The organism is Mesorhizobium sp. WSM4832 (genome assembly GCF_055811115.1).
Window position 1 is genome coordinate 1 of sequence record NZ_JBVVQH010000006.1, and the last position, 56,010, is coordinate 56,010.

General features: G+C 64.4%; 55 protein-coding genes (1 of these 55 only partly in view). 43 read left to right on the plus strand and 12 right to left on the minus strand.

Annotated features, from left to right (window positions below; translation table 11 throughout):
* Nucleotides 1-589 precede the first annotated feature (589 nt).
* On the plus strand, nucleotides 590-1,216 hold the full coding sequence (locus tag AC0L2L_RS10120; protein ID WP_473577994.1) for a DUF1062 domain-containing protein: 627 nt from the start codon (nucleotides 590-592) through the stop codon (nucleotides 1,214-1,216).
* A 62-nt stretch (nucleotides 1,217-1,278) separates the two neighbouring features.
* Here the strand turns inward: AC0L2L_RS10120 and typA are convergent, their stop codons facing one another.
* Entirely contained in the window at nucleotides 1,279-3,108 is a 1,830-nt protein-coding gene (typA, locus tag AC0L2L_RS10125; RefSeq protein ID WP_473577995.1) for a translational GTPase TypA, read from the minus strand.
* Between the two features lie 193 nt (nucleotides 3,109-3,301).
* Here typA and AC0L2L_RS10130 point away from each other — a divergent pair, with 193 nt between their 5' ends.
* Nucleotides 3,302-3,589, plus strand: coding sequence for a hypothetical protein (locus AC0L2L_RS10130; protein WP_473577997.1), 288 nt, complete (start codon nucleotides 3,302-3,304; stop codon nucleotides 3,587-3,589).
* A gap of 273 nt (nucleotides 3,590-3,862) precedes the next feature.
* On the opposite strand, the gene AC0L2L_RS10135 is transcribed toward AC0L2L_RS10130, so the two are convergent.
* Complete coding sequence (locus AC0L2L_RS10135; protein ID WP_473577999.1) at nucleotides 3,863-5,437, minus strand: alkaline phosphatase D family protein; 1,575 nt, start codon at nucleotides 5,435-5,437, stop codon at nucleotides 3,863-3,865.
* A gap of 265 nt (nucleotides 5,438-5,702) precedes the next feature.
* Nucleotides 5,703-6,986, minus strand: coding sequence for an MFS transporter (locus tag AC0L2L_RS10140; RefSeq protein ID WP_473578001.1), 1,284 nt, complete (start codon nucleotides 6,984-6,986; stop codon nucleotides 5,703-5,705).
* A 78-nt stretch (nucleotides 6,987-7,064) separates the two neighbouring features.
* Here AC0L2L_RS10140 and AC0L2L_RS10145 point away from each other — a divergent pair, with 78 nt between their 5' ends.
* From AC0L2L_RS10145 to AC0L2L_RS10180, 8 genes are all read left to right on the plus strand, one after another.
* Complete coding sequence (locus AC0L2L_RS10145; RefSeq protein WP_473578003.1) at nucleotides 7,065-7,673, plus strand: TetR/AcrR family transcriptional regulator; 609 nt, start codon at nucleotides 7,065-7,067, stop codon at nucleotides 7,671-7,673.
* Nucleotides 7,674-7,716: 43 nt separating this feature from the next.
* A complete protein-coding gene (locus AC0L2L_RS10150) occupies nucleotides 7,717-8,307 on the plus strand; it encodes a hypothetical protein (RefSeq protein WP_473578005.1) in 591 nt (196 codons plus the stop codon).
* A gap of 485 nt (nucleotides 8,308-8,792) precedes the next feature.
* Nucleotides 8,793-10,865: a 3-hydroxyacyl-CoA dehydrogenase NAD-binding domain-containing protein gene (locus AC0L2L_RS10155; protein WP_473578007.1), complete on the plus strand. Its 2,073-nt coding sequence runs from the start codon at nucleotides 8,793-8,795 to the stop codon at nucleotides 10,863-10,865.
* A 358-nt stretch (nucleotides 10,866-11,223) separates the two neighbouring features.
* A complete protein-coding gene (locus AC0L2L_RS10160; protein WP_473578009.1) occupies nucleotides 11,224-12,249 on the plus strand; it encodes a BMP family protein in 1,026 nt (341 codons plus the stop codon).
* A gap of 232 nt (nucleotides 12,250-12,481) precedes the next feature.
* Nucleotides 12,482-13,993 carry an ABC transporter ATP-binding protein gene (locus tag AC0L2L_RS10165; RefSeq protein ID WP_473578011.1) on the plus strand — a complete coding sequence of 504 codons (1,512 nt, stop codon included), beginning with the start codon at nucleotides 12,482-12,484 and terminating at the stop codon, nucleotides 13,991-13,993.
* Nucleotides 13,993-15,045, plus strand: coding sequence for an ABC transporter permease (locus AC0L2L_RS10170; protein WP_473578013.1), 1,053 nt, complete (start codon nucleotides 13,993-13,995; stop codon nucleotides 15,043-15,045). Before AC0L2L_RS10165 ends, AC0L2L_RS10170 begins: the two co-directional genes overlap by 1 nt.
* Nucleotides 15,045-15,989 (plus strand): ABC transporter permease, encoded by a 945-nt coding sequence (locus AC0L2L_RS10175; RefSeq protein WP_473578015.1) that lies wholly within the window; start codon nucleotides 15,045-15,047, stop codon nucleotides 15,987-15,989. Before AC0L2L_RS10170 ends, AC0L2L_RS10175 begins: the two co-directional genes overlap by 1 nt.
* A 103-nt stretch (nucleotides 15,990-16,092) precedes the next feature.
* Entirely contained in the window at nucleotides 16,093-16,617 is a 525-nt protein-coding gene (locus AC0L2L_RS10180; protein WP_473578017.1) for a hypothetical protein, read from the plus strand.
* Nucleotides 16,618-16,645: 28 nt separating this feature from the next.
* Here the strand turns inward: AC0L2L_RS10180 and AC0L2L_RS10185 are convergent, their stop codons facing one another.
* Nucleotides 16,646-17,413, minus strand: a complete 768-nt coding sequence (locus AC0L2L_RS10185; RefSeq protein WP_473578020.1) for an SDR family NAD(P)-dependent oxidoreductase — start codon at nucleotides 17,411-17,413, stop codon at nucleotides 16,646-16,648.
* 563 nt (nucleotides 17,414-17,976) lie between these two features.
* On the opposite strand from AC0L2L_RS10185, the gene AC0L2L_RS10190 reads away from it, so the two are divergent.
* Nucleotides 17,977-18,132: a hypothetical protein gene (locus AC0L2L_RS10190; protein ID WP_095816548.1), complete on the plus strand. Its 156-nt coding sequence runs from the start codon at nucleotides 17,977-17,979 to the stop codon at nucleotides 18,130-18,132.
* Between the two features lie 154 nt (nucleotides 18,133-18,286).
* Nucleotides 18,287-19,240 (plus strand): LLM class flavin-dependent oxidoreductase, encoded by a 954-nt coding sequence (locus tag AC0L2L_RS10195; RefSeq protein WP_473578023.1) that lies wholly within the window; start codon nucleotides 18,287-18,289, stop codon nucleotides 19,238-19,240.
* 2 nt (nucleotides 19,241-19,242) lie between these two features.
* Here the strand turns inward: AC0L2L_RS10195 and AC0L2L_RS10200 are convergent, their stop codons facing one another.
* From AC0L2L_RS10200 to AC0L2L_RS10210, 3 genes are all read right to left on the minus strand, one after another.
* Nucleotides 19,243-20,157 carry a sigma-70 family RNA polymerase sigma factor gene (locus AC0L2L_RS10200; protein WP_473578025.1) on the minus strand — a complete coding sequence of 305 codons (915 nt, stop codon included), beginning with the start codon at nucleotides 20,155-20,157 and terminating at the stop codon, nucleotides 19,243-19,245.
* A 90-nt stretch (nucleotides 20,158-20,247) separates the two neighbouring features.
* Nucleotides 20,248-20,562 (minus strand): antibiotic biosynthesis monooxygenase family protein, encoded by a 315-nt coding sequence (locus AC0L2L_RS10205; protein ID WP_473578027.1) that lies wholly within the window; start codon nucleotides 20,560-20,562, stop codon nucleotides 20,248-20,250.
* A gap of 130 nt (nucleotides 20,563-20,692) precedes the next feature.
* On the minus strand, nucleotides 20,693-21,367 hold the full coding sequence (locus tag AC0L2L_RS10210; protein ID WP_473578029.1) for a cysteine hydrolase family protein: 675 nt from the start codon (nucleotides 21,365-21,367) through the stop codon (nucleotides 20,693-20,695).
* 261 nt (nucleotides 21,368-21,628) lie between these two features.
* On the opposite strand from AC0L2L_RS10210, the gene exbB reads away from it, so the two are divergent.
* The 15 genes from exbB to lpdA all read left to right on the plus strand — a co-directional run bounded on the left by exbB (nucleotide 21,629) and on the right by lpdA (nucleotide 37,020).
* Nucleotides 21,629-22,585, plus strand: a complete 957-nt coding sequence (gene exbB, locus AC0L2L_RS10215) for a tonB-system energizer ExbB (RefSeq protein ID WP_473578030.1) — start codon at nucleotides 21,629-21,631, stop codon at nucleotides 22,583-22,585.
* Between the two features lie 5 nt (nucleotides 22,586-22,590).
* Entirely contained in the window at nucleotides 22,591-23,085 is a 495-nt protein-coding gene (gene exbD, locus AC0L2L_RS10220) for a TonB system transport protein ExbD (RefSeq protein WP_473578032.1), read from the plus strand.
* Nucleotides 23,082-24,068 (plus strand): TonB family protein, encoded by a 987-nt coding sequence (locus tag AC0L2L_RS10225; RefSeq protein WP_473578034.1) that lies wholly within the window; start codon nucleotides 23,082-23,084, stop codon nucleotides 24,066-24,068. Before exbD ends, AC0L2L_RS10225 begins: the two co-directional genes overlap by 4 nt.
* Before the next feature lie 395 nt (nucleotides 24,069-24,463).
* The gene (gene mdh, locus AC0L2L_RS10230; RefSeq protein ID WP_473578036.1) at nucleotides 24,464-25,432 is read left to right on the plus strand and encodes a malate dehydrogenase; all 969 of its coding nucleotides are present in this window, start codon (nucleotides 24,464-24,466) and stop codon (nucleotides 25,430-25,432) included.
* Nucleotides 25,433-25,474: 42 nt separating this feature from the next.
* Complete coding sequence (gene sucC, locus AC0L2L_RS10235) at nucleotides 25,475-26,668, plus strand: ADP-forming succinate--CoA ligase subunit beta (protein WP_473578037.1); 1,194 nt, start codon at nucleotides 25,475-25,477, stop codon at nucleotides 26,666-26,668.
* 4 nt (nucleotides 26,669-26,672) lie between these two features.
* Nucleotides 26,673-27,044 (plus strand): cupin domain-containing protein, encoded by a 372-nt coding sequence (locus AC0L2L_RS10240; RefSeq protein ID WP_140710233.1) that lies wholly within the window; start codon nucleotides 26,673-26,675, stop codon nucleotides 27,042-27,044.
* 2 nt (nucleotides 27,045-27,046) lie between these two features.
* Nucleotides 27,047-27,544 (plus strand): DUF1579 family protein, encoded by a 498-nt coding sequence (locus AC0L2L_RS10245; protein ID WP_473578038.1) that lies wholly within the window; start codon nucleotides 27,047-27,049, stop codon nucleotides 27,542-27,544.
* A gap of 12 nt (nucleotides 27,545-27,556) precedes the next feature.
* Nucleotides 27,557-28,459 (plus strand): succinate--CoA ligase subunit alpha, encoded by a 903-nt coding sequence (gene sucD, locus AC0L2L_RS10250; protein ID WP_027169859.1) that lies wholly within the window; start codon nucleotides 27,557-27,559, stop codon nucleotides 28,457-28,459.
* 144 nt (nucleotides 28,460-28,603) lie between these two features.
* Complete coding sequence (locus AC0L2L_RS10255) at nucleotides 28,604-31,591, plus strand: 2-oxoglutarate dehydrogenase E1 component (protein ID WP_473578040.1); 2,988 nt, start codon at nucleotides 28,604-28,606, stop codon at nucleotides 31,589-31,591.
* A gap of 66 nt (nucleotides 31,592-31,657) precedes the next feature.
* Nucleotides 31,658-32,938, plus strand: a complete 1,281-nt coding sequence (gene odhB, locus AC0L2L_RS10260; protein WP_473578042.1) for a 2-oxoglutarate dehydrogenase complex dihydrolipoyllysine-residue succinyltransferase — start codon at nucleotides 31,658-31,660, stop codon at nucleotides 32,936-32,938.
* A gap of 16 nt (nucleotides 32,939-32,954) precedes the next feature.
* Nucleotides 32,955-33,728 carry a DUF4241 domain-containing protein gene (locus tag AC0L2L_RS10265; RefSeq protein WP_473578044.1) on the plus strand — a complete coding sequence of 258 codons (774 nt, stop codon included), beginning with the start codon at nucleotides 32,955-32,957 and terminating at the stop codon, nucleotides 33,726-33,728.
* A complete protein-coding gene (locus AC0L2L_RS10270) occupies nucleotides 33,728-34,333 on the plus strand; it encodes a hypothetical protein (protein ID WP_473578046.1) in 606 nt (201 codons plus the stop codon). Before AC0L2L_RS10265 ends, AC0L2L_RS10270 begins: the two co-directional genes overlap by 1 nt.
* Complete coding sequence (locus tag AC0L2L_RS10275) at nucleotides 34,334-34,837, plus strand: hypothetical protein (RefSeq protein ID WP_473578047.1); 504 nt, start codon at nucleotides 34,334-34,336, stop codon at nucleotides 34,835-34,837.
* Entirely contained in the window at nucleotides 34,834-35,589 is a 756-nt protein-coding gene (locus tag AC0L2L_RS10280; protein ID WP_473578048.1) for an SDR family oxidoreductase, read from the plus strand. Before AC0L2L_RS10275 ends, AC0L2L_RS10280 begins: the two co-directional genes overlap by 4 nt.
* 24 nt (nucleotides 35,590-35,613) lie before the next feature.
* A complete protein-coding gene (gene lpdA / locus AC0L2L_RS10285; protein ID WP_473578049.1) occupies nucleotides 35,614-37,020 on the plus strand; it encodes a dihydrolipoyl dehydrogenase in 1,407 nt (468 codons plus the stop codon).
* Nucleotides 37,021-37,600: 580 nt separating this feature from the next.
* Here the strand turns inward: lpdA and AC0L2L_RS10290 are convergent.
* Both AC0L2L_RS10290 and AC0L2L_RS10295 read right to left on the minus strand, forming a co-directional pair.
* Nucleotides 37,601-38,665 (minus strand): TraB/GumN family protein, encoded by a 1,065-nt coding sequence (locus AC0L2L_RS10290; protein WP_473578051.1) that lies wholly within the window; start codon nucleotides 38,663-38,665, stop codon nucleotides 37,601-37,603.
* A 350-nt stretch (nucleotides 38,666-39,015) separates the two neighbouring features.
* Nucleotides 39,016-39,954, minus strand: a complete 939-nt coding sequence (locus tag AC0L2L_RS10295) for a tyrosine recombinase XerC (RefSeq protein WP_473578052.1) — start codon at nucleotides 39,952-39,954, stop codon at nucleotides 39,016-39,018.
* 97 nt (nucleotides 39,955-40,051) lie between these two features.
* Between AC0L2L_RS10295 and rimM the strand changes: the two genes are divergently transcribed.
* Nucleotides 40,052-40,648: a ribosome maturation factor RimM gene (gene rimM / locus AC0L2L_RS10300; protein WP_027169870.1), complete on the plus strand. Its 597-nt coding sequence runs from the start codon at nucleotides 40,052-40,054 to the stop codon at nucleotides 40,646-40,648.
* Nucleotides 40,645-41,343 carry a tRNA (guanosine(37)-N1)-methyltransferase TrmD gene (gene trmD, locus AC0L2L_RS10305; RefSeq protein ID WP_473578054.1) on the plus strand — a complete coding sequence of 233 codons (699 nt, stop codon included), beginning with the start codon at nucleotides 40,645-40,647 and terminating at the stop codon, nucleotides 41,341-41,343. The genes rimM and trmD overlap by 4 nt, the downstream gene beginning before the upstream one ends.
* Here trmD and AC0L2L_RS10310 read toward each other — a convergent pair.
* Nucleotides 41,325-42,077, minus strand: a complete 753-nt coding sequence (locus AC0L2L_RS10310; protein ID WP_473578055.1) for a sulfite exporter TauE/SafE family protein — start codon at nucleotides 42,075-42,077, stop codon at nucleotides 41,325-41,327. The genes trmD and AC0L2L_RS10310 overlap by 19 nt on opposite strands.
* Before the next feature lie 384 nt (nucleotides 42,078-42,461).
* On the opposite strand from AC0L2L_RS10310, the gene rplS reads away from it, so the two are divergent.
* The 8 genes from rplS to leuC all read left to right on the plus strand — a co-directional run bounded on the left by rplS (nucleotide 42,462) and on the right by leuC (nucleotide 48,904).
* A complete protein-coding gene (rplS, locus tag AC0L2L_RS10315; RefSeq protein ID WP_473578057.1) occupies nucleotides 42,462-43,001 on the plus strand; it encodes a 50S ribosomal protein L19 in 540 nt (179 codons plus the stop codon).
* A gap of 445 nt (nucleotides 43,002-43,446) precedes the next feature.
* A complete protein-coding gene (locus AC0L2L_RS10320) occupies nucleotides 43,447-43,866 on the plus strand; it encodes an organic hydroperoxide resistance protein (protein ID WP_473578058.1) in 420 nt (139 codons plus the stop codon).
* Nucleotides 43,863-44,363 (plus strand): MarR family winged helix-turn-helix transcriptional regulator, encoded by a 501-nt coding sequence (locus AC0L2L_RS10325; protein ID WP_473578060.1) that lies wholly within the window; start codon nucleotides 43,863-43,865, stop codon nucleotides 44,361-44,363. Before AC0L2L_RS10320 ends, AC0L2L_RS10325 begins: the two co-directional genes overlap by 4 nt.
* Before the next feature lie 170 nt (nucleotides 44,364-44,533).
* A complete protein-coding gene (locus tag AC0L2L_RS10330; RefSeq protein WP_473578062.1) occupies nucleotides 44,534-45,331 on the plus strand; it encodes a transporter substrate-binding domain-containing protein in 798 nt (265 codons plus the stop codon).
* A 261-nt stretch (nucleotides 45,332-45,592) separates the two neighbouring features.
* Nucleotides 45,593-46,405 (plus strand): amino acid ABC transporter permease, encoded by an 813-nt coding sequence (locus tag AC0L2L_RS10335; RefSeq protein ID WP_473578063.1) that lies wholly within the window; start codon nucleotides 45,593-45,595, stop codon nucleotides 46,403-46,405.
* Between the two features lie 58 nt (nucleotides 46,406-46,463).
* A complete protein-coding gene (locus AC0L2L_RS10340; protein WP_473578064.1) occupies nucleotides 46,464-47,099 on the plus strand; it encodes a class I SAM-dependent DNA methyltransferase in 636 nt (211 codons plus the stop codon).
* A gap of 168 nt (nucleotides 47,100-47,267) precedes the next feature.
* Nucleotides 47,268-47,420, plus strand: a complete 153-nt coding sequence (locus AC0L2L_RS10345) for a hypothetical protein (RefSeq protein ID WP_198021726.1) — start codon at nucleotides 47,268-47,270, stop codon at nucleotides 47,418-47,420.
* A 74-nt stretch (nucleotides 47,421-47,494) separates the two neighbouring features.
* Nucleotides 47,495-48,904, plus strand: a complete 1,410-nt coding sequence (leuC, locus tag AC0L2L_RS10350) for a 3-isopropylmalate dehydratase large subunit (RefSeq protein WP_473578065.1) — start codon at nucleotides 47,495-47,497, stop codon at nucleotides 48,902-48,904.
* Between the two features lie 61 nt (nucleotides 48,905-48,965).
* Here the strand turns inward: leuC and AC0L2L_RS10355 are convergent, their stop codons facing one another.
* A complete protein-coding gene (locus AC0L2L_RS10355) occupies nucleotides 48,966-49,271 on the minus strand; it encodes a hypothetical protein (RefSeq protein ID WP_473578066.1) in 306 nt (101 codons plus the stop codon).
* Between the two features lie 148 nt (nucleotides 49,272-49,419).
* Here AC0L2L_RS10355 and AC0L2L_RS10360 point away from each other — a divergent pair, with 148 nt between their 5' ends.
* Together AC0L2L_RS10360 and AC0L2L_RS10365 are read left to right on the plus strand one after the other, a co-directional pair.
* Nucleotides 49,420-50,616, plus strand: coding sequence for a GGDEF domain-containing protein (locus AC0L2L_RS10360; protein ID WP_473578067.1), 1,197 nt, complete (start codon nucleotides 49,420-49,422; stop codon nucleotides 50,614-50,616).
* 381 nt (nucleotides 50,617-50,997) lie between these two features.
* Nucleotides 50,998-52,200, plus strand: coding sequence for a GGDEF domain-containing protein (locus tag AC0L2L_RS10365; protein WP_473578068.1), 1,203 nt, complete (start codon nucleotides 50,998-51,000; stop codon nucleotides 52,198-52,200).
* Here AC0L2L_RS10365 and AC0L2L_RS10370 read toward each other — a convergent pair.
* Nucleotides 52,184-52,540 carry a hypothetical protein gene (locus AC0L2L_RS10370; protein WP_473578070.1) on the minus strand — a complete coding sequence of 119 codons (357 nt, stop codon included), beginning with the start codon at nucleotides 52,538-52,540 and terminating at the stop codon, nucleotides 52,184-52,186. The genes AC0L2L_RS10365 and AC0L2L_RS10370 overlap by 17 nt on opposite strands.
* Before the next feature lie 381 nt (nucleotides 52,541-52,921).
* On the opposite strand from AC0L2L_RS10370, the gene AC0L2L_RS10375 reads away from it, so the two are divergent.
* The 4 genes from AC0L2L_RS10375 to sdhA form a co-directional block, all read left to right on the plus strand.
* The gene (locus AC0L2L_RS10375; RefSeq protein WP_473578072.1) at nucleotides 52,922-53,398 is read left to right on the plus strand and encodes a hypothetical protein; all 477 of its coding nucleotides are present in this window, start codon (nucleotides 52,922-52,924) and stop codon (nucleotides 53,396-53,398) included.
* 226 nt (nucleotides 53,399-53,624) lie between these two features.
* A complete protein-coding gene (gene sdhC, locus AC0L2L_RS10380; RefSeq protein ID WP_473578073.1) occupies nucleotides 53,625-54,050 on the plus strand; it encodes a succinate dehydrogenase, cytochrome b556 subunit in 426 nt (141 codons plus the stop codon).
* A complete protein-coding gene (sdhD, locus tag AC0L2L_RS10385) occupies nucleotides 54,047-54,442 on the plus strand; it encodes a succinate dehydrogenase, hydrophobic membrane anchor protein (protein ID WP_027169071.1) in 396 nt (131 codons plus the stop codon). The genes sdhC and sdhD overlap by 4 nt, the downstream gene beginning before the upstream one ends.
* Nucleotides 54,443-54,446: 4 nt before the next feature.
* Nucleotides 54,447-56,010: the 5' portion of a succinate dehydrogenase flavoprotein subunit gene (sdhA, locus tag AC0L2L_RS10390; RefSeq protein WP_473578075.1), read on the plus strand. It continues 272 nt past the right edge of the window; only the first 1,564 of its 1,836 coding nucleotides appear in the window; it begins with the start codon at nucleotides 54,447-54,449; the stop codon falls past the right edge of the window.

The following is a 56,010-nucleotide window of genomic DNA, read 5'->3' on the forward strand; positions in this document are numbered from 1 at the left end:
CCGGTCCTCCCGGCAAACGAGAAAACTGTCACCCATCTAATCAGTCCATTCTGTTACCTATCTATCCGGTTCGGACACGCTGACGCCGGCGCTGCCCCTCATCTGGCTACCGCCATCTTCTCCCCGTAAACGGGGCGAAGGGACGCTAGCGCCGACGGTTTCGCCAATCGGTAACCTAGAAGAAAGAGCGCCGGCGTCGCGGCCGGCTCTTTCTCCCCGTCACTATACGGGGAGAAATGCCCGGTTGGGCAATGAGGGGCGGCGCCGACCTCGGCGGTTAACCGCTTGCTCCTCCACCGCCCTCCGGCTAGAAAAGCCCGCCCTTTACCCATTTTCGAGCGTCACTTTGCCTCAGTAACCGCCGGTCTCGCCAACTCCCCCGAATGCACCGCAGGCGCAGCCATTGGCGCGTCTGCTCCATCTCATGTGTTCTTCAGGCGGCGGTTCGAGACCGGTTTGGCATTGCTGAGCCGCGCGTCGCCCACGCCGACGCCTGATTTAAACACGCAGTCTTTCGCCACGCCGTGCCCGCATGGGCATCTCGACATCGCCGGCCTGAAGAACTTCCCGACGGGAAGGGCTTATCGGCATGTCCGGCCACCTGCGTATCCACTGGACGATCGCACCCGCAATCGCGCCTCGACCTCTCATCAACTGCAATCGCTGCGGAACCCTCAAGGCCTATCGCTGCAGTGGAAAATTCCGCGTCAACGCCAATGGCAAGCGCATCGATGTGTGGCTGATCTACCACTGCGTCGATTGCGACAATTCCTGGAATTTCGGCATTTTCGAGCGCTGCAACCGGCGTGACATCGAACCCGCCCTGCTACAGGCGCTCGAAAGCAACGATCCGGCGCTCGCGCGGCGCCACGCTTTCGACAGTATTGCGTTGCGCAACCATGCGGGACGCGTCGAGGAATTTCCCGATGTCGCCGTGCTCAAACAGGTGGTTGGAGGGACAAGGGAAAGCGCGAGCGCGCTGGAACTCCAGCTTGGGCTCGAAATGCCGACATCGCTGCGTCTAGACCGTCTGCTCGCCAACGAACTCGGCATCTCGCGTTCGCGGCTTCAGGCGCTGGAGGAGAAGCGATTGCTGGTCGTCGATCAGGACGGGATCAAAGCCCTGCGCAAGCCGGCCCGCGCCAGAACAACGATCCGCATCGACTTGGCCGGCGAGCCGGATCACCAAGCCATCATCCGCGCGGCCAGCGGATGAACGAGAGAGGGGCGAAGCACCCGGTGCTCCGCCCCTCTCGGACACGATCAGAAGTCAGAAAATCACGCCGCGCCCATCACCTTGGCCGACTTCTCGAAGCGCTTGCGCTCGTTCGGGTCGAGGTAGAGCTTGCGCAGGCGGATGGTCTTCGGCGTCACCTCGACCAGCTCGTCGTCCTGGATCCAGGCCAGCGCCCGCTCCAGCGTCATGCGGATCGGCGGCGTCAGCTTCACCGCTTCGTCCTTGCCGGCGGCGCGGATGTTGGTGAGCTTCTTGCCTTTCAGCACGTTCACCTCAAGGTCGTTGTCGCGCGAATGAATGCCGATGATCATGCCCTGATAGACCTTGACGCCCGGATCGATGATCATCGGACCGCGATCTTCCAGGTTCCACATCGCATAGGCGACGGACTCGCCCTGCTCGTTGGAGATCAGCACGCCGTTGGTACGGCCGGGCAATTCGCCCTTGTAGGGCTCATAGGCGAAGAACAGCCGGTTCATCACCGCGGTGCCGCGCGTGTCGGTCAACAGTTCCGACTGGTAGCCTATCAGGCCGCGCGTCGGCGCGTGGAAGACAAGGCGCTGGCGGTTGCCGCCGGAGGGGCGCAGCTCGACCATCTCGGCCTTGCGCTCCGACATTTTTTGCACGACGACGCCGGCATGCTCCTCGTCGACGTCGATGACGACTTCCTCGACAGGCTCCAGCAATTCGCCGTTCTCGCCCTTCTGCATGACGACGCGCGGACGCGACACGGCAAGCTCGAAACCCTCGCGGCGCATCGTTTCGATCAGCACCGCGAGCTGCAATTCGCCGCGGCCGGAAACGAAGAACGAATCCTTGTCGGGCGATTCCTCGATCTTCAGCGCGACATTGCCTTCGGCCTCGCGCAACAGGCGGTCGCGGATGACGCGGCTGGTCACCTTGTCGCCCTCGGTTCCGGCGAGCGGGCTGTCGTTGACCAGGAAGGACATGGTCACGGTCGGCGGGTCGATCGGCTGCGCATGCAGCGGCTCGCTCACCGCCGGATCGCAGAACGTGTCGGCGACTGTGCCCTTCGACAGGCCGGCGATCGCCACGATGTCGCCCGCCTGGGCTTCTTCGATCGGCTGGCGCTCGAGGCCGCGGAAGGCAAGGATCTTGGAGATGCGGCCGGTTTCGATCTGGGCGCCGTCATTGTGCAGCACCTTGACCGCCTGGTTGGCCTTCAGCGTGCCCGACTCGATGCGGCCGGTGATGATGCGGCCGAGGAACGGATTGGCCTCGAGAATGGTGCCGATCATACGGAACGGGCCTGGATGCACCGTCGGCGCCGGCACATGCTTGACGACGAGGTCGAACAGCGGCGCCAGGCCCTGGTCCTTCGGGCCCTCGGGGTTTTCCGAGACCCAGCCGTCGCGACCGGATCCGTAGAGGATCGGGAAATCGAGCTGCTCGTCGGTGGCGTCGAGCGCGGCGAAGAGGTCGAACACCTCGTTCACCACCTCGATGTGGCGGGCATCGGGACGGTCGATCTTGTTGATGACGACGATGGGCTTGAGACCGACCTTGAGCGCCTTGCCGACCACGAACTTGGTCTGCGGCATCGGCCCTTCGGCGGCATCGACGAGCACGATCGCCGAATCCACCATCGACAGGATGCGCTCGACCTCACCGCCGAAATCGGCGTGTCCGGGCGTGTCGACGATGTTGATGCGGGTGCCGTGCCAGTCGACCGAGGTCGCCTTGGCGAGGATGGTGATGCCGCGTTCCTTCTCGAGGTCGTTGGAATCCATGGCGCGCTCGGCGACGCGCTGGTTGTCGCGGAACGATCCGGACTGTTTCAGGAGCTGGTCGACCAGGGTGGTCTTTCCATGGTCGACGTGCGCGATGATCGCGATATTGCGGATGTTCATTGTCTGGTCTCGGGAGTGTTGCGGGCGGCAGGCCCAAAAGCGCCGCCCTTTTCGGTTGCGCGGCTCATACAAGGTTTTTCGCAATTGCGAAAGGGGAGGCCCTATCCCAATTAATGGTCACTGATTCTTAAACGTCTTAGTGTGAAATGATTCTGTTAACCAAGGCGGAACCTTTGAGGGGCCGGACAGTTCGATGTTCATGACCGATCAGATGTCCAGATTGCGTCCGGTTTTTGCGTGGGCAGCGCTTGGTGTGCTTGTCGCGGCAGGCGCCGCGCAGTCGGCAGCCGCGCTGAGGGACGCCAACCCGATCGCGCCGCCTGACGTCAAAACCGCGCAGCAGATGTTCGCCGACGCCCCCGACGGTGTCGACCCGATCGTCACTGGCCCAGTCAGCGCCGCCTTCAAGCAGCGGCAAAAGGACGCCAACTGCGACACGGCGGTATGGCCGAAAATTCCCGCGGCTTGCTATCCGGATTGATCATCGCCGCGCGGAATGCGGCAAACGTAGCGATCCTTCGCGCCCCCCCTCTGCCCTGCCGGGCATCTCCCCCTCGAGGGGGGAGATTAGCAGCTTTGATCCCGCCGCCAGTCCTGCGGCGTTGGAAATTGGCGAAAGCCGATGCGAAATCCGATCTCCCCCCTTGAGGGGGAGATGGCCGGTCCACCCTCCGAAGCTGCAGCGCAGGTGCTGCGAAGGACGGGCAGGCCAGAGAGGGGGGTCTCGCGACGGCACCTCTGATTTTACAGATCCTTACGCCGACCGCACCGGATCCAGCGTCACCTTGTAGAGCTCGTTGTCGTCGCGGTCCATCAGCCGCACGGTGAGCTGCTCGGTCGCGCCGGAAATGTCGACGAGGCCGAAGAACTGCAGGCCGGCCGATGGCGGCAGGTTCTGGCCCTGCTCGGCGGTCGGGGCCTTGATGAATTTCAGCTCCGGCCCAAAGGTCATGTCGAGGTCGTTGGGGCCGAACGTGCCGGCATGGATCGGGCCGGAGACGAATTCCCAGAACGGGTTGAAGTCCTGGAACTGCGCCTTGTCGGGGTTGTAGTAATGCGCTGCGGTGTAGTGCACGTCGGCGGTGAGCCACACCGTGTTGGTGATGCCGGCATTCTTGATGAAGCGCAGCACATCGGCGAATTCGAGCTCGCGGCCCTTCGGCGCGCCATTGTCGTTGTTGCTGACGGCCTCGAAGCCAGCCTTCTTCGCCGCATCGTCCCAGACGACAAGGCTGAGCGGCATGTCGGCGGCGATGATCTTCCAGGTTGCCTTGGAATTCGCCAGCTCGCGCTTCAGCCATTTGGACTGCTCTTCGCCGATCATGCGCGACTTCGCCGTCAGTGTTTCCTCCAGATCGGGGCCGTTGGGGCCGCGATAGGAGCGCATGTCGAGAAAGAACACGTCGAGCAGCGGCCCATGCGAAATCTTGCGGTAGACGCGGCCGGGCTCCGACGGTTCGTAGCGAATGGTCGTCATCTCATGGAACGCGCGTGCCGCACGCGCCGCCAGCACATGGATGGATTTCTCCGTGTAACGATTGTCGGCGGTCAGGTCCTTCGAGTCCGACCAGTTGTTGAGCACCTCATGGTCATCCCACTGGTAGAAAGTCGGGCAGATGGCGGAGAGGCCAAGCACGTGCTTGTCCATCATGTTGTACTTCCACTGGTCGCGGTACTCGTCCAGCGTCTCGGCGACCTTGCGCTTGCCGTCGAGCATGACGACGTTCTTCCACTTGCCGCCGCCGGGCAGGTCGACCTCGTCCTTCAAGGCGCCGTCGGCATAGATCGTATCGCCGGAATGCAGGAAGAAGTCCGGCGTGTGCCTGGCGATTGTCGAGTAGGTCTTCATGCCGGTTTCGTCGATGCCCCAGCCCTGGCCGGCGGTGTCGCCCGACCAGGCGAAGCGCACGTCGCGCTTGGACGACGGCGCGGTGCGGAAGCGGCCGACGATCGGCTCCGAGACGGTGTTGATGTCGGAGAGATCGGCCGCGACCATGCGATAGAAGATATCCTGGTCGGAGGCGAGGTCGGTGAGCAGCCGCTTCACCGTGTAGTCGCTGGCCGGGGAGGTATCGAGCGGCGCAAGCCTGGTGGCGTTGGCGAAGCTTTCTGTCGTCGACACCTCATACATGACGCGCGCCGGACGGTCCGTGCGGGCCCACACCATGCCGGACGTGGCGTCGACGTCGCCGGACTGGACGCCATGCGTGAAGGCCGGGCGCTGGTTGGCGCGGGAATAGTAAGGCAATGCCAGTCCGGAGGCACCGACAAGCCCGAACGCGCTGGCTGAGGTGACGAAAGCGCGGCGGGTCAACGAAAGCTTGTTCATGGCTGTCTCCGGATGGCATTGAACGGGACCGCCAAGCTCTCGCCTCAATGTTTCAGGCGTGTCTCGGAACCATGAAGTTTTGATAACAATGAACAGACTAGTGAAGACCACCATCGTCGCCGGAAGGCGTGTCGAGATTCGGGTCAGGGCGAGCCGAAAATGGTGGTCTCCGAGAACCGGAGCGGAGCGTACTTTTCGTACGTGAGCACCGGAAGCGCAGGAGACTGCCGTTTGCAGGCCGGCCTCACCCGAAAATCGACGCGCCTTAAGCCGCCTGCGGCTCCGGATCGAAGGCCGGCCGGCTCGTGTTGATCAAGAGCGAGATACAGGCCGCCGCGATACCGGTCATGCCGGCAATCAGGAACGCCAGCTCGTAATTGCCCTGCAGCTCGCGCATCGTGCCGCCGAAGGCGGCGGCGGCCGCCGCGCCGACCTGATGGCCGGCGACGATCCAGCCGAACACGATCGGCCCGCTGCGGTCGCCGAAAGCCTCGTTGGCGAGCCTCAGCGTCGGCGGCACGGTGGCGATCCAGTCGAGGCCGTAGAGCACGGCGAAGATGACCAGGCTGGTCGCCGAGAAGCCGGAATAGGGCAGGTAGATCAGCGACAGGCCGCGTATCGCGTAGTAGACGCCGAGCAGCTTGCGCGGATCGAAACGGTCGGTGAGCCAGCCGGACAGCGTGGTGCCGATAAGGTCGAAGATACCCATCATCGACAAGAGCCCGGCTGCCTGCACCTCGCCGATACCCATGTCGCCGCAAAAGGCGATGAGATGCGTGCCGACCAGGCCGTTGGTGGTGAAGCCGCAGACGAAGAAGGTGGCGAACAGATACCAGAACACCCTGGTGCCGGCGGCGCGGCGCAGCGTGTTCAGCGTATGCGCCAGGAAGTTGCCTTGCGAAGCCGGCGATACCGGCGGCACGTCGCCCGCATCGGCGCCGTAGCGCATCTGGCCGATCGAAGCGGGACGTTCGGGCACCAAAAGCAGGACGAACGGGATGAGCGCCGCCGTGGCCACCGATACAGCAATCGCGACAGGCTTCCAGCCGCCGGACTGGGCGAGTGCGGCGATGAGCGGCAGGAACACCAGCATGCCGGTGGCGCTGGACGCCGACATCAGGCCCATCACGAGGCCGCGATTGGTCTTGAACCAGCGATTGACGATGGTGGCGCCGAGCACGCTCGCCACCGCGCCTGAACCGATACCGGAGAACACGCCCCAGGTGATGAAAAGGTGCCAGGGCTCGGTCATGAACAGGCTGAGCGCGGTCGAGCCCGACATCACCAGCAACGAGCCGAGCAGCGTGCGGCGGAGCCCAATGCGCTCCATCAGCGCCGCCGCGAACGGCCCGGTGAGGCCGTAGAGCAGGATGCCGACGCTGGCAGCCCAGGAAGTCACGTCGCGGTGCCAGCCAAAACTTTCTTCCAGCGGCACCATCATCACCGACGGCGCCGAGCGAAGCCCGGCCGCGATCAAAAGGCAAAGGAAAATGACGGCCACCACGACGAAAGCGTAGCGCTGGCCAAATGGGCGGGACTGGGCTATCATGTTACTGACCGGTACGTTGCAATGGAATCACGCCATACATACGTACCGGTCAGTAACATTGTCAAGCGAGTTGTTTGCATGTCATCGGACAAGAAAATTGATGCGTCGTTGAGCGATGCCCCGGTCCCGAAGGCGGCGGACAAGATCCTGAACGTGGCGTTCGACCTGTTCTATCGCGAAGGCATCCGGGCGATCGGTGTCGACGAGATCGTCAGGCGCGCCGGCGTCACCAAGCCGAGCCTCTACCGCAGCTTCCCGTCCAAGGATGAGCTCGCGGCCTCTTATCTGCGCAAATACGACCTCGAATTCTGGGAACGCTTCGACGAGGCCGTCGACGCGCATCCGGGCAATCCGCGCGCCCAGATCATCGCCTTCCTCACTCGTGTCGGCAAACGCACGCAGAAGCCCGATTATCGCGGTTGCGGCATGACCAACGCGGCGGTGGAATATCCCGAGCGCGGGCATCCCGCGCGAGTGGTGAGCGAGAACAACAAGCACGAACTGCGCCGGCGCCTGCGCGCCATGGCGGCCGCGATGGGTGCCGCCGATTCCGACACGCTTGGCGACGGTCTGCTGCTTCTCATCGAAGGCGCCTATATCAGCGGCCAGCTCTTCGGCAAGGGCGGACCGGCGGCGGCCGTCGCGCGCAACGCCGACCTGCTCATCGAAGCCAGCTTGAAGAAATAGCGATTGGCGCTACGCTTCGGCAACTCGAACGGAGTTGTCCGCGATGCGTGCTCTTCTGATCCCGCTTGCCCTCGCTGGGCTGTGCCAGGCGGCCGAGGCCGGCGACATCTCCAGCGCCTACACCGATCTCGACTGGAAGAAGGACTGCGTCACCTATGCGCAAGCCGCTGAAGGCGACGGCGACTGGGCGAACCTTGCCTGCTCCGGCTATCGCGGCTACCCGGTGCTGATCGGCTATGACGACGCACGCGAATCCGTCTATTACGGCTTTCCGTCGGACGACATGACTTCGGTCTGGGAGAGTTTCACCGCCTTCAACGGGTCCGGTCCGAAGGTGGAATGGCGGATCGAGACGAATGGCGATGTCGCGATCCCCTTCGCCGCCATTCATCGCCGCTCGGTGAGCAACCCCGAGGACGAGAAGAAGTCGATCGACGTGCTGGTCGTCGCCAAGGTGGCGCAGCCGGAAGAGCACCAGGGCTGCACCATCGGCCTGGTTTTAGCCACCGGCAACGCGCAGGCCAACGACCAGGCGCGCAAGCTCGCCGACGACAAGGCGAAGACCTTCGCCTGCGGCAAGGACAAGCGCGACGTGATCGGCGACGTGCCGGCTTTCGGCCGGGTGGATAATTAGTGGCACTGCACAGGGATTTTGACCCGGTCGGCCCTGTTTGCGTTGGCAGGTGTCATGCGTTGGAGATTGGCCGAAACGCCCATCACGATCGTCATTCTAGGGCGGAGCGGCGCGGAGCGACGCGCAGACCCTAGAATCCATGCCGTTACCTTCGCCAAGGCGTGCAACGGAGCAAAATTCTGCACCGCAGCAGCGCTTCCAAGTCACGGCATGGATTCTATGGTCTGCGCGCGTCGCTTCGCTCCTTGCTCCGCCATAGAATGACGAGGTTGGGGCGGCTTCAACCAATCCCCAGCGTTTGCGCTGATTTCACGGAAATGAACGGAAAATCTTGCACTAAGACAAACGGCAACCTTTCAAGAATCCCTGTGCCGGGGAACTAGCCGCTCTCCACTAACCGTTGCGCCAAGTCTGGTTCGGGTTCCCATTCGCTGGCGGGCCTAGTAAACCCTTGCGCGATCGCAGCCGGTCTCGGGAGGTTTCGCTTGTCCAGTTCAGTCAGCGTCGCGAACGAGAATGGCGTGGCGGTGGTCACCATCAACAACCCACCGGTCAACGCGCTGAGTTTTCACGTCCGCAAGCCGCTCCATGAGGCGCTCGCCGCGCTGCGCGACGACCCCGCCGCCAGGGCCATCGTCATCGCCTGTGCCGGGCGCACTTTCGTCGCCGGCGCCGACATCACCGAATTCGGCAAGCCGGTCGAGCAGCCGGAGCTGCGCGCGATCATCGCCTTGCTGGAGACCATCGCCAAGCCGACGGTCGCCGCCATCCATGGCACGGCGCTCGGCGGCGGGCTGGAACTGGCGCTCGGCTGCCATTTCCGCGTCGCCGACCGGGGCGCCAAGCTCGGCTTGCCGGAAGTGAAGCTCGGCCTGCTGCCCGGCGGCGGCGGCACGGTGCGCCTGCCGCGCCTGGTGGGCGCCGCCAAAGCGCTTGGCATTATCGTTTCCGGAACGCCGATCTCGGCCGACGAGACCAAGGCGGTCGGTCTTGCCGATGCGGTCTTCGACGGCGACCTGATGGCGCAGGCGGTTCGTTTCGCCGGCGAAATGGCTGATCGAGGCGGCCCGTTCGTGCCGGTGCGCGACCGCAATGGCCGTCTTTCCGAGACCGATCTTGCGGCTTTCGACGCCCAGGCGGCCGAGCTGGCCAGGAAGGCGCGTGGACTGGAAGCGCCGCTTGCTTGCGCCGAAGCGGTGCGCAATGCGATCACCTTGCCGTTCGACGAGGCTTTAGCCGCCGAGCGGCAACTTTTTCTCAAACTCGTTTCCGGCGACCAGTCGCGCGCGCAGCGGCATTTGTTCTTCGCCGAACGCGAGGCGGCGAAAATACCGGGCAAGGATCTGCACAAGCGCCGGATAGACCGCGTCGGCATCATCGGCGCCGGCACCATGGGCGGCGGCATCGCCATGGCCTTCGCCAATGGCGGCTTGCCGGTGACCCTGCTGGAGACGAGCGAGGATGCGCTGCGGCGCGGGCTGGCGACGATCGAGAAGAACTACGCCGTTTCGGTCAGCCGCGGCTCATTGACGGACGAGGTCAGGCAGCAGCGGCTCGGGCTGTTCAAGGGCAGCACCGACTATGCCGACCTTGCCGATTGCGATTTGATCGTCGAGGCCGTGTTCGAGGACATGGCGGTGAAGAGGGAGGTGTTTGGCAAGCTCGATGCGGTCGCCAGGCCCGGCGCCATCCTTGCCACCAACACCTCCTATCTCGACGTCGATGCGATCGCCGCCTCGACGTCGCGGCCGCAGGATCTGCTCGGCATGCATTTCTTTTCGCCGGCAAATGTCATGAAGCTCTTGGAGATCGTGCGCGCCGAGAAGACCGCGCCCGAGGTGCTGGCGACGGTCAGCGATCTCGCCCGGCGCATCGGCAAGGTGGCGGTCGTCGTCGGTGTCTGCCACGGCTTCGTCGGCAACCGTATGCTGTCCGCGCGAGGCGCCGAGAACGAATTCCTGCTGCTGGAAGGCGCGACGCCAAGCCAGGTCGACAAGGCATTCACCGATTTCGGCTGGCCGATGGGCCCGTTCCAGATGGGCGATCTCGCCGGCCTCGACATCGGCTGGCGCAACCGCAAGGCGCGCGGCCAGACCGCGGTGATTGCCGATACGCTTTGCGAGCAGGGCCATTTTGGCCAGAAGACCGGGCGCGGCTGGTACCGCTACGAGGGTGGCTCACGCGAGCCGGCAACTGATCCGGAAGTCGAGAAGCTGATCCGAGCCAAGGCGGCGGAACTCGGGATTGCGCAACGCGTGATTGGCGCGAGGGAGATCATCGAGCGCACGCTCTATCCGCTGGTCAACGAGGGCGCGAAAATACTCGAGGAGGGCATCGCGGCGCGGGCGTCCGATATCGATGTCGTCTGGATCAACGGCTACGGCTTCCCGATCGGCAAAGGCGGGCCGATGTTCTGGGCCGGGCTCGAGGGGGCGGCAAAGATCGTCGAGCGGCTGGAGCATTGGCATGGCCAGACTGGCCGGGCGATTTTCGAGCCGGCGCCGGTGCTGAGGCGATTTGCCGAGACAGGGAGTTGGGAGAGTGCGGTAACCCGATAGGAACAGAAACGTCGCGATCCTTCGCGCCCCCCTCTGTCCTGCCGGACATCTCCCCCACAAGTGGGGAGATTAGCAGCTTCGATGCCTCGCTCTTCCTGCCACGCTGATAATTGGCGAAGGTCGACGCGACGGCTGATCTCCCCCCAAGTGGGGGAGATGTCCGGTCCACCCTCCGTAGCTGCTGCGTAGGACGGGCAGGACAGAGAGGGGCGCTGTCCCGCCAACATCTCCGGTGTCTGCACCCACCGCCAAATTTGACCATGTGGACAAAACTCAGGCGCCGTTCCATAGTCCTTGGCGTCTGACATTTTTGTGAACGGCCGGCTCGACACGGCCGTCGAGCAGAGGGGAAACTTCAATGGAAAACGAACATAGCAAAACGCAACGCACGGCCCTGTCGCGGCGCAACGTGCTGGAACTCGGTGCGCTCGGCCTTGCGGCCGCCGCTCTGCCCGGCGCCGCCTTCGCCAAGGACAAGAAGCTGAAGGTGGCGGCGATCTTTGCCACTCCGATCGAAGAGCCGTGGGACAACCAGATCCATGTCGCCCTGCAGAAGGCGCAGAAGGAGCTGGGCATCGAATACAAATGGTCGGAAAAGGTGCAGACCGCCGACTTCAGTCGCGTCATGCGCGAATATGCGCAAGGCGGCTATCAGCTGGTGCTGGGCGACGCCTTCGCCGCCGAGCGCGAGTCGCGCCGCACGGCAAAACAATTCCCGAAAACGGCCTGGCTGTTCGGCTCCGGCGCCGGCCCGGCCGAACCCAATTTCGGCGTCTTCGACAACTGGATCCACGAGCCGGCCTATCTCTCCGGCATGATCGCGGGCAAGATGTCGAAGTCGGGCACGGTCGGCGCGGTCGCGGCGATGGGCATTCCGGAAGTGAACCGGCTGGTCAACGCCTTCTTTGCCGGCGCCAAGGAGGTCAATCCTAACGTCAAGAAGAAGGTCGCGTTTATCGGCTCCTTCTTCGATCCGCCCAAGGCCAAGGAAGCGGCGGTGGCGCAGATCGATGCCGGCGTCGACGTCATCTATGCCGAGCGCTTCGGCGTCATCGAGGCGGCGGTGGAAAAGAAGATCTACGCCATCTCCAACATGTCCGACCAGTCGAGCCTCGGTCCCGACACGGTCATCACCGGGCCGGTGTGGGACATGTATCCGACGGTCGAGCAGGCGATCAAGCTGGTCAAGGCCGGCGTCTTCACCGCGCAGGACTATGGCGACTTCTCGCGCATGGCCAAGGGCGGCTCGTATCTGGCGCCCTTCCACAAGTTCGACAAGACGCTGCCGGCGGATGTGAAGGACCTGGTCGAGAAGAAGAAAGCCGAGATCCTTGAAGGCAATTTCCGCGTCGACGTGGACGAGAACACGCCGGTCTCGGATTAAGGGCTTGTTGAGGGGTGGCGCGGGGCCCCCCTCTCTGTCCTGCCGGACATCTCCCCCTCGAGGGGGGAGATTGGCAGTTCCGTCGACGGCGCTCGACCTTTTCAACGTTGAAATTTGGCGAAGGCCGCCGTGACATCTGATCTCCCCCCTTGAGGGGGAGATGGCCGGCAGGCAGAGGGGGGTGCAGCGCTGCCCTTCGCGGTTAGCCGGATCGCAAATCCAGGGAGCACCCTTGCCCGCCCCACTGATCGAAATGCGCGGCATCACCAAGAGCTTCGGCGCCGTCAGGGCGAACGAGGCCGTCGATCTCAGCGTCGCGCCGGGCGAAATCCTCGGCCTGCTCGGCGAGAACGGCGCCGGCAAGACGACGCTGATGAACGTTCTGTTCGGCGCCTATGCGCCGGATGCCGGCGAGCTCCTTGTCGAGGGTAGGCCGGTCGCCATCCACAGTTCGGCCGATGCTCTGGCCGCCGGCATTGGCATGGTGCACCAGCATTTCCATCTGGCGCCGCGCCTCACGGTGCTGGAGAACCTTCTGATCGGCATTTCCGGCAAATCCGGCCGCATCGACCGTGCCGGCGGACTGGCGCGGCTGAAGGAGATCGGCCGCCAACACGGGCTCAACCTCGATCCGGGCCTGCCTGTCTCGGCGCTGTCGGTCGGCGAGCAGCAGCGGTTGGAAATCGTCAAGGCGCTGTTTCGCGGCGCCAGGCTTTTGATCCTCGACGAGCCGACGGCGGTGCTGGCGCCAAGCGAGGTCGATGGCCTGTTCGCCGCCCTGCGCTCGATGGCGGCGCAAGGGCTCGGCATCATCTTCATCTCGCACAAGCTCAACGAAGTGCGCGCGCTTACCCATCGTTGCGTCGTGCTGCGCCACGGCAAGGTCGCGGGCCGCGTCGACCGTCCGGCGGAAACGACCTCGGCCGAAATGGCGAAGCTGATGTGCGGCCATGAAATCGTGCCGCCGGTCAAGGAGGCTTCGACGCCCGGCGCTTCCGTGCTGACGCTCGACGGCATTTCCACCTCTGGCCATGCCGGCACGCCGCTGCGCGACGTCTCGCTTTTCGTCCGTTCGGGCGAGATCCTCGGCATCGCCGGCGTTTCCGGCAACGGCCAGCGGGCGCTGGCCGACGTCATCTCCGGCATGCTGCCGCCAAGGGCCGGCGCGATGACGATAGCCGGCAAAGCGGTTGCGCAATTTTCGCCGCGCGAGCTGCAGGCGCTCGGCCTCGGCCGCATCCCGGAAGACCGGATGACGACCGGCCTGGTCACCAACCTGCCGCTGGCCGATTCCATGGTGCTGCCGCGCATCGGCACCGAAGCGTTCAGCCGCAAGGGTCTGCTCGATCCGGCGGCGATCCGCGCCTTCGCCGAGGCGCAGATCAAGGCCTATGACATTCGGTGTCCGGGGCCGATGATCCGCGCGGGCGCGCTTTCCGGCGGCAATCTGCAGAAGGCGCTGCTGGCGCGCGAGCTCGCCTTCGACCCGAAGGTGCTGATCGTCTCGCAGCCGACGCGCGGCCTCGATATCGGCGCCGCCCGCTTCATCCACGAGAAATTCCTCGCCATGCGCGCCAAGGGCTGCGGCATCATCGTCATCGGCGAGGACCTCGAGGAGTTGCTGATGCTCTCGGACCGCGTCGCGGTGATGTATGAGGGCCGCATTGCCGGCACGGTTTCCAGTGCCGACGCCACGGTCGCGAGGCTCGGCCTGATGATGACCGGCGCAGAGGGCCACGCTTGATGTTTCGCCTCGAGGCCCGCACGTCGACACCCGCCTGGTTCAATCTCGCGCTGCCGCTCATCGCGATCGCCGCTACGCTCATCCTGTGCAGCGGCCTCATCGCCGTAGCTGGCGCCGGCGTTATCGACGCTTATGGCGTCATGCTGTCGGCCTCGCTCGGCGACAGCTATGCCATCACCGAGACACTGGTGCGTGCCGCCCCGATGATCTTCACCGGCCTTGCCGTGGCGATAGCCTTCCGCGCCAAATTCTGGAACATCGGCGCCGAGGGCCAGTTGCTGGCCGGCGCGGTGGCGGGCTGCGCCGTCGGCGCGATCCCGATGCCGGGCTACCTTGCCATGCTTCTGATGGCGCTGGTGGGCGCGGCTGCCGGCGCGCTCGTGGCGCTGGTGCCGGCTACATTGCGGGTCAAATTCAAGGTCGACGACGTTGTGAGCTCGCTGCTGCTCAACTCGGTCATCTATTACGCGCTGATGGCGCTGATCGAAGGGCCTTGGAAGGACAGCTTCAGCGGCTATCCGATCTCGCCGCCGATCGAGGATTCTGCCAACTTCCCGGTGCTGATCGAAGGCACGCGGCTGCATCTCGGCGTCATCGTGGCGCTGATCGCGGCACCGCTGTGCTGGTTCCTGATCGCGCGCACCACGCTCGGCTTCCGCATCCGCGTCACCGGTGAGAACCCGGAGGCGGCCCGCTATGGCGGCATCAACGTGCAGCGGGTGCTGCTGTCCACCGCGCTGCTCTCCGGCGCGCTGGCGGGGCTGGCCGGCGTCGGCGAGGTCGGCGGCGTGCATTTCCAGGTGATGAGCGATATCTCGCCGGGCTATGGCTATTCCGGCATCGTCGTCGCCATGCTGGCGCGCCTCAACCCGCTCGGCGTGGTGCCGGCGGCGATCTTCCTGGCCGCGGTCATGACCGGAGCGGAAGCGATGTCGCGCGCGACCGGCGTGCCGGCTTTCCTCAGCGACGTCATCCAGGGCACGGCGCTGCTTGCCATGCTGGTGGCGCTGCTCTTCACCGCCTACCGGATCCGCCGCGTGGGAACACCTTGATGAGCGCGGTGTTCGAGCAGATCTTCCAGGTCGGCTTCCTCGCCGCCATCATCCGTATCGCCACGCCTCTGGCCTTTGCGACGCTTGGCGAAATGTTTTCCGAACGCGCCGGCGTGCTCAATCTCGGCATCGAAGGCATCATGCTGTTGTCGGCCATGGCCGGCTTCACCGCCGCCAGCCTCAGCGGCAGCCTGTGGCTGGGCGTGCTGGTGGCGGTGTTGACCGGCATGCTGATGGGCGCGCTGCATGCGCTGTTCACGGTGGCGCTGGGCCTCAGCCAGCATGTCTGCGGCATCGGCGTGACATTGTTCTCATCCGGGCTTGCCTATTTCCTCTACCGGCTGATCTTCGGCCAGCAATCGGTGCCGCCAAGCATCGACGGCTTCAAGCCGGTGCCGATCCCGTTGCTGTCGGACATTCCGGTCCTGGGACCGGCGGTGTTCAGCCAGTTCACGCTGGTCTACATGGCGATCATCGCCGTCCCGCTCGCGGCCTTCGTGCTCTACCGCACGCCATGGGGGCTGTCGGTGCGCATGGTCGGCGAGAACCCGCGCGCGGCGGACTCCGCCGGCGTCAGCGTCATTGCCACGCGCTTCCAGGCGGTGATCCTCGGCGGCGCCCTGATGGGGCTCGCCGGCGCGTTCCTGACCATGGCGCAGTTCAATGCCTTCACCTTCGGCGTCGTCTCCGGGCGCGGCTGGGTGGCGATCGCGCTGGTCGTGTTTGGCCGTTGGGATCCGTGGCGCTCGGCGGGAGCGGCACTGCTCTTCGCCTTCGTCGATGCGCTGCAACTGCGCATGCAAGCCAGCGGCCTCGGCCACGTCCCTTACGAAGCCTTCCTGATGCTGCCCTTCATCTTCACCATCGTCGCCATGGCAGTGATGTCGCGCAACGCGGTCGCGCCGTCGGCGCTGCTGAAGCCGTTCCGGAGGGAGGAGCGTTAGCGTATAAATAACGGGTTCGTATTAGCTCCATTGAGCCGGCACGGCTGCTGGTGGTCTCAGTCGATGCAAAGGGTGTATGCCAAGAATGCAGGGACGAGTTCGATTGTCGGTGGGTCTCCCGCCAATTCTGGCATTCTTTTTTTGTATCGCGATACGCCCTTTTCTCGGAGGAATTTCTGAGAGCCGGTATAGCCAGTTCGATTGTGACTGGCTGATGCCAAAGTTGCTAGCTACAGTTGAAAAATTCTCACAAAACGATGTTTGTACAGCGAATAGCTATCTATGGACAGCGCTCGCGGCGTTTTCCCTTGCCTACTTGTCGGCGATCCTTTTCGCGCTGGCATACAACTTCAGAAATTTCACTTTTAAAATTTTTAAGGCCCCGCTCAGAGAGCTGGCTCTATTTTTCTCGTTCCTGTTAGTCCCAGGAATGCTTGGAATGTATGCGTTCGTTTGGAGTGATCTTCACCTTAAGAGTTATGGAGGAGCGCCGGATGATTTCCCCTTTGCGATGGACTACGCAAACGTCCAGATAAATCTGCTTATGTACGCGGTGAATCTATTATTTTTTGTCCCGAGCGCAGTAATCCTGTCGGTGTTTATACGCCGCCATAGCGAACCTCATTGATATCAACGAGGTCCAAAGGCGCCAAGCCTCAGATTGCCGTGAACGCGTTGTCCACGAACAGATGCGCGCCGTTGACGAAGCTCGATTCGTCGCTGGCCAAAAACAGCGCGGCCTTCGCTACCTCCTCCGGCTCGCCGATACGACCCTGCTGCGCGGCCATGGCGGCATCCGAGACATCGACGCCGAGCCTGCCGAGATCGGCCACCTCGCGCAGTCCATGCGGCGTGCGGATGAAGCCCGGGCAGACGGCATTGCAGCGGATGTTGCGGTCGCGGAACTCGACCGCAATCGCCCGCGCGAACATGTGGCAGGCGCCCTTGGTGGTGTCGTAGAGCACTTCGTTCGGCGTCGCCGCCACTGCCGAGATCGACGAGGTGCAGACGATCGAGCCGCCGCCGGCGGCAATCATGCCTGGCAGCACTGCGCGCGTCATCAGGAACATCGAGCGGACGTTGACGGCATGCAGCCAGTCCCATTCCTGCAACGTCGTTTCCAAGAACGGTTTGATGACGATCGTGCCGGCATGGTTGAACAGCACGGTGACCGCGCCGAGCTTTGCGGCCGCCGCCTTCACCGCCGCTTCGACCTGCGCCTCGTCCGAAACGTCGGCCACGAAATGCTCGGCGACATGGCCGCGTTCGCGGATCGCCGCTGCGGTCTTGGCGGCCGCTTCGCCGTTGCGGTCGATGATCGCCACTTTCGCGCCCTCGGCGGCAAACAGCCCGGAAGCCGCCCCGCCCATGCCTGTCGCGCCACCCGAGACGATGGCGACCTTGCCCGCCAGCCTTCCAGCCATTTTCTTCTCCCTGGATCCTATGAGGTGTTTTCGATGCTATCCCGTCGCGCCGGGAATAGCCAAGCGCGCTTCGACAACGCCCCTGCGGCCGAAAAACATGCAGTTCCAAGCTTTTGCCGGCTCCGTGGCATCGGTTCCACACGGATTTTCCCGTCCGCTTTCCATTCATTTCCGTGAAATCAGCGCAAACGCCGGGGATTGGTTGAAGCCGCCCCAACCTCGTCATTCTATGGCGGAGCAAGGAGCGAAGCGACGCGGCGCAGACCATAGAATCCATGCCGTGACTTCGAAGCGTTGCTGCGGTGCAGAATTCTGCTCCGTTGCACTCCTTGGCTAAGGTAACGGCATGGATTCCAGGGTCTCCGCGACGGAGCTTCGCTCCTGCTCCGCCCTGGAATGACGATCGCGATGGGCGTCGACCGGTCAAAATCCTTGTGCAGTGCCATTAGCATGGAAAACCCCCATCGCAGCCGGGATGAGAATATTCATCCAGAAATCGCCGAAAAATAGCAATCGACAAAGTCTACTAGTTTTATAGATTAACGGCCGAGACGGAGGCCGATATGTCCTATATCCAGAACGCTCAGACCGCCCGCAAGGGGCAAAGGCTGACTGCCGACCAGAGCTGGAGGCCCGCCTATGGCGGTACCTTCGCCTATCTCGTCTTCGCGCTCGCGTTCGTGTTCACCGGCGCGGTGGTACTGGGGCTGATCCCCTGATCCAAGGCGGGCCGAGACCCGCCGTCAAACAATCTGAGTTGAGTAGTCGAAAGTGAAGACTGGCCGAGTGCCGGGGCGCTGTCGCGCGCCCGTGTCTCGGATTTGGTTCGAGGACTTTGCAGCGGGGCAAGCCAACGTGATGGAGGAGATGGCAATGCCGATCGAGTTCACGCATGTTCCCGGTAAGGCTGCCGACAGCAGCTTCTTCTATGATTTCGCCGAGACGGCGACCAAATTGTCGCTGATCGAGGATGCCGGCTTTCGCAAGCTGGTCGTCGACGATCCCGCCGGCCTGCTCAGCAATATGGACATCGCCGCGCAGACGCTCGACCGCACCGGCTCGCTGGAGGTAGTGCTGACGCATTGGGCCGGCGTGATCGAGCCGACGGTGGCGGCAAGGCAGCTCGCGGCGCTCGATCGCCGAGGCAGCGGCCGCCTATCGCTTCGTATGCTGAGCGAGCCGCTGGAAGATAGCGATGCCGAGGCGCGGCCCGTCGGCCACAGCGTGGTCTGGCAGCGCATCGACGAATATCTGGTGCTGTTGAAACGGCTGTGGTCGAACGACAGGCCGTTCGACCACGAAGGCGCCTTCTATAGCGTCCGCGGCGGCTTCGTGCCGCGCAAGGGTCCGCATGGCGCCGACCTTGCCGTCCGCCTCGGCGGCCAATCGGGCACGGCGCTGAAGGTCGCCGGCAAGCATGCCGATGTCTTCGAGCTCGCCGCTGGCTCACCCGACGAGGTGCGGCAGCTGATCGGGCGTGTGCGCAGCGCCGCCGCCGAGCACGGCCGCGGCGGCAGGCTGCGCTTCGCGCTTCCGGTGCGCATCCATCCGGACGGCTGGACGGCTAACCCCGATCGCAGGTCCCCCGATCACAGGGCGGTCGAGATCGCCGGGCCGCCGGCGCGGCTCGCCTTGGCGCTTCTGCCCTATGCGGCGCTGGGCATCGAGGAGTTCATGATCAGCGGCATCGACCGTCCGAGCGAGATTGCCCGTATCGGGCGCGAGACGATCACACTGGTCGCGAATTCATTGGCGCGCCGCGACGCAGAGGTCCCGCAGCCCGGCGCATTTGCCTCGTCGCCCTTTGCGGAACGCCGCGCCGGCTAAAATTACCGCGTGTTGGAGTAGTCCAGGCCGTCCATCACATAATCCGCGAACAGGAAGTCGCGGATGCCGGCGATCCGGCCGTTCTCCCAATTGATGAGGATGAAGTAGCGCGGCGGCCCTTCCGGACGATCGGGACTGGTGACCAGGATGGCGGGCCGGCCTTCGACAAGGCCGGTCGTAAAATGCCAATGCGTTTCGTCGGCATAGCGGCCGAAGTAATTGCCGACAAATTCCTTGCCGTCGGCGCGCAAGCGGTTGACCAGCTCAAGCTTGACGTCCTCGGCCAACAGGCCGCGCAAGGCATCGAAGTCCCTGGCGTTGAAGGCGGCCACATAGCCGCCGAGACGGCGCATGTCCTGCTGGTTGAGGGCCGGGCGGGGAGATGCCGTGCGCGGCGCGGCGGCGAGCTTGCGCAAGCTCTCGCGACCCCGCTGCAGCGCGCCCTTGATCGCGGTGTCGGAGGTTTCGAGGATTTCGCCGATCTCTTCCAGGCTGTGGCCGAGCACGTCCTTCAGCACGACCGTGCATCGTTGCGCCGGCGGCAGCTGCATCAATTCGGCCAAGCTCGCCTCGGCGGCAATGCGCGCATCCAGCGCCGAATTCTCGTCGGCGATCGTATCGAGCTCGACCTCGCTTTCGCGCCCGCGCGAACGGGCGCGCTTGCGCAGGAAATCCAGTGCCGAATTATGCGCGATGCGAAACAGCCAGGGCTCGGTCTTGTCGGGCAAGTCGCCATTCCTGATCGCCACGAAGCCTTTGGCCAAAGCCTCCTGGACGATGTCTTCGCCATCGATGACCGACCCGACCATGCGCGAAGAGTAGCGGTGCAGCTTGGCTCTCAGCAACGCGGCCTCGCGCTCGAAGGCGCGAAGCCTGGTTTCGGTCGCCGCAACGGACTGATCCTGCGAACCGGTCACGCAGCCTCTCTCTTTCTCGACGCAATTCCGGACGGAAAGTTACGGCGAAGACGCCGAACTTAACCGTCACACACTTTTCCTGGAATTGCTCTAATTCTCCATGCCAGCCGTATGGGAATAGCTGGTGTGGCCCATGACGCTCTCGCCCGCTCCAAGCTCGAGAATAGTCTTCATGTAATCCGCGAAGCGGGGATCGCCGCGGAAGGCCGCGATGTCTTCGGCCGAACGCCATTGCGAGATGTTGGCGACCTTGCTGCCGTCGCCGCCGACGACCACGGACGACGACAGCGAGCCCGGCTGCTTGCTGAAGAAGCTTCTCGTGCCTTCGGCCAGAGTCTCGGCTAGTTCCTGCTGCTTGCCCGGCTTGGCGGTGAAGACGTTGATCAAGGTCACTGTGGTCGACATGGCTTGGCTCCGCTCTGTCCTGGTGGCGGAGGCCGTCGCGGCTCTCGCACCTGCTACGACCCTCAAGACGAAGCCGGAACCGGAAACGGAACGGTGGGGCAAAAAAATTTCGATGAAACCCCAAAAACCTTCAGCGCGCCGCGCCCGCGAGCTGCCGCAACGCCGCGATGACGGCCGCCGAGTCCGCCAGCGCGCCGAAGACACCGTCCTCGACCGTCACCATATGCAGGGCGGCCTCGTGCGCATACTGGTCGCCGCTGGCGCAGGCGTCCGAAATCGTCAGGCACTGGAAGTTGCGGTCGCAAGCCTCACGCAATGTGGTGTGCACGCACACATCCGTCGTGCAGCCGGTGAACATCAGATGCGTGATGCCGCGCGCCTGCAAAACGAGCTCCAGGTCCGTATAGGTGAAGGCGCTGTTGCAGGTCTTGTCGATGATGATGTCCTGCGGCGCCACGTCGATGTCGGCGGAGATCTGGAAGCCCAGGCCGGAGCGCAGCAGGACATCGGTGCCGTCCAGTCCCGCTCGCTTGCGTCGCCATTTTTCGTAAGGCGTCATGTCGGCCATGTCGGCGCGGTAGCCTTGCCTGGTGTGGATGATGGTGAGGCCGGCGGCGCGGGCGGCAGCGATCAGCCGGTTCACCGCCGGCAGGATGGCCCGCAGCGGCGACGGATCATAGCCCTTCCTAGCGAAGTAGCCGGTCGGCGACAGGAAATCCTCCTGCAGGTCGATGACCAGCAACGCGGTATGTTGCGGCTCAAGCCTGCCGTCATAGGGAAAGTCGAACGGTATCGCCTTGATCATCGGCGGTCTCCTTCTGCGATATCGAGCATAGCCTGCCGCGTATGCGACGGAAGCCCTGTGCTGCCGGCCGGTGTGCGCCCGAGAGCGATCGGACAGCGGCTTGACCGGAATTTGTTGGGCTGGATTCCCATCTTAATCTTGACTACCAAAGTCATGTTTTATACTCAGTCGAGCAGCCCATGGCGGAAAGCCGTGACCGAAGTTCGCACCAGCCTGCCAACAACTCCGCCGGTTCGTGCCATGATAAAGCGAGGACGAGACTTGTCCCGGAGCATTCTGTTCGCGGCACTGGTCGCATCGATGATTTTTTCGGCTGGGACAGCCGTGGCGCAGCAGCCGACAACACCGCCTACGACCAGTCCGACACCGGCCGCGCAGGCTCCCGCGCCTGTCGCAGGTACCAACAATCCACCGGCTATCGCGCAAACGCCGGTTGAAACCGCACCGGCGGAGCCGGGCCTCCAGCCGGCTCCGAACGGAGCCGTCAGTGAGGAACCACCCATCTCGCTGACGCTGCCGCATGACCTGTCGCCCTGGGGCATGTTCATGAACGCCGACATCGTGGTGAAGGCGGTCATGGTCGGGCTGGCCTTCGCTTCCCTGGTCACCTGGACGATCTGGCTCGCCAAGTCGCTGGAGGTCTTCGCCGGCAAGCTGAGGGCCCGCCGCGCCGCCGATGCGATCGGCAACGCCGCGACGCTGATGCAGGCCGGGCGGGAACTTGGCCACAGCGGCGGTCCGGGCGCGCTGCTGGTGCGCGCGGCAGAGGAAGAACGTGCGCTTTCGGCCGGCGCGCTCGACCATGTTTCCGGCGACGGCCTCAAGGAGCGCGTCGCCTCCAGGCTTTCGCGCATCGAGGCGGCGGCGGCACGGCGCATGTCGCGCGGCACCGGCCTGCTCGCCACCATCGGCTCGACGGCGCCCTTCGTCGGCCTGTTCGGCACCGTCTGGGGCATCATGAACGCCTTCATCGGCATCTCGCAGGCGCAGACCACCAACCTGGCCGTCGTCGCGCCTGGCATCGCCGAGGCGCTGCTTGCCACCGCGATGGGTCTGGTGGCGGCCATTCCGGCGGTCGTCATCTACAACGTCTTCGCGCGCTCGATAGCCGGCTACAAGCAGATCCTCGCCGACGCTTCCGCCGGCGTCGAGCGGCTGGTCAGCCGCGACCTCGACTTCCGCAATGTGCCGCCAGCGGCGGCCATGGCCGCGGAGTAGCGGCGATGGCGGCGCGGATTCGCGAGACTTCCGGCGACGATCTCGAGGAAAGTCACGACATCAACGTCACGCCTTTCATCGACGTCATCCTGGTGCTGTTGATCATCTTCATGGTCGCGGCGCCGCTTGCCACCGTCGATGTCAGTGTCGACCTGCCGGGTTCGACGGCGACGCCCGCGCCGCGGCCCGAGACACCTTTGTTCCTGACGCTGAAGAGCGATCTGACGCTGGCGATCGGCAATGACAGCGTGCCGCGTCCAGCCTTTGCCCGCGTGCTCGACGGCCGTACCAGGGGCGACAAGCAGACGCGCATCTTCCTGCGCGCCGACAGAAAAGTCGGCTATGGCGACCTGATGGAGGTGATGAACCTGCTGCGTGCCGCAGGCTATCTGAAGGTCGCGCTGGTTGGGCTCGAAACGGTATCGGACGGTGCTGGCGGCGAGGCCATGCCTCCTGCGGCCGGTGCGAACCCCGCCCCGGGTGGAGGCCAGGCGCCATGACGGTCGCTGCCCTTTCCCGGATTTCCCAGCCGCGCTTCGGCGTGCGTGAAGCCGGTCTGTGGGCGAGTGCCGCGGCGGTCGTTCTGGCCGCCCATGTGGCGGTCGCCTATGCGGTGCAGGATCTGAGCTATGCCGAAATGCCGGATGGCGGATCGCCGCCGGCGCTGGCGGTCGAGATGGCGCCGCTGATCAGCGCGCCCGCCGTTCCGCAAGAGACGGCGATGCTGGACACGGTGACGCCGGAGCCGCCCGATGCCGCAGAGGAGACAGAAAAGCCGACCGACGTGAAACCGGTGACCGATCCGGCGCCGGTGACGGAACGGGCAGAGCCCGTCACTGAACAGCCATCCGATGCCGCCGACACGCAAGAGGCTGAGCAGGCCCCTCCGGAAGCGGTTGCCGCGCTGAGCGAGCAGCCGCCGCTGGACGAAATCGTGCCGGACCCTGTCGAGGCGATCGCGCCCGATGTCGTCGTTCCGCTGCCGGAGCCGAAACCCGTGGAAGCTGAGGTGAAAGCGCGAAAGCCGGTGGAACCCAAGAGGAAGACCGAGAAGAAACCGGTCGAAAAGCCGAAGGAACGGTTCAGGAAGGAAAAGGCACCGCCACCCAGGACGACGACAACCGCCAGCATCGACGCCAAGGCGGCGGCGATGGCGGCAGCGCCGGAGTCCTCGACTGCGGCGCCGCGCTCCAGCGTCAGTCCATCGCGCTGGAACTCCAGCCTGGCGGCATGGATCAGGCGGCACACGCGCTATCCCAGCGCGGCGCGCTCCAGGCGGGCGGAGGGCACGCCGAGCGTGACCTTCACGGTCGACACCTCCGGCAGGGTGGTCTCGGCCCGGCTGGCGCGATCCTCGGGCGACGGCGATCTCGACCGGGCGGCTCTCGGCGCATTGCAGGGCGCCTCGGTACCGGCGCCGCCGGCGGAACTCGGCGCCCGTGTCACCCGCACCGCACCCTTCGTCTTCAGCCTGCGCAATTAGAGCAATTCCATCGTTGGAGATTGGCGAAAGCCAGCGCGACGGCCGATCTCCCTACTTGGAGCCTCACGCGCGGCGACCCCCTCTGCCGCTTTGGCGACATCTCGCCCTCAAGGAAGGAGAGTTGGCGCTTGCATCACAAGGGCGTCATCGCCGGGATGAAGCCTTCTGATTTCCGCGTTCATTGTGTAAATTCTCCTCAGTCGGCTTACAAACTTTGACGTTTACGTAATTCCCAAACCATCTAACCGATTGAAAACACTAGGCCCAAAATAATCGTTTGAATTTCACCGTGGCGGGCGCTATTGGATCCGGCGAAATCTCGCGGGTTCCCGCATCCTTTCGGCCTCCCCGGCCCCGTCACGGTACCGTCACAGACAAAGGGAAAACATCCTCACATGGCACGCAATAAGATAGCGCTGATCGGCTCGGGCATGATCGGCGGCACGCTCGCTCATATGATCGGCCTCAAGGATCTCGGCGACGTTGTGCTGTTCGATATCGCCGAGGGCATTCCGCAGGGCAAGGGCCTCGACATTGCGCAGTCATCGCCGGTCGACGGTTTCGACTCCAGGCTGACCGGCGTCAACGACTATGCTGGCATCGAGGGCGCGGATGTCTGCATCGTGACCGCCGGCGTGCCGCGCAAGCCGGGCATGAGCCGCGACGACCTTCTGGGCATCAACCTCAAGGTCATGGAGCAGGTCGGCGCCGGCCTGAAGAAATATGCGCCGAAGGCCTTCGTCGTCTGCATCACCAATCCGCTCGATGCGATGGTGTGGGCGCTGCAGAAGTTCTCAGGGCTGCCGACCAGCCATGTCGTCGGCATGGCTGGCGTGCTCGACAGCGCCCGCTTCCGCTACTTCCTGGCCGAAGAGTTCAAGGTTTCGGTCGAGGACGTCACCGCTTTCGTGCTCGGCGGCCATGGCGATTCCATGGTGCCGATGATCCGCTATTCGACCGTCTCGGGCATCCCGCTGCCCGACCTCGTCAAGATGGGCTGGACCTCGAAGGAGAAGCTCGACCAGATCGTGCAGCGCACCCGCGACGGCGGCGCCGAGATCGTCGGCCTCTTGAAGACCGGCTCCGCCTATTACGCGCCGGCGGCCTCGGCAATCGCCATGGCCGAATCCTACCTCAAGGACAAGAAGCGGGTGCTGCCCTGCGCCGCCCACCTCTCCGGCCAGTATGGCGTCAAGGGCACCTATGTCGGCGTCCCTGTGGTGATCGGCGCCGGCGGTGTCGAGCGCGTCATCGAGATCGACCTCTCCAAGGCCGAGCAGAAGATGTTCGATTCCTCGGTCGCGGCCGTTCAGGGCCTGACCGAGGCCTGCACGAAGATCGCCCCGCATCTCGCCAGCAAGTAAATCTCGCCGGCAAATAAACCGACCTCCCCGGAGACCAAGCGCATGAACATCCATGAGTATCAGGCCAAGGCGCTGCTGAAGACGTTCGGCGCGCCGGTAGCAAGCGGCGTTCCGGTGTTCAAGGCAAGCGAGGCGGAAGCCGCTGCCAAGGCGCTGCCCGGCCCGCTCTATGTCGTGAAGAGCCAGATCCATGCCGGCGGCCGCGGCAAGGGCAAGTTCAAGGAACTCGGCCCCGACGCCAAGGGCGGCGTGCGGCTGGCGAAGTCGGCGGCCGAAGTGATCGCCAACACCAACGAGATGCTCGGCCACACGCTGGTCACCAAGCAGACCGGGCCCGCCGGCAAGCAGGTCAACCGCCTCTATATCGAGGACGGCGCCGACATCGAGCGCGAGCTCTATCTGTCGATCCTGGTCGACCGCTCGGTCGGCCGCGTCGCCTTCGTCGTATCGACCGAGGGCGGCATGGACATCGAGACGGTCGCGCATGACACGCCCGAAAAGATCATCACCGTCGCCGTCGATCCGGAAAACGGCGTGACGGCCGATGACGTGAAGAAGCTCAACGCCGCGCTCAAGCTCGACGGCGATGCGGCCAAGGACGGCGGCACGCTGTTCCCGATCCTCTACAAGGCGTTCGTCGAGAAGGACATGAGCCTGCTCGAGGTCAATCCGCTGATCGTCATGAAGGACGGCCGCCTGCGCGTGCTCGACGCCAAAGTGTCGTTCGACAACAATGCTCTGTTCCGCCACCCCGACGTGCTCGAACTGCGCGACACCACCGAAGAGGACGAGAAGGAGATCGAGGCGTCGAAATACGATCTCGCCTACGTCGCGCTCGACGGCAACATCGGCTGCATGGTCAACGGCGCCGGCCTTGCCATGGCGACGATGGACATCATCAAGCTCTATGGCGCCGAGCCCGCCAACTTCCTCGATGTCGGCGGCGGCGCGTCGAAGGAGAAGGTGACGGCGGCGTTCAAGATCATCACCAAGGACCCGGCGGTCAAAGGCATCCTGATCAACATTTTCGGCGGCATCATGAAGTGCGACATCATCGCCGAGGGCGTCATTGCCGCGGTCAAGGAAGTTGGGCTGCAAGTGCCGCTGGTGGTGCGGCTGGAAGGCACCAATGCCGAGCTCGGCAAGAAGATCATCAACGACAGCGGCCTCAACGTGGTGTCGGCCGACGATCTCGACGACGCGGCCAAGAAGATCGTGGCGGCGGTGAAGGGCTGAGCGGATGCCTCCGCGCAAGATAAACCTCGTCGAGGCGGCGGACCGGACGATCACCAAGGTCTTCGATCCGCATGTCGCCGGCGACGTCAATGACAGCCAGGCCAAGGTCGCCAAGTTCGGCGAGGCCTTCGACTGGCATGCGCATGACAATGAGGACGAAGCCTTCCTCGTGTTGCGCGGCCGTATCGCCATCGATTTCCGCGACGGGCCGGTCGAACTCGGCGAGGGCGATTTCATCGTCGTGCCGCGCGGGGTCGAGCACCGGCCGCGCTCGCTCACCGCCGAGCCCGTGGTGCTGATGTTCGAGCCAGCGACGACGCTCAACACCGGCAACGCCAAGAGCGACCTCACCGTCACCGATTTGAAGCGGCTGTGACCATGAACGCGGCGTCCTTCTCCTCGCTTTCCGCCGATCACCAGCGTCTGCAGGCGCTGGTCGGCGCCTGGCGTGGCGAGGAGAAGGTGGCGGCGACACAATGGGCCGATGGCGGCGCAGCAACGTCGGAAGTGCTGGCAGAGCCACAGTTCGGTGGCCTGTTCGTGGTGCAACGCTATCGCCAACGGCGTGACGGCACGGTCTCGTTCGGGGCGCACAACGTCTTCGGCTTCGACCAGCAGAACAGCGTCGTCACCATGCATCAGTTCGACTCGATGGGCTTCGTGCCGATGTCGCCGGCCACCGGCGCGTGGAACGGCGCCGAGCTGGTCCTGGAGCGGTCGTCGCCACGCGGCGCCGCCCGCGTGACGTATATTTTCGACGATGCCGACGCCTACCGCATGAAACTTCAGTTCAAGCCTGTCGGCAGCGATGCCTGGCAAGACATGGTGAGCGGTGTCGACCGGCGTGTCTCGCCTTCCTCGATCAACGGGTTTTAGAAAAGGGCTCCCATGTCCATTCTCATCGACAAGAACACCAAGGTGCTGGTCCAGGGCCTGACCGGCAAGACCGGCACGTTCCACACCGAGCAGGCGCTGGCCTATCACGGCACCAAGATGGTGGGCGGCATCCATCCCAAGAAGGGCGGCGAGACCTGGACCGGTTCCAAGGGCGAAAGCCTGCCGATCTTCGCGACCGTCGCCGAGGGCAAGGCAAAGACCGGCGCCAACGCCTCCGTCATCTATGTGCCGCCGGCGGGCGCCGGCGAGGCAATCATCGAGGCGATCGAAGCCGAGATCCCGCTGATCGTCTGCATCACCGAGGGCATCCCGGTGATGGACATGGTCAGGGTCAAGGCGCGGCTCGATCGCTCCACGTCGCGGCTGATCGGCCCGAACTGCCCGGGCGTGCTCACTCCCGACGAATGCAAGATCGGCATCATGCCCGGCAACATCTTCCGCAAGGGCTCGGTGGGCGTTGTTTCCCGCTCGGGAACTCTTACCTATGAGGCAGTCTTCCAGACCACCAATGTCGGCCTCGGCCAGACCACCGCGGTCGGCATCGGCGGCGATCCGGTCAAAGGCACCGAGTTCATCGACGTGCTGGAGATGTTCCTCGCCGACGACGAGACCAAGTCGATCATCATGATCGGCGAGATCGGCGGCTCGGCCGAGGAAGACGCCGCGCAGTTCCTCAAGGACGAAGCCAAGCGCGGCCGCAAGAAGCCGATGGCGGGCTTCATCGCCGGGCGTACGGCGCCGGCCGGCCGCACCATGGGCCATGCGGGCGCGGTGATCTCGGGCGGCAAGGGCGGCGCGGAAGACAAGATCGCGGCGATGGAATCGGCCGGGATAAAAGTTTCGCCGTCGCCGGCTCGCTTGGGCACGACGCTGGTCGAGGCGATTAAGGGTTAAGGCAGTAAGGGAGTAGGGCAGTATGGCAGTAGGGGAATAGGAAGAACGGGACGAGCGCGACTGCTTTCCCTACTGCCTTACTCCCTTACTGCCCTACTCCCCTCCAAAAACAGGAGACGGAGCCAGGCTCCGCAGACGAAAAAAATGGCAAGACAAGATCAGGCCAACGACCAATTCTCGCTCACCTCATTCCTCTATGGCGGCAATGCCGACTACATCGACGCGCTCTACGCGGCCTATGAAGACAATCCGGCTTCCGTCGATCCGCAGTGGCAGGATTTCTTCGCCACGCTGAAGGATGACGCAGGCGATGTCCGCAAGAACGCCAACGGCGCCTCCTGGGCCAAGCCCTCCTGGCCGTTGCAGGCCAATGGCGAACTGGTCTCGGCCCTCGACGGCAATTGGGGCCTGGTCGAAAAAGCGATCGAAAAGAAGGTCAAGGAAAAGGCGGTCGTCAACGGCGCCGTGCTTTCCGACGCCGACGTGCACCAGGCGACGCGCGATTCCGTGCGCGCCATCATGATGATCCGCGCCTACCGCATGCGCGGCCATCTGCACGCCAATCTCGATCCGCTTGGCATCGCCAAGCCGCTGGAGGATTATAACGAGCTGTCGCCGGAGAATTACGGCTTCACCGAAGCCGACTACGACCGGCCGATCTTCCTCGACAATGTGCTGGGCCTCGAGTTCGGCACCATCCGGCAGATGCTGGAGATCCTCACCCGCACCTATTGCTCGACACTCGGCGTCGAGTTCATGCACATCTCCGATCCGGAAGAAAAGGCCTGGATACAGGCGCGCATCGAAGGCGCCGACAAGGAGATCACCTTCACCGCCACGGGCAAGAAGGCGATCCTGTCGAAGCTGGTCGAGGCCGAGGGCTTCGAGCAGTATATCGACGTCAAGTACAAGGGCACCAAGCGCTTCGGCCTCGACGGCAGCGAAGCGCTGATCCCGGCGCTGGAGCAGATCGTCAAGCGCGGCGGCCAGCTCGGCCTGAAGGAAATCGTGCTCGGCATGGCGCATCGTGGCCGCCTCAACGTGCTTTCCCAGGTGATGGCCAAGCCCCACCGCGCCATCTTCCACGAATTCAAGGGCGGCTCGGCCGCGCCCGACGAGGTCGAAGGTTCGGGCGACGTGAAGTACCACCTCGGCGCCTCGTCGGACCGCGAGTTCGACGGCAACAAGGTGCATCTGTCGCTGACCGCCAATCCCTCGCATCTCGAAATCGTCGACCCCGTCGTGATGGGCAAGGCGCGCGCCAAGCAGGATCAGCTTTCCGGCCGCGAGCGCGGCGAGATCGTGCCGCTATCGGAACGCGCCAAGGTGATGCCGCTGTTGCTGCATGGCGACGCGGCCTTTGCCGGCCAGGGCGTGATCGCCGAGATCCTTGGCCTGTCCGGCCTGCGCGGTCACCGCGTAGCCGGCACGCTGCATTTCATCATCAACAACCAGATCGGCTTCACCACCAATCCGCGCTTCTCGCGCTCCTCGCCCTATCCGTCGGATGTGGCCAAGATGATCGAGGCGCCCATCTTCCACGTCAATGGCGACGATCCGGAGGCCGTGGTGCATGCCGCCAAGGTGGCGACCGAGTTCCGCATGAAATTCCACAAGCCGGTGGTTGTGGACATGTTCTGCTACCGCCGCTTCGGCCACAATGAGGGCGACGAGCCTTCCTTCACCCAGCCGATCATGTATCGCAACATCCGCAGCCACAAGACGACGGTGCAGGTCTATGCCGACCGGCTGATCGCCGAAGGCCACGTCACCCAGGCCGAGGTCGACAAGATGCGGGCCGACTGGCGCGCGCATCTGGAATCCGAATGGGAAGTCGGCCAGCACTACAAGCCCAACAAGGCCGACTGGCTGGACGGCGCGTGGTCAGGCCTGCGCACCGCCGACAACCAGGACGAACAGCGGCGCGGCAAGACCGCCGTGCCGGTGCGCACGCTGAAGGAGATCGGCAAGAAGCTGACCGAGGTGCCGAAGGATTTCGAGGCGCACAAGACCATCCTGCGCTTCCTCGAAAACCGCCGCCAGGCGATCGAATCCGGCGAAGGCATCGACTGGTCGACCGCCGAGGCGCTGGCCTTCGGCGCCATCCTGCTCGACGGCAACCCGATCCGGCTTTCCGGCCAGGATTCGGAGCGCGGCACCTTCTCGCAACGCCATTCCGTGCTCTACGACCAGCGCGACGAGAACCGCTACATCCCGCTCAACAACCTGTCGGCGGCGCAGGCCGGCTACGAGGTCATCAACTCGATGCTGTCGGAAGAGGCGGTGCTCGGTTTCGAATATGGCTACAGCCTGGCCGAGCCCAAGGCGCTGACGCTGTGGGAGGCGCAGTTCGGCGACTTCGCCAACGGCGCCCAGGTGGTGTTCGACCAGTTCATCTCATCGGGCGAGCGCAAGTGGCTCAGAATGTCGGGCCTCGTCTGCCTGTTGCCGCACGGCTATGAAGGCCAGGGGCCGGAGCACTCGTCGGCGCGGCTGGAGCGCTTCCTTCAGCTCTGCGCCGAGGACAATATGCAGGTCGCCAACGTCACCACGCCGGCCAACTATTTCCATATCCTGCGCCGGCAGTTGAAGCGCGACTTCCGCAAGCCGCTGATCCTGATGACGCCGAAGTCGCTGCTGCGCCACAAGCGGGCGGTGTCGACGCTGCCGGAGATGTCGGGCGAAAGCTCGTTCCACCGCCTGTTGTGGGACGATGCGCAGTTGCTGGCCAACCAGCCGATCAAGCTGGTCAAGGACTCCAAGATCCGCCGCGTCGTGCTGTGCTCGGGCAAGGTCTATTACGACCTCTACGAGGAGCGCGAGAAGCGCGGCATCAACGACATCTATCTGCTGCGCGTCGAACAGCTCTATCCGTTCCCGGCCAAGGCGCTGATCACCGAGCTGTCACGCTTCCGCAATGCCGAGATGGTGTGGTGCCAGGAGGAGCCCAAGAACATGGGCGCCTGGTCGTTCATCGATCCCTATCTCGAATGGGTTCTGGCGCATATCGACGCCAAGCATCAGCGGGTGCGCTACACCGGCCGGCCCGCCTCGGCCTCGCCGGCGACCGGTTTGATGTCGAAGCATCTGAGCCAGCTCGCCGCGTTGCTCGACGACGCTCTCGGCGAATAGGGCGCTGGGCGAATAGACAGACCGGACGAAACAGACCCCAAGAAGAGAAGAGAACGGACAGGCACAATGGCTACCGAAATCCGCGTCCCCACTCTCGGCGAATCCGTCACCGAGGCGACCGTCGGCAAGTGGTTCAAGAAGGTTGGCGACGCGATCGCCGCCGACGAGCCCGTGGTCGAGCTCGAAACCGACAAGGTGACGGTGGAAGTGCCCGCCGCGGGCGCCGGAACGCTCTCCGAGATCACCGTCAAGGAAGGCGAGACGGTCAATGTCGGCGCGCTGCTCGGCTCGATTTCGGCAGGCGGCGCGGCTGCAGCGCCAGCCACGAAGCCGCAGGCGGTGTCCCAGGCCTCGAGCCCGGATGCCGCTTCCACGGTCAAGCAGGCCGCCGCCGAGACCGCCAAGGTCGCCGGCAATGGCGGCGCAATCGAGCCGCGCACCATGCCGCCCGCGCCCGCCGCCGCCAAGCTCATTGCCGAGAACAATCTCGCCGTCGACCAGCTTTCCGGTTCCGGCAAGCGCGGCCAGGTGCTGAAGGGCGACGTGCTCGACGCCATCGCCCGTGGCGCGCCCTCGCAGCCGGCCGAGATGCCGAAGGCAGCTCCGGCGCCGGTCGTGGCCCGCGCGCCGTCCCCGGCCGAGGATGCGCCGCGCGAGGAGCGCGTACGCATGACCAAGCTGCGCCAGACCATCGCGCGCCGGCTGAAGGAAGCCCAGTCGACCGCCGCCATGCTCACCACCTTCAACGAGGTGGACATGAGCGCGGTGATGGCGCTGCGGTCCAAGTACAAGGACGTGTTCGAGAAGAAGCATGGCGTGAAGCTCGGCTTTATGGGCTTCTTCACCAAGGCGGTGACGCACGCGCTGAAGGAGATTCCCTCGGTCAACGCCGAGATCGATGCCACCGACATCATCTTCAAGAACTATGCCCATATCGGCGTCGCCGTCGGCACCGAAAAGGGCCTTGTGGTGCCGGTGGTGCGCGATGCCGACCAGATGTCGATCGCCGAGATCGAGAAGGAGATCGGCAGGCTGGGCCTCGCCGCGCGCGACGGCAAGCTATCGGTCGCCGACATGCAGGGCGGCACCTTCACCATTTCCAACGGCGGCGTCTATGGCTCGCTGATGTCGACGCCGATCCTCAATGCGCCGCAGTCCGGCATTCTCGGCATGCACAAGATCCAGGACCGGCCGGTGGTGGTCGGCGGCCAGATCGTCATCCGTCCGATGATGTATCTGGCGCTCAGCTACGACCATCGCATCGTCGACGGCAAGGAAGCCGTGACCTTCCTGGTGCGGGTCAAGGAAAGCCTGGAGGATCCCGAGCGGCTGGTGCTCGATCTGTGATCGGGCGGGCGTCGCCGTGAGCGGCTGGCCGGAACAGTTCGGGTTCAAGCTCGGCCGGGCCGCGCGCGGCTTGCGGCGCAGCATCCTCTTGCTTGGCTTTTCCGCTGCCGTTCCGTCGCTGGCCATCGCGGCCGACTGGGACCCGGCGACTGCCAGCAGCAACTTCGGCATCTTCGCGCTCAGCGATGCGCAACTGGCGGAACGGAAGATCACCGTCACGCCGATCGGCGATCTCGAACTTCCGACAGGCGAGATCATCGCCTGCGACCCCCTGATCACGACCGACGACTGGCCGGCGCTGGCCCGCAAGGTCAAGCCCGGGCGCTATCCGGTCACGCTGTACGAGGCGCAGGGTCGCGTCGCCGCCGCCTTCCTGCGCTTCCGTTCCGGCGTGCCAGTGCGCTGGGAGCTCGCAACCTTGCCCGACCAGGACGTCTCGACGCTGAATGGCGACGAGATCTTCGGCTATCCGGTCGATGCCGGCCTCGGCTCTTTCATGGACAAGGCGGCGATGGCCTTGATGTCGGCCGCGCAGGCCAAGCTCAAACCCGATCAGAACTATTATGACGATGTGCTGGCGGCCGAGTTCGCGCCCAACCAGGACCGGTTCGTCATGCACCATCCGGCCGCCGGCAATCCGGTCAACATCGCGATGTTCTGGAGCGGCTGGGGCGACGGCTTCTACCCATCCTTCTGGGGACTGGACGCGTCCGGCGAGCCGCTGGTCCTGATGACCGATTTCGGCGTGCTCGAAAACGCCGATGGCCGCGAAGGCGACCAGGCCAACTGATGACGAATGTCGCCTCGCCTCGGATAGCCAACCCAGTTGCGCCCATCGATCTGTTCGAGCTGCTGACGACAGGTCGGGCGGGGCCTGTCGAACTTGGCAAAAGCAGCCGTGAAACGGTTCGAGGCTTGATCGATCCGGAGGACGTGCGGGCGGATAATCACTATCGCCACGATGATGCCGAGTCGGCCTGGTGCATCTATGGCCGCAACTGCGAGTTCTTCTTCAGCCCCGATTTTCGTCTGAGATCGATTAGCGTCGAGCCCGTCTTCGGGAGATTGCAGCCGGGTGGAATGATGGCGACTTGGTACGGCCATCTCGACGTCGATGTGGGCCGGCATCCCGTGACCTTTGCAGGCACGAGCCCGATAGAAATATATACCTTGCCCAAGGCATTGCAGTTCCTGAACAAGAGTGAATTCAAGTGGGCAATCGGCGGCGGCCGCGAACGCGACGTTTATATCGAACTGGCGGAGAGTTCTCGCGTCCTGACCCTCAAATATGAGGTGAACGCGATTCCGGTCGACGGGAAGGACAACGTTGCGTTCGAGATAGATTATTTTCTTTCGACGGTCTTCATCCTCGATCAAAGCGTTCAGGGTGGGTAGATGACAGTGGCGATCCGTTTCCTCCTGTCGATAGCCGTTGGCGTAGCGGCGGTTCCGGCCACCGCCCAGGCCGCCTGCCCGATCCAGCTTGCCGTCTATGGCGAGACGCAAAGCGGCGCCGAGATCGACTTCACGCCGACCGGCGCCTCGGCGATGATCACCAACACGTTCCGCATGATCCTCGACAACAATGTCGTGCTCGACGGCATCGCCATGTGGACCGAGGGCAGCGCCGCGCGGCCGCACGGCTCCTTGATGTACAAATGCCCGACCGGCGACGTCACCGGCGAGGAGCTCGCCGCCTGCACGGTCTGGGAAGGGGTCATCTACAGCGCCGACGAGAAGGGCGGCATCGGCCTGTTGCCGGCAGAAGGCGCCGACGCGCCGAAAAGCCTGGTCTTTCCCGATCTCGGAGCGTCGCTCGAAATGTCGGCGGCTTACGGTCCCGCCGGCTTTTCGAAAGTGCCATGGGATATCTTTGTTCTGAAGGGATGCCAGGAATGAGCATGGACAAGAAAGCGCTTCTGGTTACCGGCGGCAGCCGTGGCATCGGCGCCGCCATCTGCCGGCAGGCAAGCCGGGCCGGCTATCGGGTGGCCATCAATTATGCCTCCAATCAGGTTGCCGCCGAGGCGCTGGTCGCCGAAATAAAGGCCGCGGGCGGCGAGGCTCTGGCGGTTAAGGGCGACGTCGGCAACGAGACGCAAGTCGTGGCGATGTTCGCGGCGGTGGACCGCGCCTTCGGCCGGCTCGACGCCTTCGTCAACAATGCCGGGATCGTCGACGTCAAGGCGCGGGTCGACGAGATGAGCGTCGAGCGGCTCGAGCGCATGATGCGCATCAACGTCGTCGGCTCCTTCCTTTGCGCGCGCGAAGCGGTCAAGCGCATGTCGACCCGGCATGGTGGCAAGGGCGGTGCCATCGTCAACATCTCCTCGATCGCGGCCCGGCTGGGTGGACCAGGCGAGTATGTCGACTACGCCGCCTCGAAGGGCGCCATCGACACCTTCACCATCGGCCTGGCACGCGAGGTGGCCGGGGAAGGCGTGAGGGTCAACGCCGTCAGTCCGGGGATCATCGACACCGAAATTCATGCGTCTGGCGGCCAGCCCGACCGCGCCGAAAGGCTGCGTGGGATCATCCCCCTGCAGCGCCCGGGAAAGACGGAAGAAATCGCCAATGCGGTCTTGTGGCTTTTGTCGGACGAAGCGTCCTACGCCGTGGGCGCGAATTTGGAACTGGGCGGCGGCCGCTGAAGGCCAGATTAAAAGGACACCATCATGGCTTATGACGTCGTAATCATCGGATCGGGACCGGGCGGCTATGTCTGCGCCATCAAGGCGGCGCAGCTTGGCCTGAAGACGGCGGTGGTCGAGAAGAACGCCACCTTCGGCGGCACCTGCCTCAACATCGGCTGCATCCCGTCGAAGGCGCTGCTCCATGCCTCCGAGATGTTTGCCGAAGCCGGCCACGCCTTCGACACGCTGGGGATCGAGATCGCAGCACCCAAGCTCAACCTCAAGAAGATGCTGGCGCACAAGGATGCGACCGTGACCTCGAACGTCAACGGCGTCGCCTTCCTGTTCAAGAAGAACAAGATCGACAGTTTCCGCGGCACCGGCAAGGTGGTCGGCGCCGGCAAGGTGTCGGTGACCGGCGAGGACGGCAAGGTCGAGGAGATCGAGACGAAGAACATCGTCATCGCCACCGGCTCCGATGTCGCCGGCATCCCGGGCGTCAAGGTCGATTTCGACGAGAAGGTGATCGTGTCCTCCACCGGCGCGCTGTCGCTGGCCAAGGTGCCCGCCAGCCTCGTGGTTGTCGGCGGCGGCGTCATCGGACTGGAGCTCGGCTCGGTATGGGCCAGGCTCGGCGCCAAGGTCACGGTCGTCGAGTTCCTCGACACCATTCTCGGCGGCATGGACGGCGAGGTGTCGAAGCAGTTCCAGCGGCTCTTGTCCAAGCAGGGCTTCGAGTTCAAGCTCGGCTCCAAGGTCACCGGCGTCGCCAAGGCCAAGAAGGGCGCGACCGTCACCTTCGAGCCGGTGAAGGGCGGCGCGGCGGAAACCATCGAGGCCGATGTCGTGCTGGTCGCCACCGGACGCCGCCCCTATGCCGACAGCCTGGGGCTGAAGGAAGCGGGCGTCGAGATGGACGAGCGCGGCCGGGTCAGGACCGACGGACATCTGAGGACCAATGTGCCCGGCATCTATGCCATCGGCGACGTCATCGCCGGGCCGATGCTGGCCCACAAGGCCGAGGACGAGGGGGTCGCGGTGGCCGAGACCATTGCCGGCCAGGCCGGCCATGTGAACTACGATGTGATCCCGAGTGTCGTCTATACCACCCCCGAGATCGCCTCCGTCGGCAAGACCGAGGAGGAACTGAAAAAGGCTGGCATCGACTACAAGGCCGGCAAGTTTCCGTTCAGCGCCAATGGCCGCGCGCGCGCCATGCTGCACACGGATGGCTTCGTGAAGATCCTGGCCGACAAGGCCAGCGACCGCGTGCTCGGCGTCCATATCGTCGGCTTCGGCGCCGGCGAGATGATCCACGAGGCGGCGGTGCTGATGGAGTTCGGCGGCTCCTCGGAAGACCTCGCCCGCACCTGCCACGCGCATCCGACGATGTCGGAGGCGGTGAAGGAAGCGGCGCTGGCGACGTTCTTCAAGCCGATTCATATCTGATCGCGCCAGGCGCCGAACGCCCGTTGCTTCATCATCCTAGGTGAAGCAAGGAGCGAAGCGACGCGAAGGCGTGGTGCTGCCCCAAAACAAAACGGCCCGCCGAAAGGCGGGCCGTTCGTCGTTAAGCTACAGTCTGGTTACTGGGCCGGCGCAGGGGCCGGGGCCGGAGCTGGCGCAGGGGCCGGCGCGGGTGCAGGCGCGGGAGCCGGTGCAGGGGCTGGCGCCGGCTCTGGGGCCGGAGCGGGCGTTGCAGGCGCCGGAGCCGGCGTGCTGGCTGCCGGCGGCTCAGCCGGGGCCGGGGCATGCTCGCCGCCGCTTCTGCCAAAAACATAATACGCAACAATGGCCAGGATAATGACAACTAGGGCGATCAGCCACCCGCTGCCACCACCACCCGACGTGGGAGGCGTGCTCGAAGGGGTGAAGGGGTCGTTAGGGTTCGCCATGAAACGTGTCCTCCGTGGAATGAAAGATATCAAAATAGCAGCCATCAACGCGCTGATCCCGTGTTGGGTTTCATGCGGACGGACAAAAAGCGCTGAAAAAACCGGCGTTTCAGGTCCGCCAGCCGCCAGACGACTCAGTTGACGGCGGTAACAGTATACCCTGCCTTGCGAAAATCCTCGACCAGTCCTTCCGGGCCGGGCAGATGCATGGCGCCGACGGCCATGAAAACGTTGCCTTTGGCCAATATCGGCCCGGCATGCGCCGCCATCACCTTGTTGCGGCTGGTGATCATGGTCTGCTCGAAGGCGGCATAGCCGGCCTTGTCGTCGGCCGAGTCCGGCAGCACGGCCTTGAACAGCGGCCAGAACATGCCGACCTCGCCGCGCTGGTAGAGCACGATCATCGTCTCGTTGACGTCGTTCACCTTGTCGCCGAGCTTCATCGTCTCGACGAGGCTCTTCATGTGGAATTCAAGCGGCAGCGAGGCCATCGCGCGCAACTGATCGACAGCGGTTTCGAGCCCTTCGACGTCTTTTCCCGACGCCTTGGCATCGGAGGCGAGCTTGACGTCGAGCACGGGTTCGCCAGCGGACTGGCGCGCCACTTCGCAGGCCGGCAGCGCCATCATCGCCGACAGGATCCACGGCTTCATCTTGGCGACCGTCGCCGGCGGAATGCCGCGGGCGTCGAGCCCCTTGTCCAGCACCGCCGCATCCTGTGGCGACAACAGCGACGACAGCGTGGTTTTGTCGGTGAACATCATCAGGCCGGGCTCGCTGGCCATCGCTGCCATCATCTTGGCCTTGTCCAGCGCATCGGTGGTTTCGATGATGATGGTGCCGGCGCCGTCATAGGCCTTTTGCGCCACAGCCGGCAGGGTGGTGACGCGCGTATCGGTCATATGCACGGTGCCGAACAGGTAGGACGGTTCTTCGCCAGGCTTCTCCAGCTTCCACAGCAGGCCCTTGCCATTGGGAACGGCCGCCGCTTCGGTCTCGACCGTCTTGAAGGCGGCAGGATCGTTCTTTTCCAGCGCGGTCAAAAGATCGCTGCCGGCGCAACCGGGCGCTTCGGCATGCGCCCGGCCGGCAAGCAGCAGAACAACGAGGAAAGACAGGAAAAACAGCAAGTTGAGCGCCGCAAGCAGCTTCAACGAGACCAGGGCCGCGCGGTCGGCGATGACGATGACGCGTTTCATAAGAAAGCGTCTTAGCGATGAAAAGCGGCAAAACGGTTAACCTGTTCGGGGAAATTGTTCCCGGTCCGGTCATTTTTGATAGCCGCTTGAGTTGTCGGATGAAATGTCTTGGCGATTAGCCGAAACGCCCATCGCTTCGTCATCCACGGGCGGAGCAAGGAGCGAAGCGACGCGCGCAGACCCGAGGATCCATTCCGTTACCTGAGCCTTGGAATGCGGCGATCCAGAATTCTGCACCGTCGCAGAGCACCGAGGTCACGGCATGGATTCTAGGGTCTGCGCCGCGTCGCTGCGCTCCTTGCTCCGCCCTAGAATGACGAAGTTCTGGAAGACTCGGGATGACCCCGGGACTACGCCCTTGGATGCGCGCGCTCGTAGATCTCAAGCAGCCTTGCGGTATCGACGCCGGTATAGATCTGGGTGGTCGACAGGCTGGCGTGGCCGAGCAATTCCTGGATGGTGCGCAGGTCGCCGCCGCGGCCGAGCAGATGGGTGGCGAATGAATGGCGCAGGGCATGCGGCGTCGCGGTATCGGGCAGGTTCAGCGCCGAGCGCAGCTTGGCCATCTCGCGCTGGACGATGGCCGGGTTGAGCGGCCCGCCACGGGCGCCGCGGAACAGCAGGCCCTTGGGATCGATGTGGAAAGGACAGAGCCTGCGGTATTCGGCGACAGCCTTGCAGGCCACCGGCAGCACCGGCACCAGCCGCATCTTGCCGCCCTTGCCGGTGACGCGCAGCACCGTGTCGGCCTCGGAAGCGAGATCGGCGCCGCGCAGGCCGAGCGCTTCGGAGATGCGCAGGCCGGAGCCGTAGAGCAGCGTCAGCACCGCGGCGTTGCGGGCGGCGATCCACGGCTCTTCCGCCAGTTGGCCCTCCATCGCCACGACCTGCTTGGCGTCGCTTGCCGTCAGCGGCTTGGGCAGCGCCTTCGGCTGGCGCGGGGCGCGAAGCGCTGCCGCGCCCGCGGCGTTGACCAGGCCGCGCCGTTCGAGAAAGCGCAGCAGCGAACGGATGCCGGCCAGGCCGCGCCCCAGCGTGCGCGCGCCGGCGCCGGTGTTGCGGCGCGCGGCGAGGAAGCCGCGCAGATCGGCGGGGCGTAGGTCGGCGATGTCCGAAATGCCCGGCGGGCCGCCGCGATGTCCGGTCAAAAAATGCAGGAACTGGCGCGTGTCGCGTTCATAGGCCTCGACCGTCTCCGGCGACAGCCGGCGCTCATGCGCCAGCGTCTTCAGCCAGGTCTCGCGTGCCGCCTGAAGGTCGGGTTTTGCCGGGATGAGGAATTCCTGCATGACGGCAGCCTGACGCATGCGGGTTAGGAAGCGGTGAAGAGGCCGTCATTGAAATGGCCACGGGACGGCGTTAGACAGAGCAAAGGAAAAGCCGCCGATGTCGAAGCTCGAAAACCCCGTACAGATGGCCGTCATCGGTGCCGCGCACGGCATCAAGGGCGAATTGCGGGTGAAGACCTTCACCGGTGATCCGCTGGCGCTGGCCGATTACGGCCCGCTGCAAACCAAGGATGGCCGCACCTTCCAGATCATCGACATCAGGCCGGCGGGTACCGTCGTTGTCGTGCGCTTCAAGGGCATCAGCGACCGCAGCGCCGCCGAGGCTTTGGCCGGCACCGAGCTTTTCGTCGACCGCTCGGTTCTGCCGGACGATGGCGAGGAGGACGAGTTCTATCACGCCGATCTGATCGGTCTCGATGTCAGGGACGATACGGGCGTCGTCGGCAAGGTCGTCGCCGTGCATAATTTCGGCGGCGGCGACATCCTCGATGTCACGCTTGCCGGCCGCAAGGGCGTGCTGATCCCGTTCACGCAGGCCGCGGTGCCGCATGTCTCGATTGCCGACGGTTTCGTCCAGGTCAATCCGCTGGCGGCCGGGCTGGTCGATGACGAAGACAGCGAGGCGCCGAGCCGTCCCGGCTTCGACCCGAAAGGTCGGCCGCGCGGACCGAAGGATGCCGGGGGCAACCGGTGAGCTTTGCCGCTTCGGTGCTGACGCTCTATCCGGAGATGTTCCCAGGCGCGCTCGGCCTGTCGCTGGCGGGACGCGCGCTGGAGGCCGGCACCTGGTCGCTGGAGGCGATCCAGATCCGCGACTTCGCCACCGACAAGCACCGCACCGTCGACGACACGCCGGCCGGCGGCGGCGCCGGCATGGTGATGCGCGCCGACGTGCTGGCCAGGGCGATCGACCATGCTTCGCCGCCTTGCGATCCGCGCCCGCGCCTGCTGATGAGCCCGCGCGGCAAGCCGCTGACCCAAGCCCGCGTGCGTGAGTTGGCCGACGGTCCGGGCGCGGTCATCCTGTGCGGCCGCTTCGAAGGCGTCGACCAGCGGCTGATCGAGGCGCGTCAGCTGGAGGAAGTCTCGATCGGCGATTTCATCCTGTCGGGCGGCGAGCCGGCTGCGCTCGTGCTGCTCGACGCCGTGGTGCGGCTCCTGCCTGGCGTCATGGGCAACGTCGTGTCGGGCGAGGAAGAAAGTTTCGAGAACGGCCTGCTCGAACATCCGCACTATACGCGGCCGCAGGAATTCGAAGGCAGGCCAATTCCGGACGTTCTGACCTCCGGCAACCATAAGAAAATCGCCGAGTGGCGGCGCGCCGAAGCCGAGAAGCTGACGCGGGAACGGCGGCCAGACTTGCCGGGCATTCAGCCCTTGGCGAAATAATAGAAGGCCAGGAACAGGCCGACGGCGACGACGAAGCCGCGCACCACGCCTTGCGGCACGCGCTTGGCGATCCACACGCCGGCATAGCCGCCCAGCGCACCGCCGGGGATCATGACGATCGCCTGCGGCCAGGCGACGACGCCGCCCGAGACGAAGACCAGGATGGCGATTGCCGCGATGACCACGGCCAGCATGTTCTTCAACGCGTTGAGCCGGTGGTAATCGCCGGCCTGCGTCAGGCCGAGCGTAGCCAGCATCATCACGCCCATCCCGGCGCCGAAGAAGCCGCCATAGATGGAGGTCACGAACTGCGCCAGCGAACCCGTCAGGGAGCCGACCGAGGCCTGGTGCTCCGGTCCGGCCTCCGGCTTCAGCCACGGCCCGGCAGCGAAGAGCGCGGTCGCGGCGATGAGCAGCCATGGCACCAGCGCCCGGAACGACGGATTGGAGAGCGCCAGCAGGATGAGCGAGCCGGCCAGCGCGCCGAAGGCGGAGATCACGCAAAGCAGCAGCGCCTGGCGCCAGAAATGCCTGATGTCGTCGAGATAGGCGAGTGTCGAGGTGATATAGCCGGGAAACTGCGTGACCGAGGAGGTGGCGTTGGCGACGATCGGCGGCAGGCCGACCAGGGTCATGGCGCCGAAGGTGACGAAGGTGCCGCCGCCGGCGACGGCATTCACCGCGCCGGAGACAAAACCAGCGAGAAACAGCAGGGCGGCATCGAAAAAAGTCATTTTCCCCGCTTAGAAAGCTTGCAAGCCGCACGCAACCCGGCACAGCAGCAGTAAACGTGGGGCCATGGGCGCAAAATACGTCTTTTAAAGCGCGTAAAGCGCGCCGCGCTGAAACCGGATGGAGGCGACGCGCTTTAAATCCCTGTTTTGATGCATGTCGTTGTCCCGGAACCGCGCACGCTTCCGGGTGACATGCAATAAGGCGTGACAAAGCGCTGAAATAGCTGTATGTGCCCGCCCGAACCGGAAGAACAATCTTCTGGACCCGTCAACAAGTGCGGTGTAGCCGTCCCTGCCCAATGGGCATAGCCGAGCGGTCATTGGAACTGCAAGGCGAGCGCAGGACGCTCTGACTGTCGGAAGAACAAGAAGTGGATATTTGAGATGGATCTCATCCGTCAGATCGAGGCCGAACAGGCCGCCAAGATCGAAGCCAAGCGCAAGCTTCCCGAATTCCAGCCGGGCGACACCGTGCGCGTCCAGGTGCGCGTCACCGAAGGCACCCGCACCCGCGTCCAGGCCTATGAGGGCGTCGTCATCGCCCGCGCCGGCTCCGGCTTCCAGGAGAATTTCACCGTCCGCAAGATTTCCTATGGCGAAGGCGTCGAGCGCGTTTTCCCGGTCTACTCGCCGATGGTCGAGGGCGTCGAGATCGTGCGCCGCGGCAAGGTTCGCCGCGCCAAGCTCTATTACCTGCGTGACCGTCGCGGCAAGTCGGCCCGCATTTCGGAAAACACCGGCGTCCGCGCCCGCAAGCTGAACGACGAAGAGCGTGATGCGCTCAACGCCGAGCGTGCCCGCATCGAGGCCGAGAAGGTCGCCGCCGCCCAGGCTCTGGCCGCCGAGACGGCCGCCAAGGAAGCCGCCGAGAAGAAGGCCGCCGACGAGGCCGCCAAGGCCGCGGAAGCGACCACGGCCGAATAAGGCTTTTGCGAAACAGGTTTTGGAAAGGCGGCTTCGGCCGCCTTTTCCATTTCGGCGGAAGAGCCTAACCCTCCTGGCTCCTGGATCAGCAGCTTCCTATCCTGCCTGCGTTCGCGCACCGCATGCCTTGATGATTGGCTGAAACGTCTGAGCTTCGTCATCCACGGGCGGAGCAAGGAGCGTAGCGACGCAGCGCAGACCCGAGGATCCATTCCGTGACTTAGAAGCACCGCTGCAGTGCAGGAATTCTGATCCGCCGCACCCTTCGGCGAAGGTAACGGAATGGATCCTCGGGTCTGCGCTCCGCTTCGCGTCGCTCCGCCCGTGGATGACGACATCGGGTCGCTTCTCATCCATCCGAACATCAGGGAGGAACATCATGGCCCTTGACTCTCAATTATCTTGTACACTAAATAATCGTGTACAAACAAATTGGAGACAAAAGATGTCGGCACTTTACACCGCTCATGCCCATGTTACCGGCGGCCGCAACGGTCATGGCGAGACCAGCGACGGCCTGCTCAAGGTCGATCTGGCGATGCCCAAGGAACTCGGCGGCAAGGGTGGCGCCACCAATCCCGAACAGCTTTTCGCCGTCGGCTACGCCGCTTGCTTCGAGAGCGCCGTGCGCTTTGTTGCCCGCCAGCAGAAGCTGCCGTTGCAGGACGCTTCGGTGACGTCCACGGTCAGCCTCTATCCGAACGACCAGGGCGGCTTCAGGCTGGGCGTCGCGCTGGCGGCGGAAATCAAGGGGCTTGATCAGGCGGGCGCCGAAGCGCTTGTATCGGAAGCGCACAAGATCTGCCCCTATTCCAACGCCATCCGGGGTAATATCGACGTGGCGCTCTCGGCAAAGGCGGCATGACGACGAAAACCGAAACCATGGCCAAGGAGGCCCCGGCACAGGACGCCGGGGCGATCGATGTGCCGCGCCTCGACCAGCAGCTTTGCTTCGCGCTCTATTCGGCAAGCGGGCTGATGACAAAGCTCTACCGGCCGCTGCTCGATCCGCTCGGCCTCACCTATCCGCAATATCTGGCGATGCTGGCGCTGTGGCAGCGCTCGCCGAGCACGGTCGGCGAGCTTGGCGCGGCGCTGGGTCTCGATTCGGCGACGCTGACGCCGCTGATCAAGCGCATGGAGGCTGGCGGCCTCGTGACGCGGCGCCGCGATCATGCCGACGAGCGCCGGGTGCTGGTCGAGCCGACCGCCAAGGGCGAGGCGCTGCGCGCGAAGATGAAGGACGTGCAGGAAGGCCTCGCCTGCGGCATGCGGCTGGAGCGGGCTGAACTCAAGGCCCTGCATGCCACGCTCACCCGCCTGGTCGCCGGATTGCGCGAGGCCACGGCCGACCAGGACTGATCGTTGCAACGGAAATCCTCGAAACCATCCCTGAAGAGCATTGCATCGCGTATTGGTGCGTTGCGGCAGCGCGGACCGGCTTGCAAGGCGCTTGCGGAAAGCTAAAGTCGGCGCCGGCTTTTGTCCTGGCGCGCGAGCATAGCGCGGCCAATCACTTTCGGAGATTTGTCATGACCAAGTCGAAACTGCTGCTGGCCGCCATGGTGGCGTGCCTTCTCGCGCCCGTCGCTGCGCTCGCCGACAACTTGCCCGATCTCGGCGGCAAGAAGGTCGTGGTGGTGACGGAAAACGCCTATCCGCCGCTGCAGTTCATCGACAAGAAGACCGGCAAGCAGATCGGCTGGGAATATGACGCGATGGACGAGATCGCCAAGCGGCTGAACTTCAAGGTCGAGTACCAGAACACCTCCTGGGATGCGATGATCCAGGCGGTTTCCGACAACCAGTACAACATCGGCATGACCGGCATCACCATCAAGGACGACCGCAAGGAGAAGGTCGACTTTTCCGACCCCTATATGCGCTCGGAGCAGTTCATGCTGGTGCGCGGCGACGAAAGCCGCTTCACCGACGCCAAGAGCTTCGGCGCCTTCAAGGACGGGCTGATCGGCGCGCAGGCCGGCACGACGCCCTTCTACACCGCCGTCTACAGCGTGCTCGACGGCAACGAGCAGAACCCGCGCATAAAACTGTTCGAGACCTTCGGCGCGACCGTGCAGGCGCTGAAATCGGGCGACGTCGACGTGGTGTTGACCGACGGCACTGCCGGCCAGGGCTATGTCGATGCTTCCGAAGGCAAGCTGAAGCTGATCGGCGGGCCGCTCGGCACCGAGGATTTCGGCTTCATCTTCCCGAAAGGTTCGGACCTGGTTAAGCCGGTCAACGCCGCGATCGCCTCGCTCAAGGCCGACGGCACTTTCGACAAGCTCAACAAGAAGTGGTTCCTTGACTACAAGATGGGGCAGTGAGCTCATCTTGTTGAGAGCGGTGAGTTTGCAGGAAATTGCGCTGACATTGCGCCCAGGCCCCCCTCTCTGCCCTACCGGGCATCTCCCCCTCAAGGGGGGAGATTGGCAGCTCCACCGACGGTGCTCCTCATTCAACGTTGGTGATTGGCGAAAGCCCCCGCGAAATTCGATCTCCCCCCTTGAGGGGGAGATGGCCGGCAGGCCAGAGAGGGGGGCCTGGGCGCTATCCTCTCGGGACGTCCGCTCCACCGGCATCGCCTGATGCCCGCCGTACCATCTTCCGCCAAATCCGAATTCCCCTGGTGGCTGGCCGCCGCGACCGTGCTTGCCTTGGCCGCGGCGCTCGCCATCGCATCCAGCGACCTCTACGCCCAGGTCTTCGCCACCGTCGCCAAGGGCATCGGCATCACCATCTTCGTCACCGCGGTTGCCTTTGCGCTGGCTTCGGCGTTCGGGCTCGGCATTGCGCTGATGGCGCTGTCGGGATCGCAATGGCTGCGCCAGATCGCGCGCTTCTATGTCGAGATCATCCGCGGCGTGCCGATCCTGGTGCTGTTGTTCTGGATCGCCTTTGCCGGCGCGCCGGCTTTCGTCGCCGCCTGGAATGCGTTGACCGCGCCGCTGCAGAGCGCGGGCCTCCTGGGCGAACTGCTGGTGCGCGACGTCTCGCTTTTGTGGCGCGCCATCATGGCGCTGACCATCGGCTATTCGGCCTTCATCTCGGAGGTGTTCCGGGCCGGCATCCAGTCGGTCGAGAAGGGCCAGATCGAAGCCGCCAAGGCGCTCGGGCTCGGCCGAGTGCAGCGATTCCGGCTGATCGTGTTCCCGCAGGCGATCCGCACCATCCTGCCGCCGCTCGGCAACGACTTCGTCGCCATGGTCAAGGATTCCTCGCTGGTCTCGGTGCTCGGCGTCGCCGACATCACCCAGATGGGAAAGGTCTATGCCGCGGGCTCCTTTCGCTTCTTCGAGACCTATTCGATCGTGGCCTATATCTACCTTATCCTGACCGTCGGCCTGTCGCTGGCGCTGCGGGCGCTGGAACAACGGCTGCGCCGGCAGCATCAGGAATAGCCGGACGCCCCTGAGCGCGCTACGATCCTTCAACTGAATATCGCGCAGGACACGCCCCATGAATTTCGACAAGGCCAATGCGGCGCTCGACTCCGTCTACACGGCAGAATCACCGGAAGGGCTCGCCAAGGCTTATGCCGACTGGGCGGCGACCTATGACAGCGAGACCGCCTCGCTCGGCTACCTCCTGCCTTTCCTGATCACCGCCTGGGTGGCGCGCCACGTGCCGGCGGGCGAAGGTCCGCTGCTCGACGCCGGCTGCGGCACGGGCCTGTCGGGACCATCGCTGAAGGCGCTGGGTTATGGCGACATCGCCGGGCTCGACCTTTCCGACGACATGCTGAAGCTTGCCGGCAGCCGCAATGCCTATAGCGAGCTGAAGAAGGCGATGCTCGGCGGGCCGCTGCCTTGGCCCGACCGGCATTTCCGCGCTTTCTTCTCGACCGGCGTCTTCACCATCGGCCATGCGCCGGCCGCCGGCCTGCACGAACTGGTGCGCATCACCAAAAGCGGCGGCCACGCCATCTTCACCGTCCGCGACCAGGTTTTTGAGAGCGGTGGGTTTCAGGCCGTGTTCGACGAACTCCGCGAGGCGAGAAAATGGCGCCTCGCCGAGCAGAGCCCATGGTTCCGCTGCTACGCGATCGGCGACCCGGAAGCGCTGGTGAAGACGTTTGTGTTCGAGGTGATGTGAGCGCCAGCTTCCCTTCCCCCTTGTGGGGGAAGGTGGATCGGCGCGCAGCGCCGAGACGGATGAGGGGTGTTCCAGCGGAGTGAGACGTTGGCGTTCCCTGGAACACCCCTCATCCATCGCCTTCGGCGACACCTTCTCCCACAAGGGGAGAAGGGAGAGTCGCGCTAATTGCCGAAAAGCCAAAACATTGCTATTTACGCCGCCATGGAAAAGCTTTTCAGCGATCCGGCCTACAAGGGTTTCGTGCTGCAGGACAGAAAGCGCCTGCCGTCGCGTTTCTCGGCGCGCGTCTGCGGCGCGCTCACCAGCCGACTTAGCTAAAGCCGACTGATCGCAGTCGTCGCGCCGGATTGCCGGCGACCTATTCCTATTCTCATATCGACGGATTTACGCACATGAGCGCACCGCGCACCCTCTACGACAAGATCTTCGACGACCACACGGTCGACCGCCAGGACGACGGCACCTGCCTGCTCTATATCGACCGCCACCTCGTCCACGAAGTCACCAGCCCGCAGGCCTTCGAGGGCCTGCGCATGAGTGGCCGAAAGGTTCGCCATCCGGAAAAGACGCTGGCCGTGGTCGACCACAACGTCTCGACCTCGCCGGAGCGCAAGTTCGGCATCAAGAACGAGGAAAGCCGCATCCAGGTCGAGGCACTGGCCAGGAACGCCAAGGATTTCGGCATCGAATACTACTCCGAGAACGATATCCGCCAGGGCATCGTCCACATCATCGGGCCGGAGCAGGGCTTCACGCTGCCCGGCATGACCATCGTCTGCGGCGACAGCCACACCTCCACGCACGGCGCCTTCGGCGCGCTCGCGCACGGCATCGGCACGTCGGAGGTCGAGCATGTGCTCGCCACCCAGACGCTGATCCAGCGCAAGGCCAAGAACATGCTGGTGCGCGTCGACGGCCAGTTACCGGAAGGCGTCACCGCCAAGGACATCATCCTCGCCATCATCGGTGAGATCGGCACCGCCGGCGGCACTGGCTATGTCATCGAGTACGCCGGCGAGGCCATCCGCTCGCTGTCGATGGAAGGCCGTATGACGATCTGCAACATGTCGATCGAGGGCGGGGCGCGGGCCGGCCTGATCGCGCCGGACGAGACGACCTTCGCCTATGTCAAGGACAAGCCGCGCGCGCCGAAGGGCGCGGCGTGGGACGCGGCACTCGCCTATTGGCAGACGCTGCAGTCCGACGAGGGCGCGCATTTCGACAAGGTGATCGTGCTCGACGCGGCAAAACTGCCGCCGATCGTCTCCTGGGGCTCCTCGCCCGAGGACGTCGTCTCGGTGCAAGGCATCGTGCCCAATCCGCAGGAGATCGCGGACGAGAACAAGCGCACGTCGAAGATCCGTGCGCTCGACTATATGGGGCTGACGCCGGGAACCAAGATCACCGACATCGAACTCGATCGCGTCTTCATCGGCTCGTGCACCAATGGCCGCATCGAGGACCTGCGCGCCGCCGCCAAGGTGGTCGAAGGCAAGAAGGTCAATCCGCGCGTCAACGCCATGATCGTTCCGGGCTCCGGCCTGGTGAAGGAGCAGGCGGAAGCCGAAGGCCTCGACAAGATCTTCCTCGCCGCCGGTTTCGACTGGCGCGAGCCGGGCTGCTCGATGTGCCTGGCCATGAACGACGACCGGCTGAAGCCGCATGAACGCTGCGCCTCGACCTCGAACCGCAATTTCGAGGGTCGGCAGGGTTTCAAAGGCCGCACCCATCTGGTGTCGCCGGCGATGGCGGCGGCGGCGGCGATCGCCGGCCACTTCGTCGACATCCGCGACTGGAAGTAACGCGTCAGCCGCAAATTTTAAGGCCCGGACACGTCGTCCGGGCCTTTCGCTTTTCAGCGATCTACCTTCGAATAATCTCGTGGAACTCCTCGCGCCGGCCGGGTTCGTCGGCGGCGACGACCAAGGCCAGCTTCCGCTCGTCGAATATCTTGAACCACTCGTCCCATTCGACCAGCTCATAGCCGCCGGCATTGATCGTACGCTCAGGGCGGTCGGTGTCCTCATACGCGTTCTGCCCAAAAACCAGCCGCAGCATGGGCTGCGTTCCGGCCTCGGGCGACACGTCGACGATCGCCGGAAAGCCGGCGCGCGCTGCCGCCCAGGACCGGATTTCATCGTGGTCGGTCAAAGTGATCGTGCCAGCCATTTCAATCGTCTCCTGTCTGGCCGGACAACGTTGCTGCCGCGAGCCGGTTCCGCTCGTTTTCGTACTCTTATCGGTCGCCGCTTAACCGCTTGTTTGGGCTTACGCCCTAATATCTCTCCTTGGGTAAGTTGGGGAAAGTCGCAGTCCTTTGGACACCGGTCTGCTCATAGCGCTGCTTAATCCGACGATAGCGCTGGTGCTCGGCGCTGCGTTCCTCGTGCTGTGGTCCTATCAACGCCATCGTCCGTATCTGGCCACGCTCGGCGCGAGCTATTGCCTGTCGGCGCCGGGTTTCCTGCTGCAATATTTCACGCTTCCGGTCGGCGTGGCGGCGACCAAGCTCGTTTCCAACATCTGTTTCACGATAGCGGCCTGCTGCCTCTCCGGCGCGATCGTCGCGCGTTACGGGCGGCGCGTGCCTTATGTCGGCATCGGTGTCGTGACCGGCGGCGGGCTCGCCGCCTTTATCTGGTTCATGTTCGTCCAGCCGGACCTTACCTGGCGCGTGCTTGGGATGAATTTCGGCTTCGGCGCGCTCAGCCTGCTGGTCGCCGCCGAGCTGAGGACCGTGCGCAACAACGGTCCGACCGAAAAGATTCTCTTCGTGCTGTCGCTGCTTTCGGGCCTGAACTTCATCGCCCGCACGCTGGTCGTCGTGATCGCGCATGGGCCGTTCCCAAGCTATGACGGCTTTTACGGCTCGTCCTACTGGACGACGGCGCTGCTTTCGCATGCGCTCCTGTCGCTGCTGATCGCGCTTTGCCTGTTCACCGCCGCGGCGCTCGATGTGATGCGGGCGCTCAAGGCGGAGACCCACACCGATCCGCTCTCGGGTATCCTCAACCGCCGCGGCTTCGAGGAGCGGTCGACCCTGCTGCTCGATCAGTGCGGCAAGGCCGGATTTCCCGTCGCCCTGGTGCTGGCGGACCTCGATCACTTCAAGGCGCTGAACGACAGGTACGGGCATGAGGCCGGCGACCGGGTGATTGCCGATTTCGCCGCCAAGCTGCGCTCCGCCACCGGCGCGCGCGGAGCAGCCGGCCGCATCGGCGGCGAAGAGTTCGCCGTGCTTTTGCCGCTTAGCGACCTCGCTTCGGCGAGGCTCTTTGCCGAGGCGATCCGCAGCTTCTACTCGGCCGGCGCGATCGATGGCCTGCCGCCCGGCGCCAGGGTCACCGCAAGCTTCGGCGTTGCCGGCCGCTCCGGCACGGAAGGGCTGGCGCCATTGATGCGGCGCGCCGACGAGGCGCTCTACAAGGCCAAGAAGAACGGCCGTGACAGCGTCCGTCTTTCTTACGAGCGGCCCGAAACAACTTTGGTCGCCGAGCCGCTCGCGGCTGGGTGATGCAAGTGGACACCCGCGCCTTCGTCATCCACGGGCGGAGCGACGCGAAGCGGAGCGCAGACCCGAGTATCCATTCCGTGACCTTCGCCGAAGAATGCAGCGGAGCAGAATTCTGCGCCGTGAGCAGCTCTCGAAAGTAACGGAATGGATCCTCGGGTCTGCGCGCGTCGCTTCGCTCCTTGCTTCGCCCGTGGATGACGATCGGAGGGATGGCTCGGCCAATCGCGGAACCAGGCGATTGCCATTGACCTCTAAGCGGCATTCCAAATGCTCTGACGACAAGGCGGGCGTTGCGGCCAATCGCAGGCCTGCGGCCTCCCATAGCGTTAACGTGATTTTCGCCGGTCGATGATTTGCTATCGGTCTAGGGTATAGCAGAACATGGGCAGCGCCGACTTCATCCTGATGATCAACTTGCTCGTCGCCGGGCTGCTGGCGGCGGCGTTCATGACGATTGCCGTCTATGATACCGGGCGCGGGTCGGCGCGCTGGCTTGCCTTCAGCTACCTGCTCGGCATGGCCTATTTCGCCATCGAATTCAGCATCCCCGCCTTCGCGGATGCCCGGCTGCCGGTCGTTGCGGCCTTTGCCGTGTTCCTCGGCGCGACCATCGCCTTCAATGGCGGGCTGGCGCACAAATATGGCATGCGGCCGCCGTGGCCGCCGATGCTGTGCTTCCTGGTCGTCGCTTCGGTCGCCGTCTATCTGGTGCAGGACCTGCCGCGCCATTCGCTGACGCGCATGATGGCCTACCAGCTTCCTTACGCCGCCATGCAGTTCGCCGCTCTCGGCATCGTGCTCTCCTCCCGACAAAGACTTGCGCGGCTCGACCATGTGCTTGCGCTGGTGCTCGGCGCCAGCGCCGTGCAGTTTGCCTCCAAGCCGTTCATCGCGGGTGCGCTGGGCGGCTGGGGCGCCAACCCTCAGGCCTATGTGCAGACCAGCTACGCGCTGGTGTCGCAATCGCTGGGCACCGTGTTCGGGCTGGCGCTGGCGCTGCTTGCTTTAGCCGTCCTGGTGCGCGACGTGCTGGCCGAGGCGACCTCGAAGTCGGAGACCGACGCATTGTCGCGGCTCTTCAACCGCGGCGGCTTCGAGCGTCACGCCGACCTTGCCATGCGCGACGCCGTTCGGCGCGGCGTGCCGGTGGCGCTGGTGATCGCCGATCTCGACTATTTCAAAGGCATCAACGACAGCTATGGCCATGCCTGCGGCGACCGCGTCATCGAGACATTCGCCGGGTTCCTGCGCGAAGCCGCAGCCGAACACCATGTCGCCGGCCGTATCGGCGGCGAGGAGTTCGCCATTATCCTGCCCGGCACCAATCTTGCCGCCGCCCGGCTGTTTGCCGAGGGCGCGCGCAACGCGTTTGGAGCCCTGCCGATCGATGGTCTGCCGGCCGACCATCGCTGCAGCGCGAGCTTCGGCGTGGCGGAGCTGACCGCGGACGAAGGTTTTGCCGCTCTTTTGCGGCGCGCCGACGCTGCGCTCTACGAAGCCAAGAATGCCGGCCGCGACTGCGTGCGCGTATCAGGCGTGGCACGGCGCCGCGCCACGCCGACGGTTTTCAACGGCAAGGGCTGAGATTGGGCATCTCGCCATCGGAAAGTCCGTACATATAGGAGCGGCCCTTCACCAGCACCGGCGGCTGGTAGCAGCCGGGCGCGCCGGGCTCGTCCGATTCGTCGTAGACCACGGCAGGCTGGCCGGCGCTGGTGTAATCGGAAAGTTGTTTGGCAAGCTTGCCCTCGCCGACGATGATGCGCTTGTAGCCGGCGGCGCTGTCGATGACGAGATTGCCGAAAGAATCGGCATAGACACGATCGTGATGGCGCAAGCCGGCTTCGGCCGGCGCGGCGATTGCAACCGAGAACGCCACCAGCGATCCGGCCGCAAGCACTATCCGCACTGAATTCAAACGCATGTCGCTCTCCCTTGATCGACGCGACGGATCGCGCCCGCAATCCGGTTCGAATCAGAAATTAACTCTTTCTTAACCTTTGTTAAGAGGCGGAAGGCTTCCGGAGCCGGTTCTTAAGGAACATGGTTAATTTCGGAGGCGCCGGTTGTTGCCTCGCCGCGGGACCGTCGTGACGACCGGACCGTCCGCCCTGACTCAACGTGAGCTTGATCTTCAGGCGCCACGTGGTTAGAGCAGTTCACCGTTTCACTGAGAACGGCAGACCGCCCTATCTCTTTGTTTTGATGCAATTCCGGACGGAAGCTGCGGCGAAGGCGCCGAACCTAACCGGTTCACACTTCTCCTGGAATTGCCGTAGCGTGCCGCGCACGAAAGGGGCAGCGAATGAGCTTTGGCCACACGGTTCGGGTGTCGATCGCGATCCCGCTGCTTCTCGCGGCCGCGGCCTGCGTGCCGCAGGACAACGCGCCGAAGGCGGCGAATGCCACAACGCCTGCGGCGGCCCAGCCGTCCGCCGCGCCCACGACGTCGCCGGTGCCGGCAACGTCTCCGGTAATTGCAACTGCCAAGACGCCCGCAACGCCTGCACCAACCAAGATCATCACCGACCTTACCGTGCCGCGATCCGGTGTCGGCACGGCCACCTACAGGTGCGGCAATGGCGGTGTGATCACCATCCAGAATCTCGGCTCGTCGCTGCGCGTGGTCCGGCCGGATGGCACGACCGAGGAGTTTGCGGCCTCGCCCGCCAACCAGAGCAGCCGCTACCAGGAAGCGGCGACGCATGACGCAATCGTGATCGACGGGCGCGAGGCGCTGGTGATGAAGCGGGGATCCACCCCGCAGACCTGTAGAAGGTAGCGCTGTTTGTTGCACTGCAGCGAACGCTGCGCCGGCTTCGAAACAGCCGCTAATCGATTGAAGCGCGGGACCGCCAATTTGTCAGACTAAATGATGTTTCCAAAACGATTTTCCGGCTTTGACGCGGTGCAAAAAGAGCATTAGAAACCGGCTGTCCGGAGCCATATATGCAGGCTGCAAACGCCGCATTCCATAGCGGCTTCCAGGATGCCGAACTGGGGGAGCCATGAGCAAATCACCAGCCACCCGCGCAGTTGCCAGACGTGAACGGCCTCTCTCGCCGCACCTGTCGATCTACCGGCCGCCGATCACGATGACGATGTCGATCATCCATCGCATCACCGGCGGCGCGCTTTATTTCGGCACGCTGCTGGTGGCGGCGTGGCTGATCGCGGCTTCGAGCTCGCAGGCCGCTTTCGACTGGGTCAACTGGGCCTTCGGCTCCTGGCTCGGCCGGCTGGTTCTCTTCGGCTACACCTGGGCGCTGATGCACCACATGCTGGGCGGTTTGCGCCACCTCGTCTGGGACACCGGGGCGGGATTGGAAAAAAACACCGCGTCGAAGATCGCCTGGGCGACGCTCGCCGGCTCGATCGTGCTGACGCTCTTGATCTGGATCGCCGGCTACATGGCGCGGGGGGGCCTGGCATGAGCGGTTACAACAACGACATGCGCACGCCGCTCGGCAAGGTGCGCGGCCTCGGTTCCGCCCGCGAGGGCACGCAGCATTTCTGGCGCCAGCGGCTGACGGCGATCGCCAATATACCGCTGCTCCTGTTCTTCGTCGGCTTCCTGATCGCGGTCAACGGCCACGGCTATACGGAAGTGCGGGCAGCGCTCGCCAATCCCTTCGTGGCGCTGGTGCTGGCTCTGGTGCTGATTTCCGGCCTCTACCACATGCGGCTCGGCATGCAGGTCATCATCGAGGACTATGTGCATGGCGAAGGCATGAAACTGGCGCTGATCGCTCTCAACACCTTCTTCGCAGTGGCAGTCGGCGTCGCGTCGCTCTTCGCCCTGCTCAAACTGGCATTCGGAGGCTGACGTCTTGGCCAATCCAAACACCGCTGACGCGGCTTCCGCCTACACCTTTGTCGACCACAAATTCGATGTCGTGATCGTCGGCGCCGGCGGCGCCGGCCTGCGCGCCACGCTCGGCATGGCCGAGCAGGGATTGCGCACCGCCTGCATCACCAAGGTGTTCCCGACGCGCTCGCACACCGTTGCCGCGCAAGGCGGCATCGCCGCCTCACTCGCCAATATGGGCCCCGACAACTGGCAGTGGCACCTGTTCGACACCGTCAAGGGGTCGGACTGGCTGGGCGACATCGATGCGCAGGAATACATGGTGCGCGAGGCGCCCGCGGCAGTCTACGAGCTCGAGCACTACGGCGTGCCTTTCTCGCGCACGGAAGAGGGCAAGATCTACCAGCGGCCCTTCGGCGGCATGATGATGAATTTCGGCGAAGGCCCACCGGTGCAGCGCACCTGCGCCGCCGCCGACCGTACCGGCCATGCCATGCTGCACACGCTCTATGGCCAGTCGCTGAAGAACAACGCGCAGTTCTTCATCGAATATTTCGCGCTCGACCTGATCACCGAGCCGGACGGCACCTGCACCGGGGTCGTGGCCTGGAACCTCGATGACGGCACCATCCACCGTTTCTCGGCCAAGATGGTGGTGCTGGCGACCGGCGGCTATGGCCGCGCCTATTTCTCCGCCACGTCGGCGCATACCTGCACCGGCGACGGCGGCGGCATGGCCGCGCGCGCAGGGCTCGCGCTGCAGGACATGGAGTTCGTGCAGTTCCACCCGACCGGCATTTATGGCGCCGGCTGCCTGATCACCGAAGGCGCGCGCGGCGAGGGCGGCTATCTCGTCAATTCCGAAGGCGAGCGCTTCATGGAGCGCTATGCGCCGTCGGCCAAGGATCTTGCCTCGCGCGACGTGGTCTCGCGCTGCATGACGATGGAGATCCGCGAAGGCCGCGGCGTCGGGCCGAAGAAGGATCACATCTTCCTGCATCTCGACCATCTCGACCCGGCGGTGCTGCACGAGCGGCTGCCCGGCATTTCGGAATCGGCGAAGATCTTCGCCGGCGTCGACCTCACCAAGGAGCCGATCCCGGTGCTGCCGACGGTGCATTACAACATGGGCGGCGTGCCGACCAACTATTGGGGCGAGGTGCTCAGCCCAACGGCCAAGGCCCCGGATCGCGTATTGCCCGGCCTGATGGCTGTCGGCGAAGCCGGCTGCGCTTCGGTGCACGGCGCCAACCGGCTGGGCTCCAACTCGCTGATCGACCTCGTCGTGTTCGGCCGCGCGGCGGCGCTGCGCGCCGGTCAGGTGATCGACCGCAAGTCGGCGATCCCCTCGCCCAACGCAGCCTCGGTCGACAAGATCATGGACCGCTTCGACAGGCTGCGTCACGCCAACGGCTCGACACCAACGGCCGTGCTGCGTGAAAAGATGCAGAAGGCGATGCAGGAGGACGCGGCGGTCTTCCGCACGCAGGAATCGCTGGACAATGGCTGCAAGCGCATCTCTGCGATCTGGGACGAGCTCAAGGACATCAAGGTCTTCGACCGCTCGATGATCTGGAACTCCGACC

Bases quoted from the DNA above. Each gene is read 5' to 3' on its own strand.
- AC0L2L_RS10190 (WP_095816548.1), top strand. From the start codon at position 17,977: ATGTCCTATATCCAGAACGCTCAGACCGCCCGCAAGGGGCAAAGGCTG.
- AC0L2L_RS10320 (WP_473578058.1), top strand. From the start codon at position 43,447: ATGTCGGCACTTTACACCGCTCATGCCCATGTTACCGGCGGCCGCAAC.
- AC0L2L_RS10375 (WP_473578072.1), top strand. From the start codon at position 52,922: ATGAGCTTTGGCCACACGGTTCGGGTGTCGATCGCGATCCCGCTGCTT.
- AC0L2L_RS10160 (WP_473578009.1), top strand. From the start codon at position 11,224: ATGGAAAACGAACATAGCAAAACGCAACGCACGGCCCTGTCGCGGCGC.
- sucC (WP_473578037.1), top strand. From the start codon at position 25,475: ATGAACATCCATGAGTATCAGGCCAAGGCGCTGCTGAAGACGTTCGGC.
- typA (WP_473577995.1), bottom strand. From the start codon at position 3,108: ATGAACATCCGCAATATCGCGATCATCGCGCACGTCGACCATGGAAAG.
- AC0L2L_RS10210 (WP_473578029.1), bottom strand. From the start codon at position 21,367: ATGATCAAGGCGATACCGTTCGACTTTCCCTATGACGGCAGGCTTGAG.
- AC0L2L_RS10340 (WP_473578064.1), top strand. From the start codon at position 46,464: ATGAATTTCGACAAGGCCAATGCGGCGCTCGACTCCGTCTACACGGCA.
- AC0L2L_RS10135 (WP_473577999.1), bottom strand. From the start codon at position 5,437: ATGAACAAGCTTTCGTTGACCCGCCGCGCTTTCGTCACCTCAGCCAGC.
- AC0L2L_RS10290 (WP_473578051.1), bottom strand. From the start codon at position 38,665: ATGAAACGCGTCATCGTCATCGCCGACCGCGCGGCCCTGGTCTCGTTG.
- AC0L2L_RS10175 (WP_473578015.1), top strand. From the start codon at position 15,045: ATGAGCGCGGTGTTCGAGCAGATCTTCCAGGTCGGCTTCCTCGCCGCC.
- AC0L2L_RS10185 (WP_473578020.1), bottom strand. From the start codon at position 17,413: ATGGCTGGAAGGCTGGCGGGCAAGGTCGCCATCGTCTCGGGTGGCGCG.
- AC0L2L_RS10195 (WP_473578023.1), top strand. From the start codon at position 18,287: ATGCCGATCGAGTTCACGCATGTTCCCGGTAAGGCTGCCGACAGCAGC.
- AC0L2L_RS10310 (WP_473578055.1), bottom strand. From the start codon at position 42,077: ATGACTTTTTTCGATGCCGCCCTGCTGTTTCTCGCTGGTTTTGTCTCC.
- lpdA (WP_473578049.1), top strand. From the start codon at position 35,614: ATGGCTTATGACGTCGTAATCATCGGATCGGGACCGGGCGGCTATGTC.
- AC0L2L_RS10150 (WP_473578005.1), top strand. From the start codon at position 7,717: ATGCGTGCTCTTCTGATCCCGCTTGCCCTCGCTGGGCTGTGCCAGGCG.
- odhB (WP_473578042.1), top strand. From the start codon at position 31,658: ATGGCTACCGAAATCCGCGTCCCCACTCTCGGCGAATCCGTCACCGAG.
- rplS (WP_473578057.1), top strand. From the start codon at position 42,462: ATGGATCTCATCCGTCAGATCGAGGCCGAACAGGCCGCCAAGATCGAA.
- rimM (WP_027169870.1), top strand. From the start codon at position 40,052: ATGTCGAAGCTCGAAAACCCCGTACAGATGGCCGTCATCGGTGCCGCG.
- sucD (WP_027169859.1), top strand. From the start codon at position 27,557: ATGTCCATTCTCATCGACAAGAACACCAAGGTGCTGGTCCAGGGCCTG.
- AC0L2L_RS10245 (WP_473578038.1), top strand. From the start codon at position 27,047: ATGAACGCGGCGTCCTTCTCCTCGCTTTCCGCCGATCACCAGCGTCTG.
- AC0L2L_RS10130 (WP_473577997.1), top strand. From the start codon at position 3,302: ATGTTCATGACCGATCAGATGTCCAGATTGCGTCCGGTTTTTGCGTGG.
- AC0L2L_RS10295 (WP_473578052.1), bottom strand. From the start codon at position 39,954: ATGCAGGAATTCCTCATCCCGGCAAAACCCGACCTTCAGGCGGCACGC.
- AC0L2L_RS10325 (WP_473578060.1), top strand. From the start codon at position 43,863: ATGACGACGAAAACCGAAACCATGGCCAAGGAGGCCCCGGCACAGGAC.
- leuC (WP_473578065.1), top strand. From the start codon at position 47,495: ATGAGCGCACCGCGCACCCTCTACGACAAGATCTTCGACGACCACACG.
- AC0L2L_RS10145 (WP_473578003.1), top strand. From the start codon at position 7,065: ATGTCATCGGACAAGAAAATTGATGCGTCGTTGAGCGATGCCCCGGTC.
- mdh (WP_473578036.1), top strand. From the start codon at position 24,464: ATGGCACGCAATAAGATAGCGCTGATCGGCTCGGGCATGATCGGCGGC.
- AC0L2L_RS10355 (WP_473578066.1), bottom strand. From the start codon at position 49,271: ATGGCTGGCACGATCACTTTGACCGACCACGATGAAATCCGGTCCTGG.
- AC0L2L_RS10140 (WP_473578001.1), bottom strand. From the start codon at position 6,986: ATGATAGCCCAGTCCCGCCCATTTGGCCAGCGCTACGCTTTCGTCGTG.
- sdhC (WP_473578073.1), top strand. From the start codon at position 53,625: ATGAGCAAATCACCAGCCACCCGCGCAGTTGCCAGACGTGAACGGCCT.
- AC0L2L_RS10240 (WP_140710233.1), top strand. From the start codon at position 26,673: ATGCCTCCGCGCAAGATAAACCTCGTCGAGGCGGCGGACCGGACGATC.
- AC0L2L_RS10170 (WP_473578013.1), top strand. From the start codon at position 13,993: ATGTTTCGCCTCGAGGCCCGCACGTCGACACCCGCCTGGTTCAATCTC.
- AC0L2L_RS10370 (WP_473578070.1), bottom strand. From the start codon at position 52,540: ATGCGTTTGAATTCAGTGCGGATAGTGCTTGCGGCCGGATCGCTGGTG.
- sdhD (WP_027169071.1), top strand. From the start codon at position 54,047: ATGAGCGGTTACAACAACGACATGCGCACGCCGCTCGGCAAGGTGCGC.
- AC0L2L_RS10275 (WP_473578047.1), top strand. From the start codon at position 34,334: ATGACAGTGGCGATCCGTTTCCTCCTGTCGATAGCCGTTGGCGTAGCG.
- AC0L2L_RS10280 (WP_473578048.1), top strand. From the start codon at position 34,834: ATGAGCATGGACAAGAAAGCGCTTCTGGTTACCGGCGGCAGCCGTGGC.
- AC0L2L_RS10255 (WP_473578040.1), top strand. From the start codon at position 28,604: ATGGCAAGACAAGATCAGGCCAACGACCAATTCTCGCTCACCTCATTC.
- AC0L2L_RS10120 (WP_473577994.1), top strand. From the start codon at position 590: ATGTCCGGCCACCTGCGTATCCACTGGACGATCGCACCCGCAATCGCG.
- exbD (WP_473578032.1), top strand. From the start codon at position 22,591: ATGGCGGCGCGGATTCGCGAGACTTCCGGCGACGATCTCGAGGAAAGT.
- AC0L2L_RS10330 (WP_473578062.1), top strand. From the start codon at position 44,534: ATGACCAAGTCGAAACTGCTGCTGGCCGCCATGGTGGCGTGCCTTCTC.
- AC0L2L_RS10365 (WP_473578068.1), top strand. From the start codon at position 50,998: ATGGGCAGCGCCGACTTCATCCTGATGATCAACTTGCTCGTCGCCGGG.
- AC0L2L_RS10205 (WP_473578027.1), bottom strand. From the start codon at position 20,562: ATGTCGACCACAGTGACCTTGATCAACGTCTTCACCGCCAAGCCGGGC.
- AC0L2L_RS10270 (WP_473578046.1), top strand. From the start codon at position 33,728: ATGACGAATGTCGCCTCGCCTCGGATAGCCAACCCAGTTGCGCCCATC.
- AC0L2L_RS10225 (WP_473578034.1), top strand. From the start codon at position 23,082: ATGACGGTCGCTGCCCTTTCCCGGATTTCCCAGCCGCGCTTCGGCGTG.
- AC0L2L_RS10335 (WP_473578063.1), top strand. From the start codon at position 45,593: ATGCCCGCCGTACCATCTTCCGCCAAATCCGAATTCCCCTGGTGGCTG.